Source organism: Nostoc sp. DedQUE09 (assembly GCF_034530915.1).
Lineage (GTDB): Bacteria > Cyanobacteriota > Cyanobacteriia > Cyanobacteriales > Nostocaceae > Nostoc.
Map to the genome: position 1 here is coordinate 109113 of NZ_JAVRCE010000014.1, position 47295 is coordinate 156407.

At 41.8% G+C, this 47295-nt stretch carries 41 protein-coding genes and 2 pseudogenes; 23 read left to right on the forward strand and 20 right to left on the reverse strand.

Going from position 1 to position 47295, the window contains the following annotated elements:
* Positions 1-378 precede the first annotated feature (378 nt).
* Together RMY27_RS11770 and RMY27_RS11775 are read left to right on the forward strand one after the other, a co-directional pair.
* A complete protein-coding gene (locus tag RMY27_RS11770) occupies positions 379-621 on the forward strand; it encodes a hypothetical protein (RefSeq protein ID WP_322663329.1) in 243 nt (80 codons plus the stop codon).
* A gap of 153 nt (positions 622-774) precedes the next feature.
* On the forward strand, positions 775-1914 hold the full coding sequence (locus RMY27_RS11775) for a serine/threonine-protein kinase (protein ID WP_322663331.1): 1140 nt from the start codon (positions 775-777) through the stop codon (positions 1912-1914).
* Between the two features lie 264 nt (positions 1915-2178).
* Here the strand turns inward: RMY27_RS11775 and gndA are convergent, their stop codons facing one another.
* Entirely contained in the window at positions 2179-3609 is a 1431-nt protein-coding gene (gene gndA / locus RMY27_RS11780) for an NADP-dependent phosphogluconate dehydrogenase (RefSeq protein WP_322663334.1), read from the reverse strand.
* Between the two features lie 215 nt (positions 3610-3824).
* Here gndA and RMY27_RS11785 point away from each other — a divergent pair, with 215 nt between their 5' ends.
* From RMY27_RS11785 to RMY27_RS11795, 3 genes are all read left to right on the forward strand, one after another.
* The gene (locus RMY27_RS11785) at positions 3825-4562 is read left to right on the forward strand and encodes a Ycf66 family protein (protein WP_322663336.1); all 738 of its coding nucleotides are present in this window, start codon (positions 3825-3827) and stop codon (positions 4560-4562) included.
* Between the two features lie 88 nt (positions 4563-4650).
* Positions 4651-4917, forward strand: coding sequence for a type II toxin-antitoxin system ParD family antitoxin (locus RMY27_RS11790; protein WP_322663338.1), 267 nt, complete (start codon positions 4651-4653; stop codon positions 4915-4917).
* Positions 4917-5219: a type II toxin-antitoxin system RelE/ParE family toxin gene (locus tag RMY27_RS11795; protein WP_322663340.1), complete on the forward strand. Its 303-nt coding sequence runs from the start codon at positions 4917-4919 to the stop codon at positions 5217-5219. Before RMY27_RS11790 ends, RMY27_RS11795 begins: the two co-directional genes overlap by 1 nt.
* A gap of 312 nt (positions 5220-5531) precedes the next feature.
* On the opposite strand, the gene RMY27_RS11800 is transcribed toward RMY27_RS11795, so the two are convergent.
* Positions 5532-6557 (reverse strand): diguanylate cyclase, encoded by a 1026-nt coding sequence (locus tag RMY27_RS11800; protein WP_322663342.1) that lies wholly within the window; start codon positions 6555-6557, stop codon positions 5532-5534.
* 936 nt (positions 6558-7493) lie between these two features.
* A pseudogene (locus tag RMY27_RS11805) lies at positions 7494-7691 on the reverse strand (copper chaperone).
* A 279-nt stretch (positions 7692-7970) separates the two neighbouring features.
* Between RMY27_RS11805 and alaS the strand changes: the two are divergent.
* The 7 genes from alaS to RMY27_RS11840 all read left to right on the forward strand — a co-directional run bounded on the left by alaS (position 7971) and on the right by RMY27_RS11840 (position 16455).
* Positions 7971-10613 (forward strand): alanine--tRNA ligase, encoded by a 2643-nt coding sequence (gene alaS / locus RMY27_RS11810; RefSeq protein ID WP_322663344.1) that lies wholly within the window; start codon positions 7971-7973, stop codon positions 10611-10613.
* Between the two features lie 315 nt (positions 10614-10928).
* On the forward strand, positions 10929-12164 hold the full coding sequence (gene trpB / locus RMY27_RS11815; RefSeq protein ID WP_322663346.1) for a tryptophan synthase subunit beta: 1236 nt from the start codon (positions 10929-10931) through the stop codon (positions 12162-12164).
* Positions 12165-12195: 31 nt separating this feature from the next.
* On the forward strand, positions 12196-13353 hold the full coding sequence (locus RMY27_RS11820; protein ID WP_322663348.1) for a class I SAM-dependent methyltransferase: 1158 nt from the start codon (positions 12196-12198) through the stop codon (positions 13351-13353).
* 158 nt (positions 13354-13511) lie between these two features.
* Positions 13512-13793 (forward strand): hypothetical protein, encoded by a 282-nt coding sequence (locus RMY27_RS11825; protein ID WP_322663350.1) that lies wholly within the window; start codon positions 13512-13514, stop codon positions 13791-13793.
* Between the two features lie 435 nt (positions 13794-14228).
* Positions 14229-14759 carry a CAP domain-containing protein gene (locus RMY27_RS11830; RefSeq protein WP_322663352.1) on the forward strand — a complete coding sequence of 177 codons (531 nt, stop codon included), beginning with the start codon at positions 14229-14231 and terminating at the stop codon, positions 14757-14759.
* 428 nt (positions 14760-15187) lie between these two features.
* Positions 15188-15736: a CAP domain-containing protein gene (locus RMY27_RS11835; RefSeq protein ID WP_322663354.1), complete on the forward strand. Its 549-nt coding sequence runs from the start codon at positions 15188-15190 to the stop codon at positions 15734-15736.
* A gap of 89 nt (positions 15737-15825) precedes the next feature.
* On the forward strand, positions 15826-16455 hold the full coding sequence (locus RMY27_RS11840; RefSeq protein WP_322663356.1) for a ribonuclease D: 630 nt from the start codon (positions 15826-15828) through the stop codon (positions 16453-16455).
* Positions 16456-16985: 530 nt separating this feature from the next.
* Here RMY27_RS11840 and RMY27_RS11845 read toward each other — a convergent pair.
* Positions 16986-17432 (reverse strand): annotated as a pseudogene (locus RMY27_RS11845) (rhodanese-like domain-containing protein); the annotation flags it as partial.
* Between the two features lie 960 nt (positions 17433-18392).
* The gene (locus tag RMY27_RS11850; protein WP_322663357.1) at positions 18393-18569 is read right to left on the reverse strand and encodes a hypothetical protein; all 177 of its coding nucleotides are present in this window, start codon (positions 18567-18569) and stop codon (positions 18393-18395) included.
* 1 nt (position 18570) lies between these two features.
* On the opposite strand from RMY27_RS11850, the gene RMY27_RS11855 reads away from it, so the two are divergent.
* Positions 18571-19290 carry a response regulator transcription factor gene (locus tag RMY27_RS11855; protein WP_322663359.1) on the forward strand — a complete coding sequence of 240 codons (720 nt, stop codon included), beginning with the start codon at positions 18571-18573 and terminating at the stop codon, positions 19288-19290.
* A 113-nt stretch (positions 19291-19403) separates the two neighbouring features.
* Here the strand turns inward: RMY27_RS11855 and pdxA are convergent, their stop codons facing one another.
* Positions 19404-20498, reverse strand: a complete 1095-nt coding sequence (gene pdxA / locus RMY27_RS11860; protein WP_322663362.1) for a 4-hydroxythreonine-4-phosphate dehydrogenase PdxA — start codon at positions 20496-20498, stop codon at positions 19404-19406.
* 200 nt (positions 20499-20698) lie between these two features.
* Between pdxA and RMY27_RS11865 the strand changes: the two genes are divergently transcribed.
* From RMY27_RS11865 to RMY27_RS11890, 6 genes are all read left to right on the forward strand, one after another.
* Positions 20699-20803, forward strand: coding sequence for a PetM family cytochrome b6-f complex subunit 7 (locus tag RMY27_RS11865; RefSeq protein WP_094344256.1), 105 nt, complete (start codon positions 20699-20701; stop codon positions 20801-20803).
* A gap of 261 nt (positions 20804-21064) precedes the next feature.
* Complete coding sequence (locus RMY27_RS11870) at positions 21065-22063, forward strand: SDR family oxidoreductase (RefSeq protein ID WP_322663364.1); 999 nt, start codon at positions 21065-21067, stop codon at positions 22061-22063.
* 129 nt (positions 22064-22192) lie between these two features.
* Positions 22193-23110, forward strand: coding sequence for an NAD(+) kinase (locus tag RMY27_RS11875; protein ID WP_322663367.1), 918 nt, complete (start codon positions 22193-22195; stop codon positions 23108-23110).
* Between the two features lie 324 nt (positions 23111-23434).
* Positions 23435-24121 carry a response regulator transcription factor NblR gene (gene nblR / locus RMY27_RS11880; protein ID WP_099103317.1) on the forward strand — a complete coding sequence of 229 codons (687 nt, stop codon included), beginning with the start codon at positions 23435-23437 and terminating at the stop codon, positions 24119-24121.
* Between the two features lie 149 nt (positions 24122-24270).
* Entirely contained in the window at positions 24271-24777 is a 507-nt protein-coding gene (locus tag RMY27_RS11885; RefSeq protein ID WP_322663368.1) for a DUF192 domain-containing protein, read from the forward strand.
* A gap of 509 nt (positions 24778-25286) precedes the next feature.
* Complete coding sequence (locus RMY27_RS11890; protein WP_012410503.1) at positions 25287-25514, forward strand: DUF2949 domain-containing protein; 228 nt, start codon at positions 25287-25289, stop codon at positions 25512-25514.
* 310 nt (positions 25515-25824) lie between these two features.
* Here the strand turns inward: RMY27_RS11890 and RMY27_RS11895 are convergent, their stop codons facing one another.
* The 3 genes from RMY27_RS11895 to leuS form a co-directional block, all read right to left on the reverse strand.
* Positions 25825-26979, reverse strand: coding sequence for an alanine--glyoxylate aminotransferase family protein (locus RMY27_RS11895; RefSeq protein WP_322663370.1), 1155 nt, complete (start codon positions 26977-26979; stop codon positions 25825-25827).
* A gap of 1281 nt (positions 26980-28260) precedes the next feature.
* Entirely contained in the window at positions 28261-28659 is a 399-nt protein-coding gene (locus tag RMY27_RS11900; protein ID WP_322663372.1) for an ankyrin repeat domain-containing protein, read from the reverse strand.
* Positions 28660-28986: 327 nt separating this feature from the next.
* Positions 28987-31605 carry a leucine--tRNA ligase gene (gene leuS, locus RMY27_RS11905; RefSeq protein ID WP_322663373.1) on the reverse strand — a complete coding sequence of 873 codons (2619 nt, stop codon included), beginning with the start codon at positions 31603-31605 and terminating at the stop codon, positions 28987-28989.
* A 191-nt stretch (positions 31606-31796) separates the two neighbouring features.
* Between leuS and RMY27_RS11910 the strand changes: the two genes are divergently transcribed.
* On the forward strand, positions 31797-32252 hold the full coding sequence (locus RMY27_RS11910; RefSeq protein WP_322663375.1) for a gamma-glutamylcyclotransferase family protein: 456 nt from the start codon (positions 31797-31799) through the stop codon (positions 32250-32252).
* Between the two features lie 16 nt (positions 32253-32268).
* Here RMY27_RS11910 and RMY27_RS11915 read toward each other — a convergent pair whose 3' ends face one another.
* The 3 genes from RMY27_RS11915 to RMY27_RS11925 form a co-directional block, all read right to left on the reverse strand.
* Positions 32269-32883: an anti-sigma factor family protein gene (locus RMY27_RS11915; protein WP_322663377.1), complete on the reverse strand. Its 615-nt coding sequence runs from the start codon at positions 32881-32883 to the stop codon at positions 32269-32271.
* A gap of 166 nt (positions 32884-33049) precedes the next feature.
* Positions 33050-33706: a sigma-70 family RNA polymerase sigma factor gene (locus RMY27_RS11920; RefSeq protein ID WP_094352725.1), complete on the reverse strand. Its 657-nt coding sequence runs from the start codon at positions 33704-33706 to the stop codon at positions 33050-33052.
* A gap of 365 nt (positions 33707-34071) precedes the next feature.
* Complete coding sequence (locus RMY27_RS11925; protein WP_292783309.1) at positions 34072-34224, reverse strand: hypothetical protein; 153 nt, start codon at positions 34222-34224, stop codon at positions 34072-34074.
* A 666-nt stretch (positions 34225-34890) separates the two neighbouring features.
* Between RMY27_RS11925 and RMY27_RS35500 the strand changes: the two genes are divergently transcribed.
* Positions 34891-35538 (forward strand): L,D-transpeptidase, encoded by a 648-nt coding sequence (locus RMY27_RS35500; protein WP_416211651.1) that lies wholly within the window; start codon positions 34891-34893, stop codon positions 35536-35538.
* A 76-nt stretch (positions 35539-35614) separates the two neighbouring features.
* Here the strand turns inward: RMY27_RS35500 and RMY27_RS11935 are convergent, their stop codons facing one another.
* From RMY27_RS11935 to RMY27_RS11955, 5 genes are all read right to left on the reverse strand, one after another.
* On the reverse strand, positions 35615-36154 hold the full coding sequence (locus RMY27_RS11935; protein ID WP_190909652.1) for a late competence development ComFB family protein: 540 nt from the start codon (positions 36152-36154) through the stop codon (positions 35615-35617).
* Between the two features lie 121 nt (positions 36155-36275).
* Positions 36276-37211 carry a M23 family metallopeptidase gene (locus RMY27_RS11940; RefSeq protein WP_322663382.1) on the reverse strand — a complete coding sequence of 312 codons (936 nt, stop codon included), beginning with the start codon at positions 37209-37211 and terminating at the stop codon, positions 36276-36278.
* A 528-nt stretch (positions 37212-37739) separates the two neighbouring features.
* Positions 37740-38438: a DevA family ABC transporter ATP-binding protein gene (locus tag RMY27_RS11945; protein ID WP_322663385.1), complete on the reverse strand. Its 699-nt coding sequence runs from the start codon at positions 38436-38438 to the stop codon at positions 37740-37742.
* Between the two features lie 88 nt (positions 38439-38526).
* Positions 38527-39699 carry an ABC transporter permease DevC gene (devC, locus tag RMY27_RS11950; RefSeq protein ID WP_322663405.1) on the reverse strand — a complete coding sequence of 391 codons (1173 nt, stop codon included), beginning with the start codon at positions 39697-39699 and terminating at the stop codon, positions 38527-38529.
* 86 nt (positions 39700-39785) lie between these two features.
* Positions 39786-40982: an ABC exporter membrane fusion protein gene (locus RMY27_RS11955; protein ID WP_416212336.1), complete on the reverse strand. Its 1197-nt coding sequence runs from the start codon at positions 40980-40982 to the stop codon at positions 39786-39788.
* Positions 40983-41474: 492 nt separating this feature from the next.
* Here RMY27_RS11955 and RMY27_RS11960 point away from each other — a divergent pair.
* Positions 41475-42349 (forward strand): IS630 family transposase gene (locus RMY27_RS11960; RefSeq protein WP_322663388.1). Its coding sequence is split into 2 segments (ribosomal slippage): positions 41475-41804 and positions 41807-42349, totalling 873 coding nucleotides; the frame shifts between segments, so codons are not numbered across the junction.
* A 392-nt stretch (positions 42350-42741) separates the two neighbouring features.
* Here RMY27_RS11960 and RMY27_RS11965 read toward each other — a convergent pair.
* The 3 genes from RMY27_RS11965 to RMY27_RS11975 form a co-directional block, all read right to left on the reverse strand.
* Entirely contained in the window at positions 42742-43446 is a 705-nt protein-coding gene (locus tag RMY27_RS11965) for a DevA family ABC transporter ATP-binding protein (protein ID WP_322663390.1), read from the reverse strand.
* 74 nt (positions 43447-43520) lie between these two features.
* Complete coding sequence (devC, locus tag RMY27_RS11970; protein WP_322663392.1) at positions 43521-44696, reverse strand: ABC transporter permease DevC; 1176 nt, start codon at positions 44694-44696, stop codon at positions 43521-43523.
* Entirely contained in the window at positions 44693-46000 is a 1308-nt protein-coding gene (locus tag RMY27_RS11975; protein WP_322663394.1) for an HlyD family efflux transporter periplasmic adaptor subunit, read from the reverse strand. Before RMY27_RS11975 ends, devC (RMY27_RS11970) begins: the two co-directional genes overlap by 4 nt.
* 361 nt (positions 46001-46361) lie before the next feature.
* On the opposite strand from RMY27_RS11975, the gene RMY27_RS11980 reads away from it, so the two are divergent.
* The gene (locus RMY27_RS11980; protein ID WP_322663396.1) at positions 46362-46976 is read left to right on the forward strand and encodes a TetR/AcrR family transcriptional regulator; all 615 of its coding nucleotides are present in this window, start codon (positions 46362-46364) and stop codon (positions 46974-46976) included.
* Positions 46977-47295 lie beyond the last annotated feature (319 nt).

The window sequence follows — 47295 nt, forward strand, 5'->3', positions numbered from 1 at the left end:
ACCCAGGTGGCTGATCAAGACTGGCAGATTGCAGGTACAGCCGACTTCAACGGCGGCACAGAGAGAACCTGATATTGTGCTTTTACCCCCTAGAACACCGATTCAGTAATCAGAATTAAGTAGGGCTTGCTGAATAAAAGTGTAATCTAGTCCAGATAAGGGGTTGAAGCTTTTTTCTACAAAAAAGTGCAAGGCTATAATCTCTAGAGTCTCAAAACCCTTGCACTTTCCATTTGATTTTTGTTTTCGGAGAGTGACAAAAGCGGTTGACGCATTACTGGTGGCAAAATTAAAAGTTCTCAAACTCGTCTTGTAGTCAACCGCGCCGCCAATGCTTTCCGTATAGCAGCACAAACTGCCGGCAAAAGTCATTCTGCTTTGGGTGCGTTTTATCGTCGCTTACGTTCTCGACTTGGCTCTCCTAAAGCTATTACTGCTACCGCTCATAAGATTGCCCGGATTTTTTACAAACTTTGGACGACCGGAGGAGATTATACCGATCCTGGGATGAATTATTATGAGCAACGTTATCGTGAGCGAATGGTTAATAATCTCCACAAAAAAGCCCAGGCTTTTGGTTTTGAGTTGATTCCTCAGTCCTCACAAAATCTGGTTTCTTAGAAGTGGGATAGTGTACTATGATTCATATTCTTTTAGTTAATCGTTCTTTCACCCGCTTTTACCCCTTCTGCGTGACACAAATCCAAAATTTATTGATTACACCCTTTTGCCTGGGACAGAGGAAAATATAGAGATATAAGAGCGATCGCCTGTATGAGCTACTGCCTTAATCCCCATTGTCCCAAGCCCGAAAATCCTGATGATGTCAATTTTTGCCGGACTTGTGGTACCAAGTTACTCCTCAAAGAACGTTACCGTGCTGTCAAACCAATCGGACAAGGTGGTTTTGGCAAAACCTTTTTAGCTGTGGATGAGGATAAACCCTCAAAACCACGCTGCGTAATTAAGCAATTTTATCCCCAATCTCAAGGCACTAGCACTCTGGCAAAAGCTGTAGAGTTATTTAACCAAGAAGCGGTGCAGTTAGATGAATTGGGCAAACATCCGCAGATTCCCGAATTACTGGCATATTTTACCCAAGAAAATCGGCAGTATCTTGTACAAGAATTTATCGACGGGGAAAACTTAGCCCAGGAATTAGCACATAAAGGTGCTTTTAGTGAAACGCAAATCTGGCAACTATTAAACGATTTATTGTCAGTTTTGCAATTTTGTCATGCCAGACACGTAATTCACCGCGATATTAAGCCAGAAAATATTATTCGTGAGAGCAATGGCGATCGCAAACTAGTATTAGTAGATTTTGGGGCTGCTAAATCTACCACTGGTGCTGCCTTAAATAAAACTGGTACTAGTATTGGTAGTCCAGAATATGTTGCCCCTGAACAAATGAGAGGTAAAGCTATTTTCGCTAGCGATATTTATAGCTTGGGTGCGACTTGTATTAATTTATTAACAGTGCGATCGCCCTTCGATTCTTATGATACTAACAACGATACTTGGGTATGGCAGCAATACTTGCAAACTCCCGTCAGTAATGAGTTGAGCCGCATTCTCAACAAGATGCTAGAAAGTATCCCGATTCGGCGTTATCAAACAGTAGACGAAGTTCTCAAAGACTTAAATAAATACTCGCCAGTAGCATCACCAGCGATTGCAGCAAAACCTATCTCTCAATCGTCACCAAATTCTTCACCCAATTTTGTATCGAAATCTCCTAGTCAACTCGATCGGGAATTAGAAGAAATGAAAACCCAATTTATGGGTAACAGCAAACCTCAACCCAATAAAATACAGCCACCAAATCCTACATCTCAGCCTAATAGTAAAAGTAAAATAGATGAAGAGTTAGAAGAATTAAAAGCTAAATATCTTGGTAATAATAACCCCTAAAATTAATAAAAAATAGAAAACTGAATTCTTTGCGTCTCTACAGTTTGTTTCTTTATAGCCGTAGTCACATAAATTAGGACAGTGTTGATTGCTCAAAAACTTGAAACGACTGGGTTTTTATTCAGCACTCGGCACTCAGCACTCAGCACTTTGCTATGGTGTCTACGTTAAAAAAAAGTGGCTCTGAAACTCAGAGCCACTTCTAAAACTGTATTTTGAAACTGACTAACCTTTCACAATATTCTGATACAGATGTCCAAAAGCTTACTTCTGGGCTTCAGCAATGGGTACCCATTCAGTATGGAAAGTTCCGGGCTTATCAAGACGCAAGTAGGTATGTGCGCCGAAGTAGTCGCGTTGTGCTTGAGTTAGGTTTTGGGGCAAGCGATCGCGGCGATAGCTGTCAAAATAATCCAAGGATGCGCTAAATGCGGGTACTGGAATTCCCAATGTTGCAGCTGTTGCAATCACTTCCCGCCAAGCAGTCTGTCTGTCGAGAATTGTCTGCTTAAATTCAGGAGCTAACAGCAAGTTAGGCAAAGCTGGATTTTCGCTAAAAGCCTTTTTAATCTTATTCAAAAAGCGAGCGCGAATAATACAACCACCTTTCCAAATCCGCGCCATTTCGCCCAGATCCAAATTCCAGTTATATGTTTTTGAAGCTGTGGATAGCAACGCCATCCCTTGAGCATAAGAACAAATTTTTGAGCAATAGAGAGCATCGCGTACTTTGTTGATAAAGTCCTTGGTTTGCCCGTCATACTTGCCACTGGGGCCTGTGAGGACTTTAGATGCTGCAACCCGCTCCTCTTTAATCGAAGAGATAATCCGGGCATTAACTGCTGCTGTAATTGTAGGAATAGAAACTCCCAATTCCAATGCAGTTTGCACAGTCCAGCGTCCAGTTCCCTTTTGACCTGCTGCGTCAACAATCAAATCCACCAGGGGTTTATTTGTTTCTGGGTCAAGATATGGGAAGATATTCTTCGTAATCTCAATCAAAAATGAATCGAGTTCATCAGTGGTGTTCCATTCCGCAAACACCTCATGTAGCTGATTATGGTCTAATCCAGCGACATTTTTCAGCAAGTCGTAGGCTTCAGCAATTAGCTGCATATCGCCGTACTCAATGCCGTTGTGTACCATTTTGACATAGTGACCAGAACCACCAGGGCCAATGTAGGTTACACAAGGGCCATCATCGACTTGGGCAGCAATTTTGTTGAAAATTGGCGATAGAAACTCGTAAGAGCTTGTTGTACCTCCAGGCATCAGTGAAGGCCCATTTAGCGCTCCTTCTTCACCGCCACTAACACCCATACCAAGATACCGAAGCCCTGCGGGTTCTAATTCTTGAGTGCGTCGTTCCGTATCTTCAAACCAAGAGTTGCCACCGTCGATAATGATATCGCCTTCGTCTAACAAAGGTTTTAGTTGAGCAATTACCGCATCCACTGGCTTACCAGCTTGCACCATTACTAGAATTTTGCGGGGACGTTCCAATAAGGCAACGAATTCTTCTAGAGTAAAGGCGGCTTTGACGTTCCGTCCTGGCGCACGCTGCGCCATAAACGCATCCGTTTTTTCTCGGGAGCGGTTGTAAACTGCAATTGGGAAGCCATTGCGCTCCACGTTTAGAGCGATGTTCTCACCCATAACGGCTAATCCAATCACACCAAAGCTTTGTAGTGTCATAAAAAATTTCTGGCTAACTCTTGCAGATCCTTTTACTTTAAGGGTAGTCCGATATTTTCCGTTCTCCCCTAAAGAAGACCTTAAGACTTGAATAAATGACAAAAATCCACAACTAACAGGGATAATTGATTTTAAATTGTATCTAAATCAACAATTGACTGCCAAAATTTGCAAAATTGAAATAATCAAAGGACGCAGTAAGGAGTAACCAAATAATGCTGGCATTTGTCCTAGCTTTGGTAGTGGGTCTTGGTAGTTTAGCCATCTACATAGCAGCTTTCTTTTTCCCAGAAATCCACCGCAAGAATGACTTTATCTGGAGTGGCGTAGGATTATTCTACGCTTTAGTCTTATGGGTGTTTGCGCCACGCATTACTGGGGGTTTGTTGCTCGGTCATGTGGCTAGTGTGGCTCTTTTGGTCTGGTTTGGCTGGCAAACTATATCATTACGTCGGCAATTGACTCCACAGGCACAACAAACCCAAGTACCCAGTGCTGAGACGGTAAAAACTGGCATTCAAGAACAGGTGAATAAGTTGTCCCTTCAGGAACGGCTGGGCCAGTTGCAAAAAGGTCTTGGTAGTACCTTCAGTGGCGCAAAAGACAAAGTGCAACAGACTGTGAGTAAAAAGACACCCACAACCCCCAAACCTGAAGATATTATCTCTGTAATATCAGAGAAACCTGCTGTTGAGATTATTGACAAAACTATTGTCATACCAGAACCACCAGCAGAGGAGACAGTTACTACCGAAACCGAAGCAAAAACTGAGAGTGTACCAGAAGCGATTCCACCACATCCTCCATCTCCTGAATTGGTGGAAGCAGCGCAACCAGATTTTGAAATTGAGGATAAGCGACCGATTCCCGTAGAAGAAATTGCACCGGATGCGGTACTAGCTCCCCCTGCGGAAACGCCACCTGAACAAATACCGCCGAATCAAGGCAGTTAAATTCTGTCAAACCCAACGTTAACCTAATATAATGTTGGGTTTCACTATTTCCATCAGACTATTTTAGAGCTAATTTCAAACGCTAATTATGAACATCCAACTTAAGGCGGAATACGAGCAATTTATACAAACTCGAATTGCTACAGGTAGATATGAAAATGCTGAAGATGTGATTGTTAAAGCGTTGAAACTGCTGGAAGAATGGGAGAAGGGTTATCAGCAATGGGAAGAAGAAACCCAGAAAAAAATAGCTGTTGGGCTTGCTTCTATTGAACGTGGAGACGTAATAGATGGTGAAGTGGTGATGACGCGACTCTCAGAAAAGTTACGCAAAGCGCGTGAGACTCAAGGATAATGGAATATTTTATTGCCAAAGAAGCAAGCCAAGATTTAGATGAAATTTTGGATTATTTTCTAGTTCGCAATATCAACGCAGGGGAAAGATTTATTCAAGGATTTAATAAGAAGTGCCAAAACATAGCTCAATTCCCGAATATAGGACGAAGCTACGCCAATTTTGATCCAAGCCTTAGAGGAATACCCTTAGATGGTTACATTATTTTTTATCGAGTTTTTAAAGATAGTGTTGTAATTGTGCGGGTAATTAGCGGTTATCGGGATTTAAAATCTATATTTACAGATGTGGACAATCAATAGATTTTTGAGTTGTCCAATTTAGACTGTTTCTCTTTTGGCAGAATATATTCTTGCAAAATCTGCACAGTATATGTTTCAACAGAAAGCCCTTGCTCTTTAGCTTGTTATGCAAGATACTGTTCTAATTCTGGTGGCAAGTTCAGGGTTAGGGTCATAAATATCTTTTGAGTGACACCATACATTTTAAACCTGCCAAACCAGAAAAATTTGGATTACCTACGGATACAGAGATATCCCTGAAAGACTATCGTTTTGTGTTCTCTCTACGGGTTTTCTCTACATGGGCTTTACGTGTCAGCACGCTTCTAACTTTCACGAAGAAACAACTTTCAAATGTGAGCCATGATGAGATAGGTAGCTGGAGTTAATCACCCGATTACGCCCAGAATTTTTAGCCTGTAACAGACATTGATCGGCACGATATAGCAAACTCTCTCCTTTCTCATCATCCTCAGCTTGTAGAGAGGCTGTACCCAAACTAATGGTGACATTAATTGTCAGTTTATTGTTGAGTGCAAATGGTTCGTCGCTGACTACGCGATTGAGACGACGGGCTACTAATAGTGCTTCCTCATCGGTAGTGTTAGCTAGAAGAATTACAAATTCTTCGCCACCATAGCGGAATGCTGTATCTTGACAGCGCAGATTGTGGCGCAAGCGCTGACATAATACTTGCAAAATGCGATCGCCTACTAAATGCCCATGAGTATCGTTAACTTTCTTAAAATGATCTACATCCAGAATAATCAAGCTCAGGGAAGTTTTTTGAGTCCTGGCTCTTTGAATTTGTCTGGGTAAGTCCCATTCTAAAGCCCGACGATTATTTAATTCTGTCAACGAATCTGCTAAGGCGATCGCAGATAACATATCATTTGTCCGAATCAAATCTCGGTATTTTTGTGCTTTCCGCAAACCAACTGTCAATTGAGCAAGTATTAATCCATGATTGGCAGTCAACTCTGCCAAGCTATAGTCTGTTTTTTCTTCAATAAGATGCCAAATATATGCATCGGCTCCTTGCTTTAGGGCCGCAGCACTCATTTCTAATTCCCTGTGCCAACCCTTATTTCTATCATTCAACTGTTGAGAACGATCCTCGAAGAGAATACAGTATATCCACGATAGTTTTGTCTGTTCTTTCAACCAACCGCAGAGTTCCATACTGCTATCCAGGCTAGCCTGTACCAGGATTATATCGGGGGGTGTTGTTTTAATCCGCGATACTGCTTGATCCAAATTGTCCATAACTTCTATACTAAAAGCAGTCGCATAACGGATCTGATCTGGAAGTGTAGCGATAAAATTATTTTTTCCAAAGATCAGAATAGAAATATTCATTGCTTTATTTTTTATCCTATTTAAGTTTTAAATAAATTCACTTGGGTAACTACTACTCTTGTTGTCTAATACTAAATATGATGCTTCCGGCTAAATTATATTTTTTGACATCTTGTTTTTTGAGCATCGATTAAACAGTACATTTCCAAATTAAATCTCATTTTCAGAATTTATATTTGTTACTAATCTACTACTACCGTTTCGGAAAAATTCATTTATAACAACTAATGTCTTCTTTACAGTTTATTTTTAAAACAGTAAAAATACTGAATATTATTTAATGGCTAAAAACTCTTGCTGTAGTTTCTTAAGTACTATTTCCCTGATGGAATTACCGAAATAAATAGTTTGCAATAACCATTGCATCAGGCAGATAAATTTATTCTCAAATAGAAAAACAAAGAAGATATAAAATTTTTCCATTGAATTATTAAATCCAAAATTTTATTATGTAATGAAAAATGTCATTTTCCATAAAGTTTTTTAGCCTTTTTCTTTAAGAACTAGGCTCTTACCAAATATTAAGAAAGTATTTAAACCGCATATAAAAATATAGAGCAAAACTACCTACTGCAATGTACAGTAGCTCTTTGGAGCTAATAGTCCCTCCAAATAAAGACAGATATTGTCAGGTGAAAATTTATAATTTAACTGAGAATGAACCAAAATTAAACAATGCGTTGACAGTCAAAATAAAAGATTTCTGCCTACACTTTATCTGTATTTATCTATTTACTTAATTCACATCTTTTTTATTTGCTGCAACATCATATATCGGGAAAACAAAGCTAAATAAAAACTTGATGTCAAAACCTGCCCCTACTTGGGGAAAATTATTTCGATTCAGCCCTTCTACGGGCGGAAAAAATATAAAAAATTTTGTTTGCGTCGCCTGAGATATTAAAATCTAAACTTCTGTGAAAAGCTGGAATCAGATCAATAACCTTCTATAGCGTGACCAGCAACAATTACTTGTTTGATTGACTCCTCAGAAGCTTCCGACTCTACCGTGACAGTTTTAGCGTTAACATCTACATCCACTTTGGCTTTAGGTTCCATAACGTGCCTATACTAAGTAATTATTTCTATGCATCCCCCAAAAGGAATATTTGATACTTTCAGTTTTAGTGCCATTTGCTACCTCAGTATGGGAATTTTAAAGTATTTCTTAATGATTAATCTTAAGCAGCTGAATACTATGTCTACGAGGGGCTACGCTTATGTGCATCTTGCCAAGGTCAGGCATTAGCCTAATAGCATCCTAGTAACTGCATATATGTCACTCACTTACAGAATTCGCTGGCAGTAATATTAAACAAAATGCAAGAATATATAAAGCTATTTATGAAAATACACCTACTTAGTGCCGCTACGCCCAAGTCGAAATTCTAAAGTCTAAAGTTAAAAACACCTATGTCTTCAAATCCCCAGTACCTAAGCGGTAACGAAATTCGCAACATATTTCTCGACTTCTTTGCCCAACGGGAACACCAAATTCTCCCAAGTGCCTCCCTCGTGCCAGAAGATCCAACCGTGCTGCTGACGATCGCGGGGATGCTACCATTTAAGCCAATATTCTTAGGGCAGCGCACACCAGAATTTAAACGGGCTACGACTTCGCAAAAGTGTATCCGCACCAACGATATCGAAAATGTCGGACGCACCAAACGGCATCAGACGTTTTTTGAGATGCTGGGCAATTTCAGCTTTGGTGATTATTTTAAAGAACAAGCGATCGCTTGGGGTTGGGAAATCTCCACACAAGTCTTTGGCATTTCCCCACAAAATCTCGTCGTCAGCGTTTTTAAAGATGATGATGAAGCCTTTGGAATTTGGCGCGATCAAATCGGTGTGCCGATAGCGAGAATTAAACGCTTGGGCGAAGATGATAACTTTTGGGCATCTGGCCCTACTGGCCCTTGTGGCCCTTGTTCAGAAATTTATTACGACTTCCACCCAGAACGCGGTGACGAAAATATAGATTTAGAAGACGATTCCCGGTTTATTGAGTTTTACAACCTCGTCTTCATGCAATATAACCGGGATGCGTCCGGGAATTTAACGCCACTGCAAAACAAGAATATCGACACCGGCATGGGTTTGGAGAGAATAGCGCAAATCCTCCAAAAAGTACCCAATAACTACGAAACTGACCTGATTTTTCCAATTATCCAAACAGCAGCGCAAATTGCTGGCATTGATTACCACAGCAGTGATGAGAAAACCAAAGTTTCTCTAAAAGTGATTGGTGATCACATTCGTTCTGTTGTCCACATGATCGCCGATGAAATTCGCGCTTCCAACGTAGGACGGGGTTATGTGCTGCGGCGATTAATTCGGCGGGTAGTGCGTCATGGGCGATTAATTGGGATTTCTGGCGAATTTACTACCCAAGTTGCCGAAACTGCGATCGCTCTTTCGGAATCAGCTTACCCCAATGTGCGCCAACGAGAAGCAGCAATTAAAGCTGAGTTGCAACGGGAAGAATCGAATTTCCTCAGAACTCTGGATAGAGGCGAAAAACTCCTAGAAGAAATCATCCAAGAGGTGAAACAGCGAGGGGAAACTCAAATTAGCGGTGAGAGTGCATTTACTCTTTACGATACATACGGATTTCCCCTCGAACTTACTCAAGAAGTTGCTGAAGAAAATAATCTCACAGTCGATGAAGCTGGATTTGATGCCGAAATGCAAAAGCAGGTGGAACGTGCCAAAGCCGCACATGAAACCATCGATTTAACTGTGCAAGGTTCCCTCGACAAATTAGCAGAACACATCCACGCTACGGAATTTATCGGATATACCCAACCTGCGGCAACTGCAAAAGTCGAAGCGATTTTGGTAGAAGGTGTTTCCCAAGAGGAAGCAGAAGCGGGAACAGAAGTGCAAATTGTCCTTGATAAAACGCCATTTTATGCTGAATCTGGGGGACAAATCGGCGATCGCGGTTATATCTCTGGTGATGGTATCGTAGTTCGGGTAGAAGACGTGAAGAAAGAATCTGATTTCTTTGTTCACTTCGGACGCATCGAACGCGGTACACTGCGCGTAGGCGATCGCGTCACCGCCCAAATCGATCCGGCTTGTCGCCGTCGCGCTCAAGCTAACCATACCGCAACGCACCTATTGCAAGCGGCATTGAAGAAAATTGTTGATGAAGGCATATCTCAAGCAGGTTCTCTAGTTTCCTTTGATAGGTTGCGCTTTGACTTCAACTGTCCCCGTGCGTTGACAGCAGAGGAAGTTCAACAAGTTGAGGAACAGGTGAACAGTTGGATTGCTGAGGCTCATGCTGCAAAGGTAGAAGTATTACCTTTAGCTGAGGCAAAAGCTAGGGGTGCTGTTGCCATGTTTGGCGAAAAGTACGGAGAGGAAGTGCGCGTGATTGACTTTCCTAGCGTATCAATGGAACTATGCGGTGGAACTCACGTAAGTAATACTGCTGAAATTGGCGTCTTCAAGATTATCTCGGAAGCTGGCGTGGCTTCTGGGGTGCGGCGGATTGAAGGTGTTTCGGGGCCAGCAATACTCGATTATCTCAATCTGCGCGATAAAGTAGTTAAAGATTTGAGCGATCGCTTTAAAGTGAAACCCGAAGAATTACCAGACAGAATCACAAGTCTGCAAAGCGAACTGAGAAATAGCCAGAAGGAATTAGAAACCTTAAAGGTACAGCTAGCGATCGCTAAATCAGACAGCTTACTACAAACAGCAGAAAGCGTAGGCGATCATAAAATTATTGTCGCCCAATTAGAAGATGTCGATCCAGAATCATTGAAAACCGCAGCCGAACGCTTGTTGCAAAAAATCGGTAACGGTGCGGTGGTACTGGGTTCTGTTCCAGAAGAAGGGAAAGTTAGTATAGTTGCAGCTTTTAGTTCAGAAGTGAACAAAAAAGGTTTGCAAGCTGGTAAATTTGTAGGTGCGATCGCTAAAATCTGCGGCGGAGGTGGCGGCGGAAGGCCGAACTTAGCCCAAGCCGGCGGACGCGATGCAAGTAAATTACCAGATGCGTTAGCACAAGCGGAAAGTGATTTAAAGTCCGCATTAGGTTAATAAGCTGCTAACGCGAAACCTAATCTCCAAGCCCCATTTTCTATAAAACTTAGGCACACGCACTCAGGGGCAATTCATAAATTGCCCCTACTTAAAAATCAGGGTTTTAACTATTAGTTTGCATAAGCCCTGTTTTCTCTTCAAGGCAAATATATTGTTATTTATTATTCCCCTCTGCCCCCCTGCACCTCTGCTCCTCTGCCCCTCGGTAACAGAGCGTAGCCGAAGTGCTGCCCCCTACTTCCTCCCCATTCCCCAGATATGCTTCAGACTTTTCTATAATAATTAAGTCAGTCCCGTCATCAAAAACAGCCTGTGACTACCACTCCCCTATCTCCAAGTTCAACTGCTCAGGTTCCAGATACGCTAGGCCGCTTCGGACGCTTTGGCGGTAAGTATGTACCTGAAACGCTCATGCCTGCCCTAGCTGAATTAGAAACAGCTTATCAGCAATATCGCAATGACCCTGGTTTTCAAGCAGAACTACAGCAGTTGTTACGGGACTATGTAGGACGTGCGACACCATTGTATTTTGCTGAACGCCTGACTGCTCATTATGCCCGACCCGATGGTACCGGGCCACAAATTTACTTAAAACGTGAAGATTTAAATCATACTGGCGCTCACAAAATCAATAATGCCCTTGGTCAGGTATTGTTGGCGAAACGCATGGGTAAACAGCGGATTATTGCTGAAACGGGTGCCGGACAACATGGAGTTGCTACAGCCACAGTTTGTGCGCGTTTTGGGCTGGAATGCGTAATTTATATGGGCGTTCAGGACATGGAACGCCAAGCTTTGAATGTTTTTAGAATGCGGCTGATGGGGGCAGAAGTGCGTCCGGTAGAGGCGGGAACCGGAACTTTGAAGGATGCTACTTCGGAAGCAATCCGAGATTGGGTGACAAATGTGGAAACTACTCACTACATCCTGGGTTCGGTAGCAGGGCCTCATCCTTACCCAATGATGGTACGTGATTTCCATGCAGTAATCGGCGAAGAAACCCGCGCCCAAGCAATGGAAAAGTGGGGTGGATTACCTGATATTCTCTTGGCTTGTGTCGGTGGTGGTTCCAATGCGATGGGACTATTCTATGAGTTTATAAATGAGTCTTCTATACGCTTCATTGGGATTGAGGCAGCCGGGGAAGGTGTCAATACCGAAAAACACGCCGCAACCTTGACAAAAGGACGGATTGGTGTATTGCACGGAGCCATGAGCTACCTACTGCAAGATGAAGATGGACAAATCATTGAGGCACACTCGATTAGTGCGGGGTTAGATTATCCCGGCGTGGGCCCAGAACATAGCTATTTGAAGGATACTGGTCGCGCTGAATACTATAGTGTGACGGATGCAGAAGCTTTGGCGGCATTCCAGCGATTGTCGAAATTGGAGGGGATTATCCCAGCATTGGAAACAGCCCATGCGATCGCTTACCTCGAAACCCTCTGTCCTCAACTAACCGACAGTCCTCGGATTGTAATTAACTGCTCTGGACGTGGTGACAAAGATGTACAAACGGTAGCCAAGTTATTGTATCCAGGGTAAATCTACATAAAATATCTGGGAAAAAACAATAATGGATCAACAATTCCAACACCCAATGTTACCGCAACCCACTCATGACGAGTTGGCACGCCAAAACTTTGTGCAAACTATGAGAATGCACATTTTCAGGAATATCCTTCCTGGTAATAAGGAAGTTTATGAAAAACTAGCGAAGCCGAAGTTTGAACAAGAACATCAGCGTCCTCCCCAGAATCGTTATGAAATTCGGGAAGTAATGCAGCACCAACCCTATTATCGCTGGACTAATGCCCTCAAGCGCATCAGCCAGGAAATGTTATGGGATGCTGTAAATGCCAACGTTGACAGACAACTGCCAGAGTTGATTGAGCGTGCCAAAGATAAAGGTGGTGAACTGGGTACTTTAACCCTCGACCCAAATTTTCAAATACCTGCTTATCAAAAGGCTGTAGACATTCACTGTATGCCCGGAGGATATCACAGTGAATTCACTGCTGATGATGTCGCAGCTGGTGCAACCTATGATCGCGGCGCTTACGTTTATGGACTAGGTTGGTTGGGGCCGCTCAACGATGATATGGGGCTATCTATAGTCCAAAACTACCTTTTAGCAGAGTTTCCCAATTTTCGACCGAGAAAAATCCTCGATATGGGATGTTCTATTGGCAATAGCACATTACCTTATGTCGATGGTTTCGCAGATGCAGAAGTGCATGCCATCGATATAGGTGCATCTATCCTGCGTTATGCTCATGCAAGAGCCGAAGCCTTGGGAAAACGGGTACACTTCTCTCAGCAAAATGCCGAACATACTAACTTCCCCGATGAATCATTTGACTTAGTGGTTTCTCACATTTTGCTACATGAAATCCCCCCGTCATCTGTGCGTAAAGTTATGCAAGAGTCTTATCGTCTACTAGCTCCTGGTGGCATGATGATTCATCTGGAAGCACCCCTGTATCATCACATGGATCTTTATACACAGTTTATGTCTGATGGGGAAACCGTTAACAACAACGAACCCTTTTGGAGTGCTGTACGCGATTTAGATTTGGTGCCGCTAGTTACTGAGGCTGGTTTTTCAGCAGATAAGACATTCGAGAAATTTGTCCCAAATGGGGCATGGAGAGCAAAAGAAACTAATGGCCTGGTTAAAAATCGTAACTCAGCCACCCAAGGCACTTGGTTTCTCGTTGCTGCAACTAAGTAAGCAGAGAAAGTTTCGTAATACTTCGGCTACGCTCAGTACAAGTTCGTAATCGGCTATGGCCTGCTACGCTAACGTAATTCGTCATTGAGAAAGTCAGATTTTATCTGGCTTTCCTCATTTTGTATGTCTAGTTTTATTTTTGGAGAATTGGTATCAGGATGACAAAAATAGCCAAGGGTAAACGACCTGTTTACTTAGAAAATTCGCAAACTGATAAATTGTTAACGATCGTCATGGCTTTGACTGGTGAAGTGTCCGTCCTGCATGAGCGGCTAGACACCATTGAACGGTTGCTAGAGGTGAAAGGTATTTTATCGGCTAGTGAGATTGAAGCTTACGAGCCGGATGTGAAAGTAAGCAAGGAACGGGAACAGTGGCGTGCAGAATATATTGCACGGGTGTTGCGTGTGATACAGGAAGAGTTAGAACCACTTAAATAAGCCTAGTTTAAATTACGTAGAAATTTGGCTGAATAAATCCAGCCATTTTTTATCCGACATTCTGCATCTTCAACTATTACAATCGGTTTTTACTGCTTTTTTGATATAAAAAAGCTATTTAATATACTTAAGTACAGTAAAATAGCTGAGTTTATGAAGATAAATAAGCATCAGATAGAACTCATAAATTCAAAAAAAGTCTAGTGATTACACTATAGGACAGTCTAAATACGGAATCTGGGATAAAAAGAATCATACTAGTGATAAAAGACGACTATTGATTAAACAGTAGTATTTTTGCGTCAAATCATGTATTTAAACGTTTGCTAGTAGTTTTTGAGCAAAAAATCCTAAAAATAGAGCTATTTAGACCTATAAGCAGTTTGTCACATTGATATTCGTTGGTTACATTGTCTAAAACTTTACTGCCAACAAATGATCAAACAAATAGTTTACAGTGTTGCTTTAGGCACTATTGCTCTCAGTAGTGGAGCGATCGCTACTTCTGGAACAAATCCAGCTTGTACGCCAGTACCTTCCAATGTATCGAATAACACTAATCAAGTTGCAGCAAATAGCATGGACACTGCTGCTATAGAACAGTCAATTTTTAACCAAATCAATAACTACAGAGTTTCCCAAGGGCTACCAGCGCTGACTCGTAATTCTGCCATCGATAATCAAGCCAGGATTCATAGTAAGAACATGGCTAATGGTACTGTTCCCTTTGGACATAATGGATTTTCACAACGTCTTAATGCAACCGGTATTTCTTACAGAGGAGGTGCTGAAAATGTTGCTTACAACCAGGGATATAGCGATCCTGCCACAATGGCTGTTCAAGGCTGGCTCAAAAGTCCAGGGCATCTTGCCAATATCAGAGGTAATTATAATTTGACGGGGATTGGTGTCGCCAAAAACAGTCAAGGCGCAATCTACTTCACACAAATATTCATTCGCTCATAGGTTTGACGCGATGTGCAACTTAATATTCTGACCTCACTTCCATTGCTCTCTGCTGCAAATAGAGAAAGGCTTTGAATTCTACCCATTCCTTATTATTAGGCAAGGAGATTAGGTTTGAGTAAAAATTGCACACAGCGTTAAATTTGGTAAAGTTGAGGTTTTTTCTCAAATTCCCCAGACTTTAACCTGTTAGTAAAGCTTTTGCTTGATAATTCATGAAAATCTGAAATTATTAGCAAAATTAACCGTGATTTTCATGAAGCCGATCGATTAAAGTAGTGATAATTGGAAATGATTGTTTGTGTTACTTGTAAAGGATGTAGCCAAATTGCCGAAATTCATCATTACTTAATAGTATTGTGGTATATATCTTCGGAACAATAAGGTAGAGTAGAAGTCTTATATCTCTACACATTACGCAATTCTCCATGTTCCGACAAACTGCTTTTGGCATCGCTTTAAGTGCGCTTGTCCTTGCTAGTGGATTAACGACTGCTCCGATACCAAATCATACTTCTACGAATACATCCACCCGTAATAAGCTGTTGTCGCTTTTTTCTAGTCAGGCTGCAATATCGACTCCTACTTTTAAAACTACTGAACTAGAAAAATCAGTATTTGACCAAATTAATCGATATCGGGTTTCTAAAGGACTGCCAAAGTTGACTTTAAATACAAATTTAACTCGACAGGCCAGAATTCATAGTCAAAATATGGCTAAAGGCAAAACCCCATTTAGCCATCAGGGATTTGAAGGGCGAGTTAAAGCTATCCCTATTCGCTACAACAGTGCAGCGGAAAATGTAGCTTTTAACCGGGGATATAGCAACCCCGTGGAGGAAGCTGTTAGTGGCTGGATCAAAAGTCCTGGACACCTAAAGAACCTTAAAGGGAATTACAACCTGACTGGAATTGGCGTTGCTACTAATAATCAAGGCGAAGTCTACCTAACACAACTGTTTTTTCGGGCTAGGTAGATTTAATTTTTGATTTTTTTGCACAATAATAATGTAGTGTCTGACAAGACTTTTTTCTGCTGGACACTGCTATTATTTTTGAACAATTGATGACATTATCAGATTTTCAGGTGAGCGATCGCGACCTCAGTGACGCAGCCCTTAACCAGTATTTAGAATCTACAGCGATCGCAGTTGATACAGAAACAATGGGATTATTGCCGCTGCGCGATCGCTTGTGTCTGGTCCAGCTGTGCAATCCAGAAGGGAAAGTGACTGCAATCCGTATAGCCAAAGGGCAAGCTGACGCCCCCAATTTAAAAAAACTCTTGGAAGCAGTCAATGTTGTGAAAGTGTTTCACTTTGCTCGATTTGACTTGGCCACTTTGCGAGCCAATCTGGGGATTCAGGTAGGGCCAATTTTTTGCACCAAAATTGCCAGTAAATTAGCCCGTACTTACACAAATCGCCACGGACTCAAAGATGTAGTGCAAGAGTTAGAACAAGTGGAACTAGATAAAAGCTCTCAAAGTTCTGATTGGGGTAACGCCGTTAGCTTATCTGAAGCTCAACTAAGTTATGCTGCCAATGATGTGCGCTATTTACTTAGCGTGCAGCAGAAGCTAATACAAATGCTCAAACGAGAAGAACGTTGGCTAATTGCTCAAGAATGTTTTGAGTTTCTACCAACGATAGTTTCCTTAGATTTGTTGCAATTCAAGGATATATTTGAACACTAATAGAATAGGAATGAGAAGTAGGGAGTGGGGAATTGTGACAAAAAATTTTTATTGTTCGTCAATCCCAACTAGTGATACGTCAAGCTGAAATTGATAGGTAAGCAAGTTCGTAGTAAGGACTAAAGTCGTTATTTTCCAAGCACTAAAGTGCTTACTACAAACCCTCATACTAAGTTACAGCAGATTTCAAGGAAAGTGTTGTACACAAAGATTCGTCTTAAAACCAGGTATGTATAAAGTCTGTTTTACTTCTGGATTCTGACCGGAGGCGGAGCATCTCCGGCTCCGCTCCTGAATTCTGAATTCTGCTGTATTTTTGCCTAAGAGCCAACATTGGAATCATTGCTGTCTCCAGGAGTTTTAGATTCACTAGCAGCTTCCTTGATGTTACTTGCTCCCTCTTGAATGCCTTCTTTGAGGTTGCTTGCTTGCTCTTGAATACCTTCTTTAAGGTTACTGGCTCCTTCTTGAATGCCTTCCTTAAGGTTACTTGCTCCCTGTTTAATGGATTCCGTGGCGCTAGTACCGCCCTTTTGCAGATTTTCTTGGTGGTTTTTTAGCCGATCTACAACATTGTAGTCATCTGCGCCTGGGGGAGTTTTTGATTCAATAATTCCTTCTGTTGGGCCACCGATCGCCTTCCATGCGGCAAGACCACCTTTGAGTTGGGAGACATGCTCAAATCCATTAGAACGCAGTTGTTGTGCGGCTTGGGCAGTTTCTTGATCGTTGGCGCCGTAAATGTAAATATCACGGCTCTTATCCAAAGAAGGTACTGCACGCGCTACCAATTCATCTGCTGGCATTGGCATTGCTCCCATAATGTGACCTTCGTTGAAGGTCTGGCGATCGCGCACATCGAGGATTGTAAAAGCTGGCTCACCCCATTCCAGACGACTCTTGAGGGTATGAGCATCAGTTTGTGATTCTATTGGTGGTTGTGGGGGAATGATGCCGCCTACTAAATTATTAACCATAATTTTCCCTTACTCACGATACTAATAGCAATTTAGCGAATTGAAGATATTTAATTGCTCTTTCTCTGGTATGAATATTCTCAAACTATCTCCTATGGTAGATGGAGCTATCCGAAAATTTATACCAATTAATCAATTGTAAATAACGCCATTTGAGACTATGAACAGACAACTTTTTTAATGAATATAATTGAATATATTTAATTTTTGGTTTCTGGTATTTCAGTAATTTAAACATTTTTAATTTTACTAAATTACTCATAAAGTGAAAAAAATATTAGTTTAAAATTAAAAGTATTTAGCTATGAATATAGTAATTGATACCTTTTCAATATCAGCGATCGCTAATAATAATATCTCCTCAATTTCCTGCTAAACTTGTAGATTTATATACAGCAGATTAGAAGTTTGTGAGGTACACAAGCTAAATCTGTTACCCAAATATAAAGGGTGTTTTACTCCTGAATTCTGCTGTCAGCAGTACTATTTAAACAAGCTCCCAGCAATTTATTGACATCATAGTATATTGCTAAAGCAATTCTTTTTGCTGTTGCTTTTGTCTGTTAAAACTGGTTTCGACGCCCTATATACCTTCTAGCGATGCTTTCAGTCCTGGGCTTGTCATAGCTCAGGTTGAAACTTGTAGTATAGTATATGCTTAAGAGAGCAACTACATGTAAATGCACTAGGGTAGATTTTCGTAGACCTTCTTCAAAAGATCATACTTATTGGTTATAGTACAGTCGAGTAAGTAGGAGTTGAAAATCTAGATTGGCTGATAAGTTAGTTTGTGAGCCTTTATATAGACCTAATGAATCAGGGAGTGCTTATTCTTTTAAACTTGTAGCAATTGCCGTCGCTTCTGGATGTGTCTTTTGACTGTTTGCGATTACGGAGATGGTTTTTAATTACACTTATTCCAAATGTAAAAATTTAGAATTATACAATACAAATTCAAAATTATGCAAAAATAATGCCATAATTATAAATTTTATCGGCATGATGATGGCTGAGGTTGCGATCGGCTTCATGGAAAATCAAATGTACACAAGTACTACAGTAGCGATGGTACTCAACAAAAACACGTAAAGTTAAGCTGGCACAACAGCAAATCGCCCAATTTACAACAGACAGCATTATGGTTATGGTTACTGCTACTACTCCCAAAATTCTAATCGTTGATGACGACTTCGGTGTCCGAAATCTCGTCTATCGTTTTTTAAGCCGAAAATATCAAATAGAGTCGGCAGCAGATGGTAGGACTGCCTTATCGTTGTTTGAGCAATTCAACCCAGCTTTAGTAATTCTAGATTGGAATTTGCCGGATGTTACTGGTTATAACCTTTGCCAAGAAATGCAAAGTCGTACTAATGTTTTAGTGCTAATACTGACTAGTAGGACTGACGAGGCTGATAAAATTAAAATCTTAAGCGCAGGTGCTGATGATTTCATGACTAAACCATTTAGTCTTGCAGAAGTTGAAGTTAGAGTAGAAGCTCTTTTGAGGCGGATACGCTACATCAATCCCTCCCCAACACAACGTATCGTTTTTAAGCAGCTAGTAATTAATCCAGAGGCCCGCGAGGTAACACTTAACGATAAAACTCTTGCCTTAACAGCACTAGAATTTAATATCTTACATTTTTTGGCAAGTCATCCTAATCAGGCTTGGAGTCGTCCACAGCTAATCCAAAAAATCTGGGGTTGCGATTACGTAGGAGATGGCCGCGTGGTTGATGTGCATATTGGTCAGCTTCGCAAAAAGATGGAAGTCGACCCCAGTATACCGGAGTTTATTAAAACTGTGCGAGGCTATGGTTACAAGTTTGAAGCGCCCGACGAGAACACTAATTTTTAAAACTACTACAGAGGTGCAAACAACCTGAGATAAAAAAGAAATACTTAACTGAACCATGTTGGGAACTGATTTGGCCTTGCCTTGACGATTTTAAGCAAAGCTGTACTTAAAAACTATTCATTATTTTTTTTAGCCAATCTTTGACTAACTAACTCAGCCGCTAAATGTATTGCTGCTTTCATACTCGTAGCATCAGCAATTCCTTTACCCGCAATATCAAACGCTGTTCCGTGGTCGGGTGAAGTGCGAACGAAAGGAAGACCTATAGAAGTATTAACTGCCCGATCAAATGCCATCAGCTTCACAGGAATTAAGCCTTGGTCGTGGTAAAGTGCCAAGTAGCCATCAGCGGGATTTTGTACTAAAGAATTTCCATACCAAGCTTGACCAGGTTTAACCCACATTGTATCTGGCGGTATCGGCCCATCTAACTGCAATTGTGGTCGGTTTTGTCGCTCTTGCTCTAACCAGGGAATTAACCAATCTTGTTCTTCATGTCCAAGTTGTCCCTGTTCGCCACTATGGGGATTCAACCCGGCGATCGCAATTCTCCCTCTATATATACCAAAATCTTTTTCTAAACACTCCACCAGCAAGTCCAGTTTTTGTGTCAACAACTGCGGTGTCAACACATCGGCTACTTGACGCAGGGGAATATGTGTGGTTGCAAGTAAAGCGCGGAGTGTCCAATTAGTATGAGGCGATCGCGCTACAAATAACATCCCAAAACGGTCAACACCTGATTTTTGTGCCAAAAGTTCCGTTTGCCCTGGATAATTATATCCTGCGGCTTTCCAAGCAGATTTAGCGATCGGCCCCGTGACAATACCATCAAATTTACCAGCCAGTGTTTGAGCGATCGCATATTCCATATACGCAAAACTAGCCGCACCACTGGCTGCATTACCTATTCCTGAAATAATTTGATCTTTAATTTTTCCATCCAACTGTACATCGCTGACTAACAACTCATCTGGATTTGCCAAAGCTACTAAATTCTCAGTTAAATTCAGTTTGTAATAAATCTCTGCCAGCAAATCTCCGTTACCCACTACTGTAACGTCATATTTTTTACGAATTTCTGGATCGGCTAAAGCTTTCAAAATCACCTCCGGCCCAATCCCCGCCGGATCTCCCAGCGTCAGCGCCAAACGCGGACGATTCTCTTTCACAAAATTTATTAAACCATCTTGATTATTTTGATACATAAAAACTCTTCATAATTATTATTATCAAAATTTTCCAATTTACCCATCTCTCCTTAATACTAGGGATTGCCCCCTAAGCAAGTAGGGATTACCTGCTAAACTAGTTTAAAATTGTTTACACAGGTCTAATCCTAGCAAGTGTTGAAAAGCTTCTGCTAGACCTAGTTTACACACCAATTTGCATAAGGAGAATCACACTAATGGGCGGCGAAATTTTGAATGCAGCTCTATTGTCTTTCGGTTTAATCTTCGTAGGCTGGGGCTTGGGCGCGTTGTTACTGAAAATTCAAGGCACAGAAGAATGATTGAGTGCTGAGTGCTGTTAGCGGTAGCGGGGCGTTTAGCCCGTGCTGAGTGCTGAGTTAGGAGTTATTATTCTCCCATTCCCTACTCCCTGTTCCCTTTTCATCAACATGAGAAAAAAGCTTGTCCGTTAATCGGACAGCTATTTTCCCATGAGTCTATCCAAATAAATTGATTTTCTGAGAAAAGATGTAAACTTTTGTTTGCATAGGTTATTCTGATAACATTCTTTTCATAAAACATTAAAATTTATTACAACCCTCATGACATTATTAATCGTCGGTGCCACTGGCACCTTAGGAAGACAAGTGGCTCGTCGTGCTATCGATGAGGGATATAAAGTACGCTGTCTTGTCCGCAGCAGTAAAAAAGCAGCTTTTCTCAAAGAATGGGGTGCAGAAGTCGTCCCCGGAAATTTGCGTTACCCCGACACTTTAGCGGAAGCTTTAGTTGGTGTAACCCAAGTTATTGATGCCTCAACCTCTCGCCCTACAGATTCACTAAGTATCAAACAAGTGGACTGGGAAGGCAAAGTAGCATTGATTCAAGCAGCAAAAGCCGCGGGTGTCGAGCGTTTTATCTTCTTTTCAATTTTAGATGCTGATAAATACCCAGAAGTGCCGCTAATGGAAATTAAGCGGTGTACAGAACTATTCTTGGCTGAGTCAGGGTTGAACTATACCATCTTGCGGCTAGCTGGGTTTATGCAAGGTTTAATTGGTCAGTATGGGATTCCCATTCTGGAAGGACAGCCAGTTTGGGTAACAGGTAATTCTTCTCCCATCGCCTATATGGACACTCAGGACATTGCTAAGTTTGCAATCCGAGCATTGAGTGTACCAGAAACGGAAAACCAAGCTTTTCCTGTAGTCGGTACTCGTGCATGGAGTGCAGAAGAAATTATCAACCTGTGCGAACGCTTATCTGGAAAAGATGCCAGAGTAACGCGGATGCCAATAAACTTACTGCGTGCTGTACGGGGCATAATGCGATTCTTTCAGTGGGGATGGAACGTAGCAGACAGGCTAGCCTTTACAGAAGTATTGGCTAGTGGTAAACAGTTAAATGCTTCAATGGATGAAGTATACACAGTGTTTGGTTTAGATCCACAACAAACCACAACCCTAGAAAGTTATCTCCAAGAGTACTTCAGCCGAATAATGAAGAAACTCAAAGAAGTAGACTACCAGAAAAATAAAAATAAAAAGCAAAAACCTAAAAAAACTCCTTTTAAACAGTCTTCAAAAGCTAATAGTCAATAGTCATTACGAAACAGACATTAGTCGTAAAACCCTAGACTTTGGATCTTTGACTCTAGATTAATGACTACATGACCAAAATGTGTAACGATTACATAATACAGAGCATCGCCTAAACTTGGATATTTGAGTGTGCCGAAAGCAGGCATTATCTACAATGACGTTAAACCGATAGCGGGCCGTGTCGCTATTGAGTTGAAAGACAAGCTAACCGCAGCCGGTTGGAATGTATGTATCACATCGAGTATCGGTGGGATATTGGGCTACCCTAACCCGGAGAGTCCTGTGTGCCACACTCCCATTGACGGTCTGACACCCCCTGGTTTTGATTCAGATATGGAGTTTGCAGTGGTATTAGGGGGAGACGGCACTGTTCTGGCAGCGTCTCGTCAAGTAGCCCCTTGTGGTATTCCACTGCTAACAGTGAATACTGGCCACATGGGATTTTTGACGGAAACTTTCCTGAATCAATTGCCCCAAGCACTAGAACAGGCAATGGCAGGTGAGTATGAAATTGAAGAACGAGCAATGCTCAATGTCAAAGTGTTTCGGGATGATTCAGTGCTATGGGAAGCCCTATGCTTGAATGAAATGGTTCTACACCGGGAACCTTTGACCTCTATGTGCCATTTTGAAATTGCCATAGGGCGTCATGCACCAGTAGATATTGCCGCAGATGGTGTGATTGTTTCCACGCCTACTGGTTCTACAGCTTACTCATTGAGTGCTGGTGGTCCAGTGGTAACTCCTGGTGTACCTGTTTTACAGCTAGTACCCATTTGTCCCCATTCCTTAGCTTCTAGAGCATTAGTATTTCCAGATACTGAATCGGTCAATATCTACCCAGTCAATATTCCTCGGCTGGTAATGGTAGTAGATGGTAATGGAGGGTGCTATATCTTACCAGAAGATCGAGTATATATGGAGCGATCGCAATATAGTGCCCGATTTATTCGCCTGCAACCGCCTGAGTTTTTCCGAATTTTGCGAGAAAAGTTAGGTTGGGGTTTACCACATATCGCTAAACCAACTTCGGTAGAATTGCCGTAGGGATTGGGCAGGAGGCAGGAAGCAGAAGGCAGAAGGCAGAAGTTTTTGAATTTGAATTGATTTCTCCCTCATCTTCCCACTCCCTACTCCCCAACTTACTGATTTCCTTCCAGAATTACTGGTATGGAGATGGAATTTGGAGTTAGTTATTAAGATTGCATCCGAGAATTCGATAGCTGACACCTGAACGTGCTAAAACATCCTTAGCAGCGCGTCAAATCAGAATTGCTACATCACTAAAAACTCGTAATTGCACTTTATAACTGATGTAAAGATTTTCTCTAGAATATCTTTACAATCCCAAATCCAATATCCCAAATTGTTATGACAGTTGCTCAAAGTCCTTGTGTTTTGGTGATTGAAACCGATGAGAGCCTTGCAAATCAGCTTTCTTGCGATTTGCAAGAAGCTGGTTATGAATCAATTTTGGCTCATGATGCAACGAGTGGTTTACAACACTGTCGCGATCGCCAACCTGCTTTAATTGTTTTAGACCGGATGCTAGCAGGAGAATCAGGACTCTCATTGTGCAAAAATATGAGAAGCACTGGTATGCGATCGCCTGTATTGATTTTAATGGCAAGGGATACAGTTGACGATCGTGTAGCTTGTCTAGAAGCTGGAGCGGATGATTACATCCTCAAACCTTACCGCTCAGAAGACTTTTTGAAGTTGATTCGCCTCTACTTAAAACCCGATGTGGATACCACAGAGCAATTACGCTTTGGGGATTTAATTTTAGACATAGCAACTCGCCGTGCCATACACAACGGGCGACCAATTGACTTGACAATGAAGGAATTTGAACTATTAAAATTCTTAATGGAACATCCCCGTGAAGTGTTAACCCGCGAACAAATCCTCGAAAATGTTTGGGGTTACGACTTTTTGGGTGAGTCAAATGTAATTGAAGTGTACATCCGTTACTTGCGGTTAAAAATCGAAGATGAAGGTCAAAAGCGCCTGATTCAAACAGTGCGAGGCGTAGGGTACGTTTTAAGAGAATCCTAGTATACTGTAGCGGTTTGCTTATTTCCTTACCTCGTTCCCAGTTTCAGATTGGGAATGCTTTCTTTGGGTGCTGCTGCCTACCACTCAAAGGGTTTTTCGGGCTATAACACTGTAAAATTGAAGTCTAAATTACAAAATCGAAAAGCTATATGACTCGTCGGCTAAGTTTGCTCTCGATAGTGCTGAGTATTTTTCTGATGGGTTGTTCTGTGCCAACAACAGCTAAATCTCCTAGCCCCACCTCTGCCTCTGAAGCTCCAGCACCAGAGAGTTTAGGTCAAAAACTACCAATTTCTGCTAAAGCTATTGTGCCTAATGGTACAACAATTCAATTAGAGGTAGCGCAGACGCCACAACAGCAAGCGATGGGGTTGATGTATCGACCAGCTTTGCCAGATGACCGGGGGATGCTGTTTGGATTCTCTTCAGCACGGCCAGTCAGTTTCTGGATGAAGAATGTACCTGTACCCTTGGACATGGTATTTCTACATAAAGGCGTAGTTAAATATATTCAGGTTGCTGCACCTCCTTGTGCAAGTGAGCCTTGTCCTACTTATGGCCCCAATACACCAATTGATAAGGTGATTGAACTTCGTTCTGGAAGAGCTGCCGAATTGAAGTTGAAAGTGGGCGATATTCTCAAAATTGAGTTTTGAAACTCTAGTGACTTTGCGGGGATAAAAACTTGGGTAATTACTCGGTTGAGAGCCTATACGGTCAAAATATATGTTTTTTTTGTAAAAAATGTCACTGTATGTGGTCAAACAGCATTTGTAACGCTACTATTTAAAAACTGTGGTAATAATGTAAAATTCTACTGTCTCAAACCTGAAATCGCAGTATTCAGGTTTAGTCTCAAAAATATTCCCTTGGGCGTAAGTGTAAATAGTCGCCAATAAGAGAGTATAGGCTATGGAATCTTTATTACTACCTGTGTAATTAAATAAAACACAAAAGTAAATAAGATGAAGCCAATTTAATTAAGTAAAAATACTGCTTAATAAGCTAGCAGATGATTTGTATGAGAATTTTATTTCTCAGACCATCTATAGGAAGCCTCTCTTAAAGGCAGATTAACAAAAACTGTGCTGGGTGTATGGCCGATAACGGCACAGTGACAGATTAAATACTGGCTACTGTCTACCGAGTAATGGTGAACTGATATATGACAATACATTCTGCACAAGGAGGTGAGATACAAATGTCACCATCAAAATATTCTCGACTGATTCATTTTTTGCAAGAAGATTTGGCAATTTCCACAGCATCACTAGCAGTGGCGCTTCGGCATCGGGAACAAGACCCAGGCCCTTTGGCAATGATTCTTTGGCAATATGGGTTGATTACTCTAGAGCAATTAGAACAAATTTATGATTGGCTGGAGACGGCGTAGATTATACCAATTTTGGATTGTAGTTTTTAGACTTTGGCTTAAAAGTTTCTACCAAATGCATATTAGCAGAATCTCAAACAATACTATCTATGCCAATTTGGTATGATACTAAGTTGCCAAAGTTAGTCTTGTTTGGTGTCAAAGATACAGTGCGACTTTCTTCAAAGCAAATAATACTATCTAGGGCAACTTGGTGTCATTTAGGAGAATTGAAGTATGTCACATCAACTCTACCTTATGCAAAGGTTTCTACTCTATATACAAATTAAAAGAGCGAGTTGATAATTTAACTCGCTCTTTTGATTATTACTCAGGACTGACTAAACACTTTAACTGCTGCTGCTATACCAGAACCAGGGGTGAAGTCTTCGTAGCCAAGTTCTGTAAGGGTAACTTCTAAGGATGCTATACAGCTAAGGATATCGCGATCGCTCACAAAACCCAAGTGACCAATACGGAAAATTTTGTTGCTTAAATGGTCTTGACCACCAGCTAGGGCAATATCAAAGCGTTTTTTCATTAATGACCGAATCTTATCCGGTTCAATCCCCTGTGGTGCGACAGCCGTAATCGCCGGACTAGCAGAACTATCTGCTGCAAACAGGGGTAAATTTAACCCTTTAATGGCGGCGCGGGTAGCATTCTTCAGGCGTTCGTGTCGAGCAAAGATTGATTCCAAGCCTTCCTCCTTCATGATTCGCAACGTGGTGTGTAACGCTACGATCAAGTTCACAGGCGGAGTAAATGGAGTTGTATTTTTGGCTGTGGCTTTGCGATATTTGCCTAAATCCAAATAATATTTTGGTAGCTTCGCAGTTTTGTAAGCTTCCCAAGCTTTGGCACTGACAGAAACAAAACCCAATCCCGGCGGAATCATATAACCTTTTTGGGAACCAGAGGCGACGATATCCAAGCCCCAAGCATCCACGGGTAGATTGAATGCACCCAAGCTAGTAACGGCATCAACGATAATTAAAGCTTCACCGTGTTCTTTAACGTGGCGGTTGATGGTTTCTAAGTCATTCAACACACCCGTCGAGGTTTCACTGTGGGTAATAATTACAGCTTTGATTTGCTTTTGGGTATCTGCTTGAAGTTTTTCGGCAAATACTGCGGGGTCTAAGGGTTTTCCCCATTCCACCTTAACTTCTTCTACATTCAAACCGTATGCTTGACCGACTTCTACCCAGCGTTCGCCAAATTTACCATTAGAACCAACTAAAATGCGATCGCCTGGAGAAAGAAAATTAATTATTCCCGCTTCTACAGCACCCGTACCACTGACATTCAGCGTCAGCACATCACTTTGAGTTTGGTGCAGCCACTTGAGGTTTTCTGTCACCTCTGCCAATATGTTGCTAAATTCACTAGTACGATGCCCAATCGGATGCTTGGCTAATGCCAGTAAGGCAGCTTCTGGCACCGGTGTAGGGCCTGGAATCATCAGCATCAGCTTATCGTTCATGTTTCTATCCTAAAAGTCAAATAAAAGTCAAAATTGTGGGAAGTCGGTTAAGTCTGATAGCAAATCCTAGATATTCATCTACAAATTCCACTCAGATTGTCACCAGCATTGTTGTATATTTTCCAAATTTATAGGAAAAGTATTGTGGGAGTTAACGATCGGTCAGCTTGACCTTTGCAATTTATACCAGACTCCAACTCAGATAAAACCTCTGTTCCAGGCAATCTTACCACACACCTAGACGCCAGGTTAAGGTGTCTGCTCGTAGGCCAACGGCTATTTTAGCCAAGGATGAAACATCTATCTAGATGAGGCATAGGTATGATAAATTCTTAAAATTTACCCATAATCCACCTCAGTTGTTTTCATAGAAAAACGCGAAATCGTTTTGAACATCGCGGTAATTGTCGGTGAAAAAGTTGTGTTTTGCTTCTATGAAAGAAGTAACTCCCTACACTATACAGAAGACTTGGATGTTACCGTTTGCTAAGAGATAAAAGATACCCAACCCAAACTTTTCAATCTATTTGGGTCAAAGATTTGTTCTTGGGTTGCCATTCTCTAAACAATACCTTCGTTTATGATTTATTTGAGTCAAAATCGCTTTGATACCAATATCCAAGCCTTTTCTGGTTATTTGATAGCGACTAATTTGATGCAGAAGTTGAGATATCTATGCTACTAATTGCTGCACTTTTTGATACTGCACTTAGTAGTAAGCAATATCGACGGCGGGTAGTAATAAACTATAAGTTTTTATACTATACTTACAAAATTGCTACAATCGTGCTTAGTCTCCTTAGTTACTATTCACGGTGAGTCGTTTTTAACTAGTGTTCAGTTCATAAAGTGTCACTCACTAGATCCCCCGTATTCTGACAAAAGAGATATTCTTAGTTAGTGCAAGGAGTGATACCATTTCACCACATGTTTGTCACAAGTTATCCTCGTAATACTCCCTCCTTAGGGAGTGTTGCAGATTTCAAATGTTGCATCAAACGAGTGAGTTGGTATAAGCTTTTACGGAAAAGCGCTTGAGTGAGCAAAACTCTCAAGCGCTTTTTTGTGTATAAATAAAACAGTCCAACTCTCTGGACAATCGGATAGATGTTTTTAAATACACATATACTAGAGAAGTCAACTACTGCTAAAAGAGTTGTTGCAAGATATACTTTATGGTTTTAATATCTGTGCCGCATTGCACTTGCAAGAAATATTCAGACAAATGTTGGCGCATCATAAATGCTTTATCCACATTTTCATGTCAGTGAATTCATCATGCTAATTCCTCCGATTTAGGGTTCGCTGTGCTATTGCTTGCAGTTCTGCCGAAGTTAGTGGAGCCAAGTAATCAAAAATCTTTTTATTCCGACCAAATTCATTACTATGAGAAAAAGCATTCTTACAAGCATAGGCAGATAAATTTAAAGGGAAATCATTTGGATCTGAGCCTCTGATATTGACATCTGCACCAGCCTTAACTAGCAATTTAACCATGTCTAGAGATTCTTCAAAAACTGCATACATTAAAGGAGTCCAATAAAGTTCGCTACTGTCTCTTGCATTGATATCTTCTTGAACAAGAATAAGAGCTTGAACTTCTTCCAAGTCATGAAAGCGAATTGCTCGAATCAGCGCTTCGGTAAAATCTCCATCAGGTATGATGTAGTCTTCATACATGATCTTTTTCCTCGTGGTAGTTTTTAGAACTACATTTCATTAATTCGTAGCGAATTCTCTACGCCCCTACACTGCGGGAAAGCGAAGCGCGCCTGCGTTTAAATTTCAACCCTCAATTAATTCGCCACGATTTTATGCAAAGCTGTACTTAGCGCTCTTTCATCACTCTTGGAGAACACAATCGCTGCAAGGCTTATGAGACTTCACTTTCCAGGTTTTGGCTACATTTTTGAATTTATATTAGAAAATAAAGCCTCAAACCTTGATTTAGTAATAGTTTCAGTTTTCTTGCTTCGATTATTGTTTTCTGAGAGTGATGGAAGAGCGTTAGCTAATTACAAAATTCACCAACTTTCCAGGCACGACAATTACCTTTTTAATCTCTTTACCTTCGATGTAACGCTGGGCAATTTCTGATTCACGAGCATATTTCTCCAACGCTGCTTTATCTGCTTGTGCTGGTACTTGAATCGAGCCGCGAGTTTTACCCATAACTTGAATCACTAAAGTGATTTCATCAGCTACTAAAGCAGCCGGGTCAAATGATGGCCAAGTTTGAGTATGGACTGAATCATTTTCACCCAATAAATGCCACAATTCATCAGCAATATGTGGTGCAAATGGTGCTAATAAAACCACCAAAGTCCGAATACCTTCTGCGTAAATTGGTGAACTTTTGCCGTCAGCATCAGTTAAGGCATTACTCAACTTCATCAATTCTGAAATAGCTGTGTTGAATTGATATTCGTCTTCAACGTCTTCTGTCACCGCTTGAATCGCCGTGTGAATCGCCCGCCGCAATTCCTTTTCTGCCTTAGTTAAATCAGATTGAGGTTTTTTACGTGATACTCCAGCAGCAATATAATCTGTCACCAAACGCCAAACCCGATTTAAAAAGCGGAATTGTCCTTCCACATCGGCTTCATCCCATTCCAAATCTTTTTCTGGCGGCGCTTTGAACAAGATGAACATCCGCGCTGTATCTACACCGTATTTGGAAATTACATCTTCTGGCGCTACACCGTTGCCCTTTGATTTAGACATGGTGGCGTAGAGACGTTGCAGTGGTTCGCCTGTTTGGGGGTCACGGGGGTCAGCAGAATTTACCAGATTAGAAGGAATCCATTTATCTTTGCCGCCTTTGTTGGGATTTAGGTAAGTTAAACCCTGTACCATCCCTTGAGTTAACAGGTGTTGGAAGGGTTCATCAAAGTTTAACAAGCCTCTGTCCCGCAGAACCTTAGTAAAGAAGCGCGAATACAACAAATGTAAAATCGCGTGTTCAATTCCACCTACATACTGATCAACTGGCATCCAGTCGTTAATTTTACTGGAATCAAAAACCTGTTGTTCATTCTTAGCGTCAGGGAAGCGTAAGAAATACCACGAGGAATCAATAAAAACGTCCATCGTGTCAGCTTCTCGTTTGGCTGGTGTGCCACAAGTTGGACAAGGTACATTTACCCAGCTTTCTAACTGAGTCAAAGGTGAACCACCACGTCCAGTAAACTCCACCTCTTCCGGCAACTGTACTGGCAAATCTTTGTCAGGAACTGGCACTATCCCACAGTTGGGACAGTGAATTACAGGTATTGGTGCGCCCCAGTAACGTTGTCGTGAAATCAACCAATCCCGCAAGCGATATTGCACCCGTACTTTACCAAAACCTTGTTGTTCGGCGTATTCAATTATTGCTTGTTTAGCATCTGTGGAATTCATGCCAGTAAAAGACCCAGAATTAATTAAAATTCCTGGTTCAGTATATGCCTGGTTATATTCAATTTGGATGAGTTGTGTGACTTCATCAACCTCTGATGTAGGAGTTAAGTCAAAACCTGCAACATCATCTGGGGAAACAATGACAAAATCAATCGGCAAATCGTAATTTTTAGCAAACTTAAAATCCCGGACATCGTGTGCTGGTACACCCATCACTGCCCCAGTACCATACTCATACAGTACATAGTCAGCAATCCAAATCGGTACTTCTTCCCCTGTAAATGGGTTAATTGCCTTACCACCTGTGGGGATACCCCGTTTAGGTTTATCTTCAGAGGTACGTTCCAACTCACTTTGATTAGAAACCTCTTTAATAAAGGCTTCTACAACTGCATGTTGTTCTTTTGCGGTGACGCGCTTTGTTAAGGGATGTTCTGGTGCTAATACTAAGTAGCTGACACCATAAACTGTATCTGGGCGCGTGGTATACACAGCGATTTTTTCATCTATCCCAACAATGGGAAATTCTAAATAAGCGCCTGTAGATTTACCAATCCAGTTTGCCTGCATCAATTTGACCCGCTCAGGCCAACCTGTCAACTTATCCAAGTCATTGAGTAATTCTTCGGCATAGTCGGTAATCTTAAAAAACCACTGCCGCAACAATTTGCGCTCAACTATTGCCCCACTGCGCCAAGAACGTCCTTCATTATCAACTTGTTCATTTGCCAATACAGTTTGGTCAATGGGATCCCAGTTTACGGCTGCTTCTTTTTGGTAAGCTAACCCTGCTTGCAAAAACTGCAAGAAAATCCATTGCGTCCACTTGTAATAATCTGGCGAACAGGTAGCAAGTTCACATTCCCAGTCGATGGATAAACCAAGACGTTGCAATTGCTGCCGCATTTGGGCAATATTTTGATAAGTCCACTTTGCTGGCGGTACACCACGGTCAATGGCAGCATTTTCTGCTGGCAAGCCAAAGGCATCCCATCCCATTGGATGTATTACCCGATACCCTTGCATTCGCTTGAGGCGGGCAATCACGTCGGTAATCGTATAATTACGGACATGACCCATGTGTAGGCTGCCCGATGGATAAGGGAACATGGAAAGAGCGTAAAACTTTGGCTTGTTGCTAGCTGTAGGTGTCTTATCTAAGCCAAGTTCTACCCATGTTTTTTGCCATTTTTCCTCAATTGCTGCTGGGTTATATCGGGAATCCACCAAAAATTCTCCTACTGGGTCTACGTCTACCTACTATGTCAACCTACCTATGTCAACATAGCAGGTTAATCTAAATATTGTAGGTCAACTACTCACAGATTTATATATATCAGTGCGGTTGAGGAGCAGTCTTATTATGCTCAAGCTGCGACTCTTTTGTATATCACAAAAGTTATTTAATGAAGATTTAAATGGTTGAACCAAATATAAAACTTTCTGATTTGGTGCGAGTTTTTGTCTACGGCACGCTCAAACCAGGTGAAGCTAACTATAAAAGATACTGTGCTAGCAAAGTCGTTGATGTCAAAATAGCTTTTGTACAAGGCAAATTATTTGCCCTGCCAATGGGCTACCCAGCTATGACGCTAGGGAATAACCAAGTTTACGGATATTTACTCTCTTTTTCCAACCCTAAGATTTTAAATGAGCTAGATGTGCTGGAAGATTACCAGCCAAATAGAAAAACACCAGAAAACCTCTATAATCGACAAATTATCGAGGTTTATGAGCCACAGTCGCTCTCTTATAGTTGGGCTTGGGTTTATTTAATGACTTTAGAGCAAGTCGGGCAATTAGGAGGCTTCCTCCAACCTAGCGGCTGGTGGAGCGGCTGTGGTTTAACCCCAAACTACAGTTATCAACTGTAAACTGTAAACTTTACGATTAGTTTATGTCCTGTTTGGGGTCGTGTCGTTGCGGCTGAACCTGATAAATTGAATTTTCTGGAGAGGCTACTGCTGCTTTCGGAATTTCAATTACCGGGTTATTTAGTCCCACCATCAGCGGCGAAGGGGGAACTATAGACGCTGAGGAGGTTTGTATAGGTTCTCTTTGTGGTCGTTGCGCCAGTTGCGGCACCATCGAACCACCACCTACTAAGCCAGATATTGCACCGATCGCACAAGCAGCGACAGCTGCACCTGCCGCTATCCAGTTTAAACGGGAGCGACGGCGCAAACGTGTCAATACTTGCTGAACTGTTTCTTCTGGCGACTGTTGGGTTGCTGGCACTGGGAGCGTCCGCAAACCTTGGCGCAGCTTTAACAGCCGGGCATATAAACATTGAACTGAGGCATCATTTGCCAGCCATTCTTCTACTTGCCTGCGTTCGGTGGCTGTGACTTCACCATCGAGGTAAGCACTCAATAACTCGAAGCGATCGCGCTTCACCATATCCATAAGACCCGTTGATTCATTGGTATGCTTGGCCATTCCATCTGACAAATCTTGAGGAAGTTGCAAAGGAGAACGGTCGTAAAACTGAGAATCAGTAGTCATCTTAACATTATTACCAATTCATACACGGGTAAACTGGGCGGGAATTTTGGGAAAATTAGCCAATTTTCTTCTTAAAGGCAGAAACAATCTACGTCTTTCTAGTAATTTTTAATCTATGCTTAAATTCTGCCATTGGGCAGAGGCAAGATACCGTAAATTAGGAAAATTAGGAGTCTAGATAATTCTGCAAGTGGGCTTGCAGCCTCGATCTAGCCCTGGCTATTCTGGACTTCACAGTTCCTAGAGAAACTCCAGTGATTTCGGCAATTTCTTCATAAGCCATGCCTTCGATTTCTCTGAGGACAATGGTAGTACGAAAAACTTCTGGTAAATCCGCGATCGCTTCTCGCAATTGCTCGTAAAATTCTCTAGTTGTCAGTTCTTCCTCAGGACCTGGGGTATCGCCAGCGATTTCCCAATCCATCTCGCCGTCCTCTAAGGAACGGGGAGCATCCAGTGACAAAGGACTCATAACCCGCTTGCGTTTACGTAACTCGTCGTAAAACAAGTTGGTGGCAATGCGGCTTAACCACCCCCGAAATTTAGCAGGCTCTTGTAATCGGTTAATATTCCGATACACTCGAATCCAAACTTCTTGAGCCAAATCGGCTCTGTCAGGCCAATCTGGAGCCAGGTGGTATAGAACTCGATCAACTTGACTTTGATAGCGGCGTAATAGTTCTGCAAAAGCAGCACGATCTGGCCGCAGTCCGGCTTGACAGCGCAAAATTAAATCGTGGTTAGGGAGTTTGTCAACTTGCACTGATGCTTCTGGATACTTTGCATCAACAGTTGACCAGGATACAGTAATCGATTGACTCATAGATCGTACTGGCTCTAAATCATCCCTATCTATTAGACCTGCTAATGGGACAGAAGTTCCATGCTCAGGTGACGGATTTATGACTGGAACACTGAAGCATACAATTTTGGATACATTTATAGCAATAAGCAGAGCCACTTTTCCTTATACTGCTCCCATAGTTGCCCAAGACCCATCGACTAACAAAAGCGCAATACAATGCACATTTTATTACTTTTAGCAACTGGGTATATACGCTTGATCGAGATAATTAAATTTAGCTATAAAAATGAAGATAAAATTTTGTAATTCTAACTTCTTGATACCTTTAAAATTCGGGTAATAATTTCTGGAAGTTAGGTTGCTGTGGTTGCTAAGATGGTGATTTAATTTTTTGATTTCGTTACCAGAATAGTTGCTGATTGTTCTGGTTGCGGCCCGAAAGCAGCACTAGAGTTATGTTGCTCTGGTACGCGAACTTGAAAAAATAAATTGAGGGAAAATGTAATTGTTACCGCTAGCAATAGTTTTTCAAACATGGTTTTTCATCCACCTATACCATTAATGATTGATTGCTACATTTCAAGAGTTCCACCAAAAAGTCCGAGGAGAGGCTTACGACGCTCAGAACTTTTGAGGAATGAGGTTGCTCACTTGGAATTTTGCCGCTGGGACAATTTGCATAGTCTTAGTTTGCCCAGAGGTGTTGGCAGATTTACAGCGGAAATGATAAGTATTGATAAATTTTTGATAATCGGATGATGAACTCATCCAATTGCTCGGCTGGATATGTCAGGGATAAACAATAGGCGATGGCAATGGTAAGAAACGAATCTATAGGGCGTATGGTAATGCTGCTTTGTTTTGGCACAGCATTTTTATCCTTAGCTGTCCATTGGCGCATTAGTACGGCGGAACGGCAGTATGAGAAGTCTGCATCTACTTCGATGCGGCGAGATTCTACCCGAACCAATTTTAAGGGAAGCCGATCAGAGGGAGTCTATAAGAATCTTTCCCAAGTGAGTTTGGGGGAAATTGCGCTAGGTGGATCTGTGCCAGCTGACGAAGCTACCCAAGGCTCGACTGCCCAGAGGACGTTTACACCAAAGTCCTCTGCTATTAAACCTAAAACTAAATCAAAAATAATTAAGAAGAATTTAGTTAAAACAACTACTCGTAGGGCTTCTACACTCAAGCCTTCTACCATTAAGAAGTCGCAAATAATTAAGAAAAATCTAGCGAAAGCAAGTATTCGTAAGGCTTCTAAACTCAAGCCTTCTACCATTAAGCTTCAAACTAAGCCCCAAATTATTAAGAATAATGTAGCTAAAGCAAACGACCTCCCAACTCAGACGCGGCTGGTGGCGCAAGTAGAAAGACAAAATCCAGTTGCAGATAGTTGGCCAAAAGGTTTGTGGTCTAAGGCTTCAGCCCAACAAGTACCATCTAGTAGGCTGGCAAATGCCAAGACGCAAGTGGTGGTTGATTTAAGCGATCGCCGGACTTATGTATACGCAGGAGATGAGGTGATAGCTAGCTACCCGATTGCTGTCGGTAAGAAAGGTTGGGAAACGCCTACAGGTTCTTTTCAAGTGATCCATATGCGACACTATCCAATCTGGCGTCACCCGATTACAGGTAAAGTATTTGAAGCTGGTACAGATAGTCCCTTGGGAGATAGATGGATTGGTTTTTGGTCAGATGGACGGAATGAAATTGGCTTTCATGGCACGCCGGAAGTTGACCTGGTAGGAACGGCTGTATCCCACGGCTGCTTAAGAATGCGTAATTCTGATGTTCGATTGTTATATGAGCAAGTGAGTTTAGGGACAACAATTTTAGTACGTGATTAATTAGTTAAGAGTCATTAGTCTTTTGTCCTTTGTTCTTTGTCTAAAACTAATAACTAATGACTAATGACTCTTCAAATTATAATTTTTGCTCAAAGTTAGGTGCGTATGTTTGAAGTAAAGCACTAACTTGGCGTACAACCTCATTGCCAGTATTTTTGCCCAAGGCTTGACGTTCTGGGAAGAAATTGGGTCGATCGAGATAACGGTTAATCGCCTCACTTATTTGTTGAGAAATTAAGTCTTGCAGTTGTGCCTGAGCTGTTTGGCGCTGGAAGTTAGCACCCTCTTCTGTGGTAGCATACAAGGGCGGTAGCCGATTGAGGGCGTAAGCGGCAATATCTCCGACATCTAAAGAACTTTCGCTGGTGGCTTCAATTTCTGCGACTCGTGCGATCGCTTCTGTCAGCACCAATTCTTCCATAACGTTAATGAATTGTTTGCGAGGTACCGCCACTACCTCACCAGTCAATAGCGCACCCATCAGCCGATCCAACGCCATATACTCTTCAATTGAGAGTTCCGAGGCGTTATCACAGATTCTACCGACTTCCGCTTCCATTGCTGGTGTCAAATAACCATCCTGGAGAGCTTGTTCTACAATTTTTTCGATACTCATAACGCTTATCATCATTTATGTTGGCAAAGCTTGGTAGGGACGGTATCAATCCGATTTATTTTGCCTAATTCTCAGCAAAAAATACACAAATTATGCAAAGACACGATCAATTCTGCCTCTACTAGTTAACAACCTTAGTTCGCCAAGGTGTTGGATCAACAGATTGTCCGTTGACATACAGACCCCAGTGCAAGTGCGGTCCCGTAGAAGCACCTGTTGAACCTACTGCACCAATTAGTTGACCAGCTTTCACAAAATCACCTTCTTTAACGTTAATACGACTCAGGTGCATGAAAATACTGGTTACTCCTTGACCGTGGTCAATGCCAACTACGTTACCGTGTACCCGAAACCCTTGGGATACCCTACCTACCAAAGCAACTCGCCCAGCGGCTGGGGAAATTACCGATGAACCGGCAGCACCAGCGTAGTCAAGACCACGATGATAGTAGTCTTTTGCAAATGTACCATTATAGTAGCGACGCACACCATAGGTTGTACTCATCCGCCCTGCATTTGGCTTTAAGAATACTCCATTCCAAAACTTTTCTGGTGTTTGTAGTGCCTTAAAAGCTGCCACCCGCTTAAGTTCATACTCTGTGGCATCCACTCCAGCTTTACCAGGTGGCAAAGTAATGCGTTGTACGGGGAATTTGCGATTAAGCACATTCACTGCCAAGTTTTGCACTTGACCATCCCCTGCAACCCGAAGTGTTCTGGTTCCAGCTTTTTCTAATGGAGTTGTGGGAACAAAAGCCCGATACCGATTAGGCGCAATTTCAAAGGCTAAGTATGTATTCTTACCACTAGCTACTGTTGGATTTGTACCGTTCTCTGGATTATCTAGATTAATCTCCACCGAGAGTGTATCCCCTAATTTAGGATTAGTTGGAGTCACTTTTACTTGCAAAGCATCTACAGGCAATGCCAAGGCGATGGGGAGAACAGCAAATATTCCTTTTAACACATTTATTGCAAGGCAATTGGCTGTCAAAGTTTTGACATTAAAACCGAGCAAATTTTTGTTTGAACTACTAGCGCTATTCTCAAGAATCATAAAACTACAAAAAACCCTTGCTTGTATTGGAAAATAGATTAGCTTATTATCGCTAGTGTTTCCTGTTGAAAGCCAATGTTGTTGACAACCATAAATTTTCGGAAATTCTCCAGGTACTTATGGATTGCAAGGGCAAATCATTTTATCTGTAATTTTAGGAAATTGGTTTTAACTCTAATAACCAAGGTGTATGACATTGGCAATGAGCATAAAATTTAACTGTGATTACATAAATAATACTTGAAGGAAATCTTGGAATCAACTGGACACTTTTTCAACTGGACACTAATATCACATTGTTAGGTTGAAATTGGTATGGGGAAATTACTTAAACTAGGTAAGTAAGTCAGTGAAGATAAATTAAACTATATACATACCATTCAAAAATATTATTTTAAAATTTACTGACGAATAGCGGTTTAGTTGCCAAAAAACTATGATATTGAGGGAATAAATGTGAGTTTGCCAGGCCACACGTCAGATTTACTTTATAAATCAACTCTGAATCAGGGAATACGCTAATTAAGTTTAGGCTGATAGTATGACTTTTGGCTTGAGTATGCCATCTTCCATCTGCACTATGCGATCGGCAATGTCTAGGATGCGATTGTCATGAGTAACCATCAAGATGGTACAACCTTGTTCTTTTGCGAGTTTTTGCATGAGATTGACTACATCTCGTCCCGATTGACTGTCAAGGGCGGCGGTGGGTTCATCTGCAAGGATTATTTGAGGATGACTGACTAAAGCACGAGCGATCGCTACTCTTTGTTTTTGTCCTCCAGACAGTTTATCAGGGTAATAATGCAAATGATTTCCTAATCCTACTTGCTCTAACATTTGGGCTGACCTAGCTCGCATTTTTTTTAACCCAAGATGTTTGTGTAATTCTAAAGCCATTTTGACGTTTTGGAGTGCCGTCAAACTACCATGCAAGTTATGTCCTTGGAAAATATAACCATTACGGCGTCGCGATTGCACTAGTTGTTCAGCGCTCGCACCACAAAGTTCTCTTCCCAACACCTGCAAACTACCAGATTGGGCAGAACGCAACCCACCCACTAAGGTTAGTAAGGTAGTCTTTCCAGAACCAGAAGGCCCAGTCATGATAACAATTTCACCAGCATTAATCTCTAAGTTGATATTACATAAAACTTGCTTGCGGAGTGAGCCGTGACCAAAGTGATGGTCAAGATTCTGGATGGAAATGATGGATTGACTAGTCATAAATAGATCAATTACTCGTGACGATCGTCATTGGTCATTTGTCCTTTGTCCTTTGCAAATGACCAATGACCAATGACGAATGACAAATTTAAAACATATCAGCGGGATCGGTGGCTTGGAGTTTGCGGGTGGCGATCGCACCGGAAATTGTACACATAATGATGGTCAGTACTAATACCTGCAATGCCCGAATCGCAGTCATGTACATGGGCAAATTTGTAGCACTGCGAGTCAGTTGATAAAGCACTAAGGACACTCCTAATCCGGGGAAGAAGCCTAGTGCTGCTAATATTAACGATTCTTCAAGCACCACACCTAGAAGGTAGTAATTGCGATATCCCATTGCTTTAAAGGTGGCGTATTCTCGAACATGGGCATTAACATCGTTAGAGAGGACTTGATAGACGATGATCACGCCTACCACAAATCCCATTGATACACCTAGACTGAAAATAAACCCAATTGGAGAATTTGTTCTCCAAAAGTTATTCTCAAATTCAATAAATTCGGCGTGGGTTAATACTCTGACATCATCTCTGAGGTAGGCTTTGAGCATTGCTGCTACTTTTTTCGGTTCATAGCCTGGTTTCAGAAGAATCAAACCTAGACTGACACTGCTGGACTGCCGCCCAGAAAATAGCCGCAAAAAATTTTGATCGCTGGTAATCAGGTTGCCATCAAAGCCAAAGGAAGCCCCGACTTGGAATAAGCCACTAATGGTAATTGTGCGCCTTTCTATTTCAGTAGTCAGGGTTTTACCTTGGTCAATTTGAGCGATCGCTTTTTGATAATCTCCTCTTGCACCACGATCAAACAACACCCTATCCGGCATTTTGATCGCTTGCAATTGCTGGTTAACATCTGGTAAGTCAAAAGCTGGCTTGTCTGGGTTAAAGCCGATAACTAATACCCCTGTTTCCCGGTGTGTTTGGGGATTCTTCCAGATTGTGTTGTTAAAATACATTGCTTGGGCCGACTTCACCCCTGGTATATCCATTGCTTGGTAAAGTCGCCGCCGAGAAAATGTAGACAAGCTTGCCAAGTTACGGGCTTGGGGACTGGTTAAAACAATGTCTGCTTGCAAACTGCGATGTAGTCTGGTGTTACTGTCATACAGCGCAGTCTGAAAACCTAGCTGCATAAACATGAGAAGATCCGCAAAGGCAATGCCTGATAATGCCACTAAAAGACGGCTTTTTTCATGATTCAATTGCAGCCATCCTAGAGGGGTTCGCCGTCGCAGTTGTTTGATCAATCCCATCATAAGAAGTGGGGAGTGGGGGGCAGGGGAGCAGGGGAGCAGAGGAGAATAACTACTGACAAATGACTAATGACTAATGACAAATTTCACAATTTAATTACTGCCTTAACTTGCATATTGGTTAAATTGGCGGCTTTTTGGCTAGAAGTTTCATCTAGTCGGATGTAGACTTCTACTACTCTGTTGTCGATATTGCTGACGGGATCTGTGTTAATGACATTCTGTCGTCGCACTTGCAAGCCTTTGCGATCTACGATTCCCTGCAATTCAATCGGGAGGTAATCACCAAAGATTCGCACTTGCTGCCCTGAATTCACTTTGCCGATATCGCTTTCGTAGACTTCGGCGATGACATACATCTGGCTGGTTTGTCCAATATCTGCAATGCCATCATTTGATACTAATTCTCCAGGATGCGTATGGATCTCAAATACCTGTCCATTTTGGGGCGATCGCACTACAGCCTGATTGAGATTAACTTTTGCCAGATTCATGGCTGCTACAGCACGATCGACTTCTGCTTTAGCAGTTTCTACATCCACTCCACGCACTTCAGCGATTTCATCAAGTGTTGCTGTGGCTTGTTTAACCTGCTGCTGACTTGTTGATTGGGTACGATTTAACTGTGCCTGGGCTTCTTGCAAGCTTTTTTGGGCGGTTTCCAAGTTTAAACGCTTACTATCCCGTTGAGAGGCGGAAATTGCGCCTTGTTGATATAGTTGCTGATAGCGTTCGTCTTCTGCTTGGGCGTTACGCACTTCGGCTTGGAATCGCTCAATTGCCGCGGCTTGGGCATTAATATCACCTTGGCGTTCGGCTTCTAGACGAGCGATCGCAGCTTTTTGGGCGGCAATTTTACCGCGTTTAGCACCTGCTTGGGTGCGGTTTAGGTTTGCCTGGGCTACTTTTACCTGTTCTTGTGCTTCTTTGAATGCTGCTTGGAGGCGATCGCGGCTGTTTAAAATTGCGATCGTTTGTCCTGCTTTTACCCTATCCCCCTCCTTTACCAACAACTTTTCTACCCGACTTCCTTCCGCAGACACCGCAGCAGAGAGTTTAATTACCTTTCCCTGTGGTTCGAGTCGCCCTAAAGCTGTTACCGTTTTTAACTGTGGTAATTGTGTTGCTGGTACTTGTAACTCTGGATTTGCATAATTTTGCCAGCGTTTTAGTATATAAAAACTTATTCCGCCAACCAATAAAGATATAGTTATACCTATAGCAACGGATGGACGCAGAATAGACTTAGGGAACGTTCTGTACCCTAGCTTTGAGTTTCGCACCATAGATTACCTCTTAACTAGTGGCGCAGAAAAAAGAACAGATTCGGCTTTTCTCCGTACTTGTTTGCTAATTACTACTTCTTGAGTCAGTTATTGTTGATTTATCACTTAAAATTCCATAAAAAAATTGTATTTTTTGACATCTTACTTAGATAAGGTCATTTACGTGGATAGAAGAACAAAAAATCCTTCTATTGATTAAAAAGTTGATTTTCTTAGTAACTTACCTTTGGTTTATGAAAGCACTCAGGTATAGTAAACGGTTTCAAAAATACGGGTTGTAACAGCGCCAACAATCCGAATAAAATTAAGTAAATAAAATAAGTGTTTTTTGTGAAATTTATGAACAATTCTAATCAAGTCAAATTTTGATGAGTAACTTTTTGTAAAAAGTAGATTATGTTTATAATAGTATAGCAACCGCCAAGGCGGTTAAGCCATAAACTGGAAGTAGACCTTGATGAAAGCTCCAGTAGAACCTCTGGGAAACTTATGCCCAAACCTTATAGTTATGACCTCCGGCAAAAAGTGATCCAAGCAATCTTGCTTGATGGCTTAAAAATTACTGAAGCAAGCCGTATATTTAACATTAGTCGTAACACTATTCGATTATGGCTCAAGCGGCAACGTGAGACAGGAGATTTTCAAGCATTGCCGAATCAACCACCTGGCAATGGGCATAAAATTACTGACTGGGAAAAATTTACTTCCTTTGTCGAGGCTAATGGGGATAAAACTCAAGTAGAGATGGCCAAACTCTGGTCGGAAGAAATTAGCGATCGCACTATATCACGAGCGTTAAATAAAATTGGGTTTACTCGAAAAAAAAAACTTATGGTTATCAACAAAGAGATGAAGTTAAACGATTTAAATTTATTGAAGAGATAGCCAGGTATAGACCAGAGAACATAGTGTATATAGATGAAGCTGGGATGGATAGTAGAGAAGATTATAGCTATGGCTGGAATCAAAGAGGGAAGCGCTTTTATGCTCTAAAAAGTGGCAGAAGACAAGGACGGATTAATATGATCGCCGCTTTATGTAATGGTCAGTTATTTGCTCCCTTTACGATAGAAGGATCTTGTAATAGGAGTGTGTTTGAAACTTGGTTGAAAACTTGCTTAATCCCCCAATTAAAACCCGGTCAAATCGTGATTGCAGATAATGCCAGCTTCCATAAAGGTGGACAGATTATTCAATTAATTGAAGCTGCTGGGTGTCAGTTAAAATACTTGCCATCTTATTCCCCCGATCTTAACAAAATTGAGCGATGTTGGTCATGGTTAAAAAGCCGAATTCGTAAGCAAATAATTCAATGTGGCTGTCTGAGAGATGCGATGGAAGCTGTGCTTCACACAGCGGCTTAACCGCCTTGGCGGTTGCTATAAATCTAAAAAATTTCATGGGTATATAATTCTATCTACCTAAACCTTAGAATTATTTCCATTTAAAAAGTATATAGCGTTTACTAATCACATGAGGTACATCATATTCCCCTCCTCGCTTGCGGGGAGGGGTTCTTGTACCTCACTCAACTGAGAACCGCTGTAATATTTTATCCGCAGCTTTCAAAAGCTAAATAATATTTAAATTTTCTCGTTTTGATGCGAGAATGAGTAGTTAATTTAAAATGAACAATTGTAAACTTATTATAAATTTCCAAAAAATGATGTAGGGACGTAGCACTGCTAAGTCTCCACAAATATTCTGGCTAACGCATATTTAATTTTCTTAGATATGTATTGCAAGACATAGCAGTTTAATTTGCTGCAACAACAGCATGGTCATTTACTAACTTGCCATCTTCCATATAGACGATGCGATCAGCAATATCTAGAATGCGGTTGTCATGAGTAACCAAAAGAATGGTACAGTCTTGTTCTTTAGCTAGTTCTTGCATGAGGTTGACCACATCTCGCCCCGATTTGCTGTCAAGGGCGGCGGTGGGTTCGTCTGCTAAAACAATTTTAGGACGACCAACCAATGCACGAGCGATCGCAACTCTTTGTTTTTGTCCCCCAGATAAATCATCAGGATAATAATTCAGGCGATTTCCTAATCCTACCTCCTCTAACATTTCGGCCGATCGGCTTTTCATTTCTGCCGGGGAAATATTATTATGCACTTCCAAGCCCATTCTGACGTTCTGAAGTGCTGTCAGGCTACCGTGCAGATTGTGCGCTTGGAAAATATAACCGTTACTGCGTCGCGCTTGAGTAAGTTGTCTTTTGTTAGCGCCACACAGTTCTTGTTCCAATATTTGCAAACTGCCGGATTGAGCAGAACGCAAGCCACCGACTAAGGTGAGAAGTGTAGTTTTCCCAGAACCAGAAGGCCCAGTCATAATAATAATTTCGCCAGCGTTAATATCCAGGTTGATATCAAAAAGAACTTGCTTGCGAAGTTGACCATGACCAAAATAGTGGTCGAGATTTTTAACAGAGATTACAGGTTGACTACTCATAAATAGCTTGATTACTCGTGATGCTAGCCATTTGTCCTTTGCAAATAACAAATAACAAATGACAAATGACAAATTTAAAACATATCTGCGGGGTCAGCCGATTGTAATTTACGGGTGGCGATCGCACCAGAAATTATACACATAATCATAGTCAGTGTTAATACCGTCAAGGCCCGTGCTACGGTCATGTAAACTGGCAAATTGGTGGCATTACGAGTTAAATGATAAAGTCCTAAAGGTGCGATCACTCCTGGGATAAAGCCCAAAATTGCCAAAATTATCGCCTCTTCAAATACCACACCTAATAAGTAGAGATTGTTGTATCCCATTGCTTTAAAAGTGGCGTATTCTTTCATGTGGGAATTCACATCTGTAGAAAGAACTTGATAGACGATAATCACGCCCACCAAAAACCCCATTGCTACACCCAGGCTGAAGATAAACCCGATCGCCGTATTTGTTTTCCAGTAATTTATTTCAAATTCGAGAAATTCTGCTTTGGTTAAAACTTTGACATCATCATCTAAATGAGCTTCTAAAGCTGCTTTCATCTGTTTTGGGTCAGACCCTGGTTGCAGCTGCACTAAACCGAGACTGACACTGCTTGCTTCTTGCCTGGGAAATAGTCGCAGAAAGTTCTGGTCGCTGGTAATCAAAGTACCATCGGCTATGAAGGAAGCCCCGACTGAAAATAAGCCGCTAACGGTAATTGTCCGCCGTTCTATTTCGGTTGTGACAGTTTTACCTTGTTCAATTTTGGCGATCGCATCATTATAATCTCCTCTAGAGGCGCGATCAAACAGAACGGTATCTGGTAACTTAATAGCATCTATCTGGCGATTAACATCCGCTAAGTTCAACATTTGCCGATCAGGATTGAACCCCATAACTAATATTGTCGTTTTCTGACGTGTTTGGGGATTTTTCCAATCAACAATGTTGACATACATTGCTTCTGCCGACTTTACACCTGGTACATCCATTACTTGATACAACCGCCGCCGCGTAAAGCTAGACATATATGCTAGGTTACGTGCTTGGGGGCTGATGACAAACATATCAGCCTGCATACTCCGATGCAGCATTGTGTTACTTTCAAACAGGGCATTCTGAAACCCTAGCTGCATGAACATTAGAACATCGGCAAAGGCAATACCTGACAATGCCACCAAAAGACGACCTTTTTCATGACTCAGTTGCAGCCATCCTAAAGGTGTTCGCCGCCGCAGTTGCTGGATAAATCCAATCACAGTTCAATTACCGCCTTGACTTGCAAATTAGTTAAGCTAGAAGCATTTTGGCTAGATAGTTTATTCAGTTGCACATGGACTTCCACTACTCTGGCATCAATATTGCTAGAGGGGTCAGCGTTAATTAGATTTTGCCGCTTTACCTGCATACCAATCCAATCCACTCTTCCCTCTAATTCATTGCGTAGGGAATCACTACTTACCTGCACATCCTGTCCCGGACGCACTTTCTTGATATCACTTTGATAGACTTCTACCACTGCATACATCTGGTCGGTTTGACCTAGAGCCACAATTCCTTCATCGCCAACAGTTTCGCCGGCTCGCGTATTAATCTCCAAAATTCGACCGGCTTTAGGAGCCACAACGTATGCCTGCGCCAGTTCTGCTTTAATTTTCTCCACCGTGGCTTGAGCGCTGTCTATTTCTGCTTGTGCATTTGCTATATCTGTTGGGCGAACTTCAGCAGTTTGATTTAAGTTAGCTTTTGCTTCGTTAATCTGCTGTTGTAAGCTGGCGAGAGTTTGTTCCTGGTTGGCTTTTGCTTCGTTAAGCTGCTGTTGTAGGGTTGCCACAGTTCTTGTCTGAGTGGCTTGGCTTTCAATTAACGCTTGAGTGGAAGTTTCGGCGCTTAAGCGTCTGTTATCAACTTCCTGGCTAGAAATTGCTCCTGCTCTATATAAAGTCTCGTAGCGCTGCACGTCAGCTTGGGCATTACGCCTCTCGGCTGCTACACGAGCCACTGTTGCTTGCAAGCTCCGTTGTTGCCCAAGGAGTTCTGCTTCTATACGATTAATTGTGGCTTGCTGAGTTTTGATGTTTCCTTCTAGTTCTACTTGCAGACGATTCACAGTTGCTTGACGCGCTCCAATTTCTCCCTGTTTGGCTCCAGCTTTTACCTGGTTAAAGCGGGATTTGGCAACTTGAACTTGTTTTTGTGCTTCACCTAAATTAGCTTGTAGGCGATCGCGGTTGTCCATAATCGCAATTATCTGCCCAGCTTTGACGCGATCGCCTTCTTTCACCAATAGTTGCTCTACCCGATTTCCTTCATTAGAAGAAGGCGCTGATAGTTTTATTATTTCTCCCTTTGGTTCTAACCGCCCTAATGCTGTTACTGTTTTTACCACAGGCTGAACTACTACTGGTGCTTTCTGCTTTTCATTAGCTGTAGCCTGAAGCTTCATCACCGCATAAACACTGATTCCACCTATTGCTAGAGATGCAAGTATTGTAAGTAGAAGTGGCGATCGCAAAAGATTCTGAGAAGACCTTAAACCCTCTGAATTCCTGTTTTCCCTCATCTTATTCCCCCTTACCACCAGTAGCAACCTGTACTAAACTGTCCAGTTCAATTCATGCTAAACTAAACGGACTAGTTTAGTCAATAGGACACAACTAAACTTGCCAATCAATTTGCAAAGGCATTATGCAGTGAAATGCTATTGCTGCCCCCCTTGTACTGAGCGCAGTCCTTGGCGTGGTAACAGAGCGTAGTCGTACCCCTCCGGGGAAGCAAGCTACGCGCAGCGTCTCGTAGAGAAGTGCAGCCTCTCGTAGAGAAGTATGCCCCCTTCAACAAAGGGCATATTTATTTTTGCCATTTTGTACTGGGGCATTTTGCAGCATCTATTAATATTGTTTATAAGAAAGGATGATTAATAAATGGTACGCATCAAAGCTGACGAAGTTGATCGGGACAATTCCGTTGATAAAGTGGAGCAAATTCTGCAAGGGGCAATGCAAGAATTCCTTCAACATGGCTATGCTGGCACAAGTATGGATCGGGTAGCAGTAGCAGCAGGTGTTTCTAAAGCGACAGTCTACAGCCACTTTCAAGATAAAGAAGGACTGTTTAAAGTACTGTTAGAGCAACTGGCTAGCAAAAAGAACAGCTCCATTTTTGGCACAGAACCTATTGAGGGAGAACCAGCCGTCATACTGTATCAGGTAGCAACCAAAGCATTAGAGCAGATGCTTAACGACAAAGAACATAGTGCATTTATGCGAGTACTAATCGGAGAATCTGGACGTTTTCCAGAGTTAGCTCAAATTTGCGTTCGGGCGATGATTAAGCCAGTAGCGGAAACTCTTACTCACTACTTAGCGGCTCCAGAATTAAAGATACCCGATCCAGAGGCAACAGCGAGAATTCTCTTAGGAGCATTGGTGCATTTTCATATTACTCAAAATGTGATGCATGGACAGGACATTGTACCAATGGAAAGCGATCGCCTGATTGATGCCTTCACACACCTAATCAATAAATGCGCCGATTAAATTAGCTATTTCCTAACGCTTGTTTGGTCGGAAGGTCAAATAATATAACCTTGATTGAGATCGTATCCGCCAAATTACCCATAATAAAAGAACCCCTCCCCCAACCCTTTGCGCCTGTGGGCTACGGTGTACACACAAATTGAATTACCCCCCTTAATCCCCCCGATGCATTGGGGGGAAACTAAAAATACAGTTCCCTCCCCTTTATAAGGGGCTACGGTGTACACACAAGTCGAATTACCCCCCATAATCCCCCCATGCATTGGGCTACCGTGTACACACAAGTCGAATTTCTTCTTAAATCCCAAACATTACCTAC

Excerpts from the sequence above, each read along its gene's own strand:
- RMY27_RS11885 (WP_322663368.1), top strand. The coding sequence starts at position 24,271 with ATGACTCGTCGGCTAAGTTTGCTCTCGATAGTGCTGAGTATTTTTCTG.
- RMY27_RS11935 (WP_190909652.1), bottom strand. The coding sequence starts at position 36,154 with ATGAGTATCGAAAAAATTGTAGAACAAGCTCTCCAGGATGGTTATTTG.
- devC (WP_322663405.1), bottom strand. The coding sequence starts at position 39,699 with ATGGGATTGATCAAACAACTGCGACGGCGAACCCCTCTAGGATGGCTG.
- RMY27_RS11920 (WP_094352725.1), bottom strand. The coding sequence starts at position 33,706 with ATGAGTCAATCGATTACTGTATCCTGGTCAACTGTTGATGCAAAGTAT.
- RMY27_RS11895 (WP_322663370.1), bottom strand. The coding sequence starts at position 26,979 with ATGAACGATAAGCTGATGCTGATGATTCCAGGCCCTACACCGGTGCCA.
- gndA (WP_322663334.1), bottom strand. The coding sequence starts at position 3,609 with ATGACACTACAAAGCTTTGGTGTGATTGGATTAGCCGTTATGGGTGAG.
- RMY27_RS11870 (WP_322663364.1), top strand. The coding sequence starts at position 21,065 with ATGACATTATTAATCGTCGGTGCCACTGGCACCTTAGGAAGACAAGTG.
- RMY27_RS11910 (WP_322663375.1), top strand. The coding sequence starts at position 31,797 with ATGGTTGAACCAAATATAAAACTTTCTGATTTGGTGCGAGTTTTTGTC.
- RMY27_RS11775 (WP_322663331.1), top strand. The coding sequence starts at position 775 with ATGAGCTACTGCCTTAATCCCCATTGTCCCAAGCCCGAAAATCCTGAT.
- RMY27_RS11900 (WP_322663372.1), bottom strand. The coding sequence starts at position 28,659 with ATGTATGAAGACTACATCATACCTGATGGAGATTTTACCGAAGCGCTG.
- RMY27_RS11915 (WP_322663377.1), bottom strand. The coding sequence starts at position 32,883 with ATGACTACTGATTCTCAGTTTTACGACCGTTCTCCTTTGCAACTTCCT.
- RMY27_RS11830 (WP_322663352.1), top strand. The coding sequence starts at position 14,229 with ATGATCAAACAAATAGTTTACAGTGTTGCTTTAGGCACTATTGCTCTC.
- nblR (WP_099103317.1), top strand. The coding sequence starts at position 23,435 with ATGACAGTTGCTCAAAGTCCTTGTGTTTTGGTGATTGAAACCGATGAG.
- RMY27_RS11785 (WP_322663336.1), top strand. The coding sequence starts at position 3,825 with ATGCTGGCATTTGTCCTAGCTTTGGTAGTGGGTCTTGGTAGTTTAGCC.
- RMY27_RS11940 (WP_322663382.1), bottom strand. The coding sequence starts at position 37,211 with ATGATTCTTGAGAATAGCGCTAGTAGTTCAAACAAAAATTTGCTCGGT.
- pdxA (WP_322663362.1), bottom strand. The coding sequence starts at position 20,498 with ATGTATCAAAATAATCAAGATGGTTTAATAAATTTTGTGAAAGAGAAT.
- RMY27_RS11945 (WP_322663385.1), bottom strand. The coding sequence starts at position 38,438 with ATGACTAGTCAATCCATCATTTCCATCCAGAATCTTGACCATCACTTT.
- RMY27_RS11975 (WP_322663394.1), bottom strand. The coding sequence starts at position 46,000 with ATGAGGGAAAACAGGAATTCAGAGGGTTTAAGGTCTTCTCAGAATCTT.
- RMY27_RS11855 (WP_322663359.1), top strand. The coding sequence starts at position 18,571 with ATGGTTATGGTTACTGCTACTACTCCCAAAATTCTAATCGTTGATGAC.
- RMY27_RS11965 (WP_322663390.1), bottom strand. The coding sequence starts at position 43,446 with ATGAGTAGTCAACCTGTAATCTCTGTTAAAAATCTCGACCACTATTTT.
- RMY27_RS11865 (WP_094344256.1), top strand. The coding sequence starts at position 20,699 with ATGGGCGGCGAAATTTTGAATGCAGCTCTATTGTCTTTCGGTTTAATC.
- RMY27_RS11795 (WP_322663340.1), top strand. The coding sequence starts at position 4,917 with ATGGAATATTTTATTGCCAAAGAAGCAAGCCAAGATTTAGATGAAATT.
- alaS (WP_322663344.1), top strand. The coding sequence starts at position 7,971 with ATGTCTTCAAATCCCCAGTACCTAAGCGGTAACGAAATTCGCAACATA.
- RMY27_RS11825 (WP_322663350.1), top strand. The coding sequence starts at position 13,512 with ATGACAAAAATAGCCAAGGGTAAACGACCTGTTTACTTAGAAAATTCG.
- RMY27_RS11800 (WP_322663342.1), bottom strand. The coding sequence starts at position 6,557 with ATGAATATTTCTATTCTGATCTTTGGAAAAAATAATTTTATCGCTACA.
- RMY27_RS11925 (WP_292783309.1), bottom strand. The coding sequence starts at position 34,224 with ATGTTTGAAAAACTATTGCTAGCGGTAACAATTACATTTTCCCTCAAT.
- RMY27_RS11850 (WP_322663357.1), bottom strand. The coding sequence starts at position 18,569 with ATGCTGTCTGTTGTAAATTGGGCGATTTGCTGTTGTGCCAGCTTAACT.
- RMY27_RS11790 (WP_322663338.1), top strand. The coding sequence starts at position 4,651 with ATGAACATCCAACTTAAGGCGGAATACGAGCAATTTATACAAACTCGA.
- RMY27_RS11835 (WP_322663354.1), top strand. The coding sequence starts at position 15,188 with ATGTTCCGACAAACTGCTTTTGGCATCGCTTTAAGTGCGCTTGTCCTT.
- RMY27_RS11820 (WP_322663348.1), top strand. The coding sequence starts at position 12,196 with ATGGATCAACAATTCCAACACCCAATGTTACCGCAACCCACTCATGAC.
- RMY27_RS11980 (WP_322663396.1), top strand. The coding sequence starts at position 46,362 with ATGGTACGCATCAAAGCTGACGAAGTTGATCGGGACAATTCCGTTGAT.
- RMY27_RS11840 (WP_322663356.1), top strand. The coding sequence starts at position 15,826 with ATGACATTATCAGATTTTCAGGTGAGCGATCGCGACCTCAGTGACGCA.
- RMY27_RS11890 (WP_012410503.1), top strand. The coding sequence starts at position 25,287 with ATGACAATACATTCTGCACAAGGAGGTGAGATACAAATGTCACCATCA.